Annotated in this window: 54 protein-coding genes (2 of these 54 cut by a window edge); 13 read left to right on the top strand and 41 right to left on the bottom strand. The window is 43.8% G+C overall.

What is annotated here, in order from left to right; translation table 11 throughout:
• Together AC1DPK_RS14960 and AC1DPK_RS14965 are read right to left on the bottom strand one after the other, a co-directional pair.
• Window positions 1–1,480, bottom strand: the 5' portion of a protein-coding gene (locus AC1DPK_RS14960) for an LTA synthase family protein (RefSeq protein ID WP_477510820.1). It extends 407 nt beyond the left edge of the window; only the first 1,480 of its 1,887 coding nucleotides appear in the window; its start codon is at window positions 1,478–1,480; its stop codon lies off the left edge, out of view.
• Between the two features lie 126 nt (window positions 1,481–1,606).
• Window positions 1,607–2,074: a RidA family protein gene (locus AC1DPK_RS14965; RefSeq protein WP_441878640.1), complete on the bottom strand. Its 468-nt coding sequence runs from the start codon at window positions 2,072–2,074 to the stop codon at window positions 1,607–1,609.
• Window positions 2,075–2,204: 130 nt separating this feature from the next.
• Between AC1DPK_RS14965 and pdxR the strand changes: the two genes are divergently transcribed.
• Together pdxR and AC1DPK_RS14975 are read left to right on the top strand one after the other, a co-directional pair.
• Window positions 2,205–3,632, top strand: a complete 1,428-nt coding sequence (pdxR, locus tag AC1DPK_RS14970; protein WP_441878642.1) for a MocR-like pyridoxine biosynthesis transcription factor PdxR — start codon at window positions 2,205–2,207, stop codon at window positions 3,630–3,632.
• 15 nt (window positions 3,633–3,647) lie between these two features.
• Window positions 3,648–4,493 carry a Cof-type HAD-IIB family hydrolase gene (locus AC1DPK_RS14975; protein ID WP_477510821.1) on the top strand — a complete coding sequence of 282 codons (846 nt, stop codon included), beginning with the start codon at window positions 3,648–3,650 and terminating at the stop codon, window positions 4,491–4,493.
• A gap of 138 nt (window positions 4,494–4,631) precedes the next feature.
• Here the strand turns inward: AC1DPK_RS14975 and mglC are convergent, their stop codons facing one another.
• The 7 genes from mglC to AC1DPK_RS15010 form a co-directional block, all read right to left on the bottom strand.
• Entirely contained in the window at window positions 4,632–5,648 is a 1,017-nt protein-coding gene (gene mglC, locus AC1DPK_RS14980; protein WP_430055270.1) for a galactose/methyl galactoside ABC transporter permease MglC, read from the bottom strand.
• A gap of 30 nt (window positions 5,649–5,678) precedes the next feature.
• Entirely contained in the window at window positions 5,679–7,196 is a 1,518-nt protein-coding gene (locus AC1DPK_RS14985) for a sugar ABC transporter ATP-binding protein (RefSeq protein WP_477510822.1), read from the bottom strand.
• 108 nt (window positions 7,197–7,304) lie between these two features.
• The gene (locus tag AC1DPK_RS14990) at window positions 7,305–8,315 is read right to left on the bottom strand and encodes a galactose ABC transporter substrate-binding protein (protein ID WP_441878648.1); all 1,011 of its coding nucleotides are present in this window, start codon (window positions 8,313–8,315) and stop codon (window positions 7,305–7,307) included.
• Between the two features lie 125 nt (window positions 8,316–8,440).
• Window positions 8,441–9,424, bottom strand: coding sequence for a substrate-binding domain-containing protein (locus AC1DPK_RS14995; protein WP_477510823.1), 984 nt, complete (start codon window positions 9,422–9,424; stop codon window positions 8,441–8,443).
• The gene (locus tag AC1DPK_RS15000; protein ID WP_477510824.1) at window positions 9,417–11,174 is read right to left on the bottom strand and encodes a cache domain-containing sensor histidine kinase; all 1,758 of its coding nucleotides are present in this window, start codon (window positions 11,172–11,174) and stop codon (window positions 9,417–9,419) included. Before AC1DPK_RS15000 ends, AC1DPK_RS14995 begins: the two co-directional genes overlap by 8 nt.
• The gene (locus AC1DPK_RS15005) at window positions 11,171–12,823 is read right to left on the bottom strand and encodes a response regulator (protein WP_477510825.1); all 1,653 of its coding nucleotides are present in this window, start codon (window positions 12,821–12,823) and stop codon (window positions 11,171–11,173) included. Before AC1DPK_RS15005 ends, AC1DPK_RS15000 begins: the two co-directional genes overlap by 4 nt.
• A 268-nt stretch (window positions 12,824–13,091) precedes the next feature.
• The gene (locus AC1DPK_RS15010; protein ID WP_477510826.1) at window positions 13,092–13,682 is read right to left on the bottom strand and encodes a hypothetical protein; all 591 of its coding nucleotides are present in this window, start codon (window positions 13,680–13,682) and stop codon (window positions 13,092–13,094) included.
• 185 nt (window positions 13,683–13,867) lie between these two features.
• Between AC1DPK_RS15010 and AC1DPK_RS15015 the strand changes: the two genes are divergently transcribed.
• Complete coding sequence (locus tag AC1DPK_RS15015; RefSeq protein ID WP_054026376.1) at window positions 13,868–14,257, top strand: SET domain-containing protein; 390 nt, start codon at window positions 13,868–13,870, stop codon at window positions 14,255–14,257.
• A gap of 103 nt (window positions 14,258–14,360) precedes the next feature.
• Here the strand turns inward: AC1DPK_RS15015 and AC1DPK_RS15020 are convergent, their stop codons facing one another.
• The 5 genes from AC1DPK_RS15020 to AC1DPK_RS15040 all read right to left on the bottom strand — a co-directional run bounded on the left by AC1DPK_RS15020 (window position 14,361) and on the right by AC1DPK_RS15040 (window position 18,287).
• Window positions 14,361–15,104: an SDR family oxidoreductase gene (locus tag AC1DPK_RS15020; RefSeq protein WP_477510827.1), complete on the bottom strand. Its 744-nt coding sequence runs from the start codon at window positions 15,102–15,104 to the stop codon at window positions 14,361–14,363.
• A gap of 159 nt (window positions 15,105–15,263) precedes the next feature.
• A complete protein-coding gene (locus AC1DPK_RS15025; protein WP_477510828.1) occupies window positions 15,264–15,872 on the bottom strand; it encodes a TetR/AcrR family transcriptional regulator in 609 nt (202 codons plus the stop codon).
• 306 nt (window positions 15,873–16,178) lie between these two features.
• A complete protein-coding gene (locus tag AC1DPK_RS15030) occupies window positions 16,179–16,631 on the bottom strand; it encodes a hypothetical protein (protein WP_477510829.1) in 453 nt (150 codons plus the stop codon).
• A gap of 191 nt (window positions 16,632–16,822) precedes the next feature.
• On the bottom strand, window positions 16,823–17,266 hold the full coding sequence (locus AC1DPK_RS15035; protein ID WP_076268773.1) for an OsmC family protein: 444 nt from the start codon (window positions 17,264–17,266) through the stop codon (window positions 16,823–16,825).
• A 136-nt stretch (window positions 17,267–17,402) separates the two neighbouring features.
• Window positions 17,403–18,287, bottom strand: coding sequence for a helix-turn-helix transcriptional regulator (locus AC1DPK_RS15040; protein WP_477510830.1), 885 nt, complete (start codon window positions 18,285–18,287; stop codon window positions 17,403–17,405).
• 357 nt (window positions 18,288–18,644) lie between these two features.
• Between AC1DPK_RS15040 and AC1DPK_RS15045 the strand changes: the two genes are divergently transcribed.
• From AC1DPK_RS15045 to AC1DPK_RS15060, 4 genes are all read left to right on the top strand, one after another.
• Entirely contained in the window at window positions 18,645–19,799 is a 1,155-nt protein-coding gene (locus AC1DPK_RS15045) for a GNAT family N-acetyltransferase (RefSeq protein WP_477510831.1), read from the top strand.
• An 86-nt stretch (window positions 19,800–19,885) separates the two neighbouring features.
• Window positions 19,886–20,110 (top strand): hypothetical protein, encoded by a 225-nt coding sequence (locus tag AC1DPK_RS15050; RefSeq protein ID WP_339209498.1) that lies wholly within the window; start codon window positions 19,886–19,888, stop codon window positions 20,108–20,110.
• 627 nt (window positions 20,111–20,737) lie between these two features.
• A complete protein-coding gene (locus tag AC1DPK_RS15055) occupies window positions 20,738–22,351 on the top strand; it encodes an AraC family transcriptional regulator (protein WP_477510832.1) in 1,614 nt (537 codons plus the stop codon).
• 86 nt (window positions 22,352–22,437) lie between these two features.
• The gene (locus tag AC1DPK_RS15060; protein WP_477510833.1) at window positions 22,438–23,445 is read left to right on the top strand and encodes an ABC transporter substrate-binding protein; all 1,008 of its coding nucleotides are present in this window, start codon (window positions 22,438–22,440) and stop codon (window positions 23,443–23,445) included.
• 90 nt (window positions 23,446–23,535) lie between these two features.
• Here the strand turns inward: AC1DPK_RS15060 and AC1DPK_RS15065 are convergent, their stop codons facing one another.
• Genes AC1DPK_RS15065 through AC1DPK_RS15085 form a run of 5 tightly spaced genes read right to left on the bottom strand, consistent with a single transcriptional unit; the run spans window position 23,536 to window position 29,243 of the window.
• On the bottom strand, window positions 23,536–25,392 hold the full coding sequence (locus AC1DPK_RS15065; protein ID WP_477510857.1) for an oligopeptide ABC transporter substrate-binding protein: 1,857 nt from the start codon (window positions 25,390–25,392) through the stop codon (window positions 23,536–23,538).
• Between the two features lie 15 nt (window positions 25,393–25,407).
• A complete protein-coding gene (locus tag AC1DPK_RS15070; protein ID WP_076268768.1) occupies window positions 25,408–26,313 on the bottom strand; it encodes an ABC transporter permease in 906 nt (301 codons plus the stop codon).
• Between the two features lie 26 nt (window positions 26,314–26,339).
• Window positions 26,340–27,302, bottom strand: coding sequence for an oligopeptide ABC transporter permease (opp4B, locus tag AC1DPK_RS15075; protein ID WP_475446149.1), 963 nt, complete (start codon window positions 27,300–27,302; stop codon window positions 26,340–26,342).
• Between the two features lie 5 nt (window positions 27,303–27,307).
• Window positions 27,308–28,243, bottom strand: a complete 936-nt coding sequence (locus AC1DPK_RS15080) for an ABC transporter ATP-binding protein (protein WP_339206714.1) — start codon at window positions 28,241–28,243, stop codon at window positions 27,308–27,310.
• The gene (locus AC1DPK_RS15085) at window positions 28,230–29,243 is read right to left on the bottom strand and encodes an ABC transporter ATP-binding protein (RefSeq protein ID WP_477510834.1); all 1,014 of its coding nucleotides are present in this window, start codon (window positions 29,241–29,243) and stop codon (window positions 28,230–28,232) included. Before AC1DPK_RS15085 ends, AC1DPK_RS15080 begins: the two co-directional genes overlap by 14 nt.
• Before the next feature lie 562 nt (window positions 29,244–29,805).
• Between AC1DPK_RS15085 and AC1DPK_RS15090 the strand changes: the two genes are divergently transcribed.
• Window positions 29,806–30,885, top strand: a complete 1,080-nt coding sequence (locus AC1DPK_RS15090; protein ID WP_339209496.1) for an AI-2E family transporter — start codon at window positions 29,806–29,808, stop codon at window positions 30,883–30,885.
• 171 nt (window positions 30,886–31,056) lie between these two features.
• Here the strand turns inward: AC1DPK_RS15090 and AC1DPK_RS15095 are convergent, their stop codons facing one another.
• The 11 genes from AC1DPK_RS15095 to AC1DPK_RS15145 all read right to left on the bottom strand — a co-directional run bounded on the left by AC1DPK_RS15095 (window position 31,057) and on the right by AC1DPK_RS15145 (window position 40,890).
• Complete coding sequence (locus AC1DPK_RS15095; RefSeq protein ID WP_441878678.1) at window positions 31,057–31,749, bottom strand: ABC transporter permease; 693 nt, start codon at window positions 31,747–31,749, stop codon at window positions 31,057–31,059.
• Window positions 31,746–32,672, bottom strand: coding sequence for an ATP-binding cassette domain-containing protein (locus AC1DPK_RS15100; RefSeq protein ID WP_441878680.1), 927 nt, complete (start codon window positions 32,670–32,672; stop codon window positions 31,746–31,748). Before AC1DPK_RS15100 ends, AC1DPK_RS15095 begins: the two co-directional genes overlap by 4 nt.
• 95 nt (window positions 32,673–32,767) lie before the next feature.
• Window positions 32,768–33,703 (bottom strand): sensor histidine kinase, encoded by a 936-nt coding sequence (locus AC1DPK_RS15105; RefSeq protein ID WP_477510835.1) that lies wholly within the window; start codon window positions 33,701–33,703, stop codon window positions 32,768–32,770.
• 1 nt (window position 33,704) lies between these two features.
• A complete protein-coding gene (locus AC1DPK_RS15110; RefSeq protein WP_441878684.1) occupies window positions 33,705–34,403 on the bottom strand; it encodes a response regulator transcription factor in 699 nt (232 codons plus the stop codon).
• A gap of 147 nt (window positions 34,404–34,550) precedes the next feature.
• Window positions 34,551–35,429 (bottom strand): hypothetical protein, encoded by an 879-nt coding sequence (locus tag AC1DPK_RS15115; RefSeq protein ID WP_477510836.1) that lies wholly within the window; start codon window positions 35,427–35,429, stop codon window positions 34,551–34,553.
• Between the two features lie 25 nt (window positions 35,430–35,454).
• Window positions 35,455–37,884 (bottom strand): heavy metal translocating P-type ATPase, encoded by a 2,430-nt coding sequence (locus AC1DPK_RS15120; protein ID WP_477510837.1) that lies wholly within the window; start codon window positions 37,882–37,884, stop codon window positions 35,455–35,457.
• 50 nt (window positions 37,885–37,934) lie between these two features.
• Window positions 37,935–38,138 (bottom strand): cation transporter, encoded by a 204-nt coding sequence (locus AC1DPK_RS15125; protein ID WP_441878690.1) that lies wholly within the window; start codon window positions 38,136–38,138, stop codon window positions 37,935–37,937.
• Between the two features lie 101 nt (window positions 38,139–38,239).
• Entirely contained in the window at window positions 38,240–38,383 is a 144-nt protein-coding gene (locus tag AC1DPK_RS15130; protein WP_477510838.1) for a hypothetical protein, read from the bottom strand.
• Window positions 38,384–38,565: 182 nt separating this feature from the next.
• Entirely contained in the window at window positions 38,566–38,895 is a 330-nt protein-coding gene (locus AC1DPK_RS15135) for a metal-sensitive transcriptional regulator (protein ID WP_076268759.1), read from the bottom strand.
• Between the two features lie 116 nt (window positions 38,896–39,011).
• A complete protein-coding gene (locus AC1DPK_RS15140) occupies window positions 39,012–40,442 on the bottom strand; it encodes an MFS transporter (RefSeq protein WP_441878694.1) in 1,431 nt (476 codons plus the stop codon).
• A 127-nt stretch (window positions 40,443–40,569) separates the two neighbouring features.
• Window positions 40,570–40,890: a thioredoxin family protein gene (locus AC1DPK_RS15145; protein ID WP_441878696.1), complete on the bottom strand. Its 321-nt coding sequence runs from the start codon at window positions 40,888–40,890 to the stop codon at window positions 40,570–40,572.
• A 350-nt stretch (window positions 40,891–41,240) separates the two neighbouring features.
• Here AC1DPK_RS15145 and AC1DPK_RS15150 point away from each other — a divergent pair, with 350 nt between their 5' ends.
• Window positions 41,241–41,912 carry a DUF2306 domain-containing protein gene (locus tag AC1DPK_RS15150; RefSeq protein WP_477510839.1) on the top strand — a complete coding sequence of 224 codons (672 nt, stop codon included), beginning with the start codon at window positions 41,241–41,243 and terminating at the stop codon, window positions 41,910–41,912.
• A gap of 62 nt (window positions 41,913–41,974) precedes the next feature.
• Here AC1DPK_RS15150 and AC1DPK_RS15155 read toward each other — a convergent pair whose 3' ends face one another.
• The gene (locus AC1DPK_RS15155; RefSeq protein ID WP_441878700.1) at window positions 41,975–42,406 is read right to left on the bottom strand and encodes a DUF6526 family protein; all 432 of its coding nucleotides are present in this window, start codon (window positions 42,404–42,406) and stop codon (window positions 41,975–41,977) included.
• A 349-nt stretch (window positions 42,407–42,755) separates the two neighbouring features.
• On the opposite strand from AC1DPK_RS15155, the gene AC1DPK_RS15160 reads away from it, so the two are divergent.
• Window positions 42,756–43,841 carry a DUF3626 domain-containing protein gene (locus AC1DPK_RS15160; protein ID WP_477510840.1) on the top strand — a complete coding sequence of 362 codons (1,086 nt, stop codon included), beginning with the start codon at window positions 42,756–42,758 and terminating at the stop codon, window positions 43,839–43,841.
• Window positions 43,842–43,905: 64 nt separating this feature from the next.
• On the opposite strand, the gene AC1DPK_RS15165 is transcribed toward AC1DPK_RS15160, so the two are convergent.
• The 6 genes from AC1DPK_RS15165 to AC1DPK_RS15190 all read right to left on the bottom strand — a co-directional run bounded on the left by AC1DPK_RS15165 (window position 43,906) and on the right by AC1DPK_RS15190 (window position 53,003).
• Window positions 43,906–45,504, bottom strand: coding sequence for a response regulator transcription factor (locus AC1DPK_RS15165; RefSeq protein ID WP_477510841.1), 1,599 nt, complete (start codon window positions 45,502–45,504; stop codon window positions 43,906–43,908).
• Window positions 45,479–47,425, bottom strand: coding sequence for a sensor histidine kinase (locus tag AC1DPK_RS15170; protein ID WP_477510842.1), 1,947 nt, complete (start codon window positions 47,423–47,425; stop codon window positions 45,479–45,481). The genes AC1DPK_RS15165 and AC1DPK_RS15170 overlap by 26 nt, the downstream gene beginning before the upstream one ends.
• A gap of 125 nt (window positions 47,426–47,550) precedes the next feature.
• On the bottom strand, window positions 47,551–49,215 hold the full coding sequence (locus AC1DPK_RS15175; RefSeq protein WP_477510843.1) for an extracellular solute-binding protein: 1,665 nt from the start codon (window positions 49,213–49,215) through the stop codon (window positions 47,551–47,553).
• A gap of 79 nt (window positions 49,216–49,294) precedes the next feature.
• The gene (locus tag AC1DPK_RS15180; protein WP_477510858.1) at window positions 49,295–50,119 is read right to left on the bottom strand and encodes a carbohydrate ABC transporter permease; all 825 of its coding nucleotides are present in this window, start codon (window positions 50,117–50,119) and stop codon (window positions 49,295–49,297) included.
• A gap of 81 nt (window positions 50,120–50,200) precedes the next feature.
• Window positions 50,201–51,136 carry an ABC transporter permease gene (locus tag AC1DPK_RS15185; RefSeq protein ID WP_339209495.1) on the bottom strand — a complete coding sequence of 312 codons (936 nt, stop codon included), beginning with the start codon at window positions 51,134–51,136 and terminating at the stop codon, window positions 50,201–50,203.
• A gap of 238 nt (window positions 51,137–51,374) precedes the next feature.
• The gene (locus tag AC1DPK_RS15190; RefSeq protein WP_477510844.1) at window positions 51,375–53,003 is read right to left on the bottom strand and encodes a glycoside hydrolase family 5 protein; all 1,629 of its coding nucleotides are present in this window, start codon (window positions 53,001–53,003) and stop codon (window positions 51,375–51,377) included.
• 236 nt (window positions 53,004–53,239) lie between these two features.
• Here AC1DPK_RS15190 and AC1DPK_RS15195 point away from each other — a divergent pair, with 236 nt between their 5' ends.
• Window positions 53,240–53,560: a hypothetical protein gene (locus AC1DPK_RS15195; RefSeq protein WP_477510845.1), complete on the top strand. Its 321-nt coding sequence runs from the start codon at window positions 53,240–53,242 to the stop codon at window positions 53,558–53,560.
• Window positions 53,561–53,829: 269 nt separating this feature from the next.
• A complete protein-coding gene (locus tag AC1DPK_RS15200; protein WP_477510846.1) occupies window positions 53,830–54,282 on the top strand; it encodes a hypothetical protein in 453 nt (150 codons plus the stop codon).
• On the opposite strand, the gene AC1DPK_RS15205 is transcribed toward AC1DPK_RS15200, so the two are convergent.
• On the bottom strand, window positions 54,269–54,622 hold the full coding sequence (locus AC1DPK_RS15205) for a DUF3221 domain-containing protein (protein ID WP_477510847.1): 354 nt from the start codon (window positions 54,620–54,622) through the stop codon (window positions 54,269–54,271). The two genes, AC1DPK_RS15200 and AC1DPK_RS15205, sit on opposite strands and share 14 nt — an antisense overlap.
• A gap of 26 nt (window positions 54,623–54,648) precedes the next feature.
• Window positions 54,649–55,275 carry a hypothetical protein gene (locus tag AC1DPK_RS15210; protein ID WP_477510848.1) on the bottom strand — a complete coding sequence of 209 codons (627 nt, stop codon included), beginning with the start codon at window positions 55,273–55,275 and terminating at the stop codon, window positions 54,649–54,651.
• A 207-nt stretch (window positions 55,276–55,482) separates the two neighbouring features.
• Here AC1DPK_RS15210 and AC1DPK_RS15215 point away from each other — a divergent pair, with 207 nt between their 5' ends.
• On the top strand, window positions 55,483–56,685 hold the full coding sequence (locus AC1DPK_RS15215; RefSeq protein WP_477510859.1) for a carboxylate--amine ligase: 1,203 nt from the start codon (window positions 55,483–55,485) through the stop codon (window positions 56,683–56,685).
• Between the two features lie 110 nt (window positions 56,686–56,795).
• On the opposite strand, the gene AC1DPK_RS15220 is transcribed toward AC1DPK_RS15215, so the two are convergent.
• Together AC1DPK_RS15220 and AC1DPK_RS15225 are read right to left on the bottom strand one after the other, a co-directional pair.
• The gene (locus tag AC1DPK_RS15220; RefSeq protein ID WP_477510849.1) at window positions 56,796–57,416 is read right to left on the bottom strand and encodes a DUF1361 domain-containing protein; all 621 of its coding nucleotides are present in this window, start codon (window positions 57,414–57,416) and stop codon (window positions 56,796–56,798) included.
• Window positions 57,417–57,505: 89 nt separating this feature from the next.
• A protein-coding gene (locus AC1DPK_RS15225; RefSeq protein WP_477510850.1) for a HEAT repeat domain-containing protein crosses the window boundary here: on the bottom strand, window positions 57,506–57,671 show its end. Its footprint extends 341 nt past the window's final position; the window shows 166 of its 507 coding nt (coding positions 342–507); its start codon lies beyond the right edge, outside the window; its stop codon occupies window positions 57,506–57,508.

Raw genomic sequence — 57,671 nt, forward strand, 5'->3', positions numbered from 1 at the left:
AGTGGATGCCCAGCTGCTCACTAACCCATGCAGGATCATTGTCTGTCGTTTGTAGACCAGCGTGATCGCCATAGGCAACCAACACCGTGTTTTCCCACATGCCGTTCGCTTTGAGCCCCTCAATAAAACGGCCTAGTTCATAATCGGTATAATTTAATGCGGTCAAATAATTGCCCAGCTGCGTTCCTTGCAAGGCGTCCGGCATCGTAATATGCTGAAGCTCCGTTGGAACCTTGAAAGGATGATGACTGGATGCAGTTACGAATTGAGCATAAAAAGACTTGCCTTGCTCCTTCATATCGTTAAGCTTTTCAAGACCGACCCTGTAAAGCTCCTCATCCGATGCGCCAAAAGAATTAAAATGATCATTTTTAAATGATGCTTTATCATAATATGCCGTAAAACCTAGCGCAGGATACATTCGGTTGCGATCCCAAAAAGTCACATCATTAATATGAAAGGTGCCCGATTCATACCCGCTTTCTCCAAGCAGTCTCGGAAGACTCGGCAGCTCTCGATCACCATAGCCTGTAGACATCGCCATATCCCCGGTTGGATAGATAGAAGTATTTGACATGAATTCAGCGTCCGCAGTATTCCCTTGTCCAATTTGTTGGAATACATAAGGAAAGTAGAAGCTTTCCTTCGCTAGCTGATTAAGAACAGGCGTAACCGCCTGACCACCGACAGACAAATTGATGGCAAAGTTTTGGAACGCCTCCATTTGAACGACGATCACATTTTTACCTTTGGCAGATCCGAAATAATTTGGCATGCCTGCAACGACCATCTCTCCAGCTTGTTCAAAATAGGAGGATTTGAGTGCTACCGCATCAGCCCCTGTTTCTTCTACATTGCCATTTTTCAGCGCGGCCTGCTCTTTGCTCGCCTTAACGGCTGCCGCTACCTGATAATTGATATAGCCTAAATTCTCAGCTTTCACGATTTCATTCGGAATCGTACTCGCGGACCAAATGAATCCACCCGAGATCGCAATACATAGAACAGCTGCAATGGCTGTGTATAGAGGTTTGGCAATTCGCTTGCGTCCATCGCTGCGTATTCCTCTGACACGTTTAACGATATATAGAGCTGCCAAGACGGCAACATCCAGAAAGTAAATATAATAAGCAGGCAAAATAATAGACCCTACGCTTGTCCTAATTTGCAGTACCTGGTCAAGTCCATGCAGTGCGGTATACGTAGGTACTGTTCCGTAATAACTGACATACACCGTTGAAGCAAATAGCAGCAAGGAAAACACGGCATTCACGAGTCCAAATACGGCTCCTCTCCACCTCGCAGAGGTGACTAGCTCCAGCAGCAGAAGCAGTGCAAGTACGGCTGCTGCATCAGGCAGCAAGCTCTCCACCTGTATGCCCGAAAAGACGAAATGGCGAAACAGGAGCATTTTCAACATCATAAAGATGAATATAACGATAAACAGTGATCTGTCATAACGTTTAGGGAAAAACTGCAAGACGCTCACTCCTTAGAAATTTGCACTTCATTAAATATAAAAAAACCGTCATCACCTGACGGCTTTCTTAAACTTTAATGTTAAGGCAATATAAAAACAAATGCAACGGCTAATAATTAGAAGACTTTATTCCGTGGCCACTTCAAAAATAGAATCAACAATGATCGGCAGCTGATATCTTAAGGAGCTCGCCCCCATGACCGAACGTGCATGAATTCCTCTCTCGCCAAATACCTCCACCATCAAATCCGAGAAGCCATCGAGTACCTTATGATGCTCTTCATAGCTCGGATCAGCATTCACAAAACCTTGTACCTTTACGACGCGAGTCACAAGATCCAACCGCTCTAGTGAATGCTTTAATACGGCGAGAACTTCAATTCCTGTCTGCCTAGCGAGTTGATAACCTTCTGCTGTCGTAAACTCGTTGCCAAGCTTCCCTTTTATCGTGGCCGCAGGTCCTTTGCCAGAAACAAACAGAAGTCCATTTGAAAATACGCAGTTAGCGTATTTAGCTGCGGGCTCGCTCGCCTTTGGTACAATAATCCCTAATGTTGCCAATCTACTTTCAACGGTTCCTTCTACTTGCGGCATAGCAACCCCTTCTCTCCATTTATATTTCTTGTTATTGATGGAAGCCTATGCCAAAGTTTATACTGAAATTGACCTCTACCACAGTGTCAGATTTATATGAATTTTAAGGGTCAGATTGTGTGGTGATAAGATGGATATCAACCTTTCAGAAGAAGAGCAAGGCCCTGTCTATTTGGTGTTGTACAGACATTTACGGAAACTCATCCAATCTGGTGCTCTAGCGGATGGAACAAAGCTTCCATCAATTCGATCGCTCCGCGAGCAATCGAAGCTTAGTAAAACGACAATTGAAACGGCTTATCACATACTGCTGGAAGAAGGTTATGTGGTTAGCAAGCCGCGCGCCGGTCTATTTGTTATACAGTCACAATTAACTCCTGCTGCTGCCATGGTTCATACAGAGATTTTAGAAGAAAAAGCTAGCATACATCGCCATTCCATTCCGATTCCTATCCAAAACGACGCAGTCGTCGATTTCAGCCTGCTCGCCGTGGACGGACAATCATTCCCCATTCGCGCATGGAAGTCCGTCCTTCATGATGCCCTATCTCTCCATGCGAATTATGTTCATCAGTATGGCGATCCGCGGGGCGAATACGATTTGCGTTTGCAATTGTCTTACTATTTAAAGCGTTCAAGAGGCGTCAATTGCACGCCTGAACAAATCATTATTGGATCAGGTTTTTCTTACAGCACACAAATTCTCGCTAAATTGCTACACGGTGCATCTACAATTGCAGTGGAAGAAGCCGGTATCGCTCAGGTAAGAGCTGCCTTCCAGCAGCACGGCTACAACGTCGCTCCTGTCCCCATCCATAACATGGAGAACTTCGTTTCTATATTAGAAGACAAACAAATTCGAATCTTATATGTCACTCCTTCACATCGTCCTACTGGGAGCTCATTGCCTTACTCCACTAGGCAGCTGCTGCTCCACTGGGCAAGCACAAACAGCGCCTATATCATTGAGGATGACTACGACGGAGAGTTTCGTTATTCAGGCAAAACCATCCCTTCTCTTCAAGGAATGGATCATCAGGGCAGCGTCATTTATATTGGGACGTTTTCCAAAGCCTTCACACCCGCGCTGCGTATGAACTATATGGTTGTCCCGACTCCGCTGCTCAGCAAGCTGCAAGCTATAGAGCACACACTTACGAGTCCATCACGCATTGATCAGTGGGCCATGCAGCTGTTCATGGAACGAGGGCATTGGTACAGGCATGTAAGGAAGGTTCGCAATCTTTATCGTAAAAAACGTGCTAAGATGCTTCAGCTCATTGACACTTATTTGCCCGAGCATGTGCAGGTTCATGGGGATTGTGCAGGGATGCATGTGGAAATCGCTGTTCAAACAATGTGCAGTGCCGAGGAGCTGATTAAGCTTGCTGCTTCGGAGGACGTTTACGTGTATGCTGCACAGGATACGCCTATCCTGCCCGGTCGTTTTGTAAGATTGTATTTGGGGTTCGGCGGATTAAACGAGAAAGAATTGGAACGAGGGTTGCGCCGGCTCGTGAAAGCATGGGCGGGAGCCCTACTTCCTAATCATGAATAACAGGGGGCTTTATTAATGGCAAACAATCATTTCCTTACAGATCTCGATGGAACGCTGCTTCAATCGGATGCTACCTTGTCCGAGTATACGATAAACGTCATAAACCATGCGATGAAGCAAGGTATCATCATTAGTTACGCAACGGCAAGAAGCTATATCAGCTCTAACAAAATCGTATCTGTTATCCCGTGGAAAAATCCGATCGTTTTATATAATGGCGCGGTTATCTTTGATCCCATTTCATCTAAGGTCATAGGCGGATACTGGCTGGATAACGAAACGACAAATCAAATTATTGATCTAGGAAGAAAACAAAGTCTAATTCCCTTCTTGTTCGCCCTTGATGCGGAGGATAAGGAACGTGTATTCCACGAGAAGCTGCTGCGAATTGGCGACATAACCTTCTACGAGAGCCGCCCTAATGATCCTCGTTTTGGAGAAATGCCGCTGCTCGAATGCTCGGATGCCTTTAGGACGCTGATTGTGACTTATATTGGCTTGCTGCATGAGCTTGAGCCGCTTAAGGATGAAGTACAGCGTACATTCGGCGATCGGGTTCATGTTCATCTCATGAAGGATCAATATATAAAAGATCATTATTTTCTAGAATTCAGCCACAGCAAAGCCAATAAAAAAGAAGGCTTGAAGCAATGGGCTGAGCTGATGCAATGTACGCCTGAGGACGTTACGGTGTTCGGTGACAATCTGAATGACTTAGGGATGTTCGAAGCTGCCGGCACCAAGGTCGCTGTTTCCAATGCGCATCCTACTCTCATTGAGCTGTCCACGCTAGTCGTAGAGAGCAACGATGAGGATGGAGTAGCGAAGTATATTGAGCGTGTGATTGAGGAGAAGTCTTAGCCTGCATATCTAAAAGCATCATTGCTGAATAGCTGCCACCAGTTGCGCGAAGTACAATGAAAACCTATCGTGTGAATGAAAGAAGAAGCTGCCACAAGGTCATCGACCTTCTGAGACAGCTTCTGCTTCGTTCTCGTTTTACTTCTTCGCTACATATTTGCGAATATCAAACGCTACAGCAACAACGATAATCAAACCTTTGATAATCAGCTGCCAGTTCGGGTTAATACCGATATAAGTCAAACCATAGTTGATGACAGTGAAAATAAGAACACCTGCGATGATCCCTTTCACTCTGCCTACGCCGCCAGTTGTTGAAACGCCGCCGACCACGCATGCAGCAATGGCATCAAGCTCATACATATTGCCGTAGTTGTTCGACGCGCCGCCCGTACGCGCTGCTTCGAGCACACCCGCTAAGCCGTACAAAGCACCCGCAATTGCATAAATCCACATCAAGTTTTTAGCCACGTTAATGCCGGATACATGAGCCGCTTGAATGTTGCCGCCAATGGCGTACATGTTTTTACCAAGACGCGTTTTATTGAAGACAACCCATACGATGAACGCTACAAAAATAGCGATTAATACGATATAAGGAATAGAGAATTGGCCGCTGCCAACAGCACCTGTACCAATTTCAGTGAAATCACTGCGCAAACCGCCGATTGGCTGCGAGTTGTTTGGCGGCATATCGAAGTAAAGAGAATTCGCACCGTACACCGCGACCATCGTACCAAGTGTAGCAATAAAAGGCGGTACGTTAAATTTCGCTACGATTAAGCCGTTCAATAGTCCGACCAGCAAACCAACCGTGATCGCGATTACAATCGGAATGATCACCCATAGCTCAGGCAGGTTAGGGAAAAACTTGCTCGCATATTCAGGCATTTGCAGCATCGATGCGGATACGACCGCACTGAGTCCAACTACACGCCCTGCTGACAAGTCAGTTCCCGCTGTGATAAGAACAAATGCAGCGCCAAGCGCAATAATGACTCGCGTCGATGACTGCACCATCATATCTCTAAGCGTTGTTATAGACAAAAAGTTTGCATCAATAATGGCGATTCCTAAAATTAATGCGACAAGCACAATCCAAATGGCATTTTGCGAAAATGCATTTTTTATTTTCAAACCTTTAGCTGCTTCCATTGCCGTAAACCTCCTTTAAATCCTTCATCATTAGCCCGTCTGTGCTGCAAGCCGCATAATACTTTGCTCGGTTGCCATGTTGCCTTCAAGAATACCTGTGGCACGACCCTCCGACATCACCATGATGCGATCGGACATGCCAATGAGCTCTGGCATCTCAGACGAAATCATAATGATGCTTTTCCCTTGCTTGGCAAGCTCAATAATAATGTTGTAAATTTCATATTTAGCTCCGATATCAATGCCCCTTGTTGGCTCGTCCAGCAGCAAAATATCAGGATTTGTAAGCAGCCAGCGAGCTAACAGCACCTTCTGCTGATTACCGCCGGATAGGTTGCGAATCAGTTGATCAACAGACGGCGTCTTCGTCTTGAATTTCTCAACACCTTTTGCTGCTTCCGATCTCATCTTCGATTCATTTAAGAAACCAAAGCGATTCTGATATAAATCGAGATTAGCGATCGCTGTGTTCTCGGTTACGGACAACACCGGAAAAATCCCCGTCACCCTGCGCTCCTCAGTTAATAGTGCAATTTTGTGGCGCTTTGCATCGATTGGCGACTTAATCGTAATCGACTTTCCATCCTTGTAGATGACACCTGATTTTACGGATCGAAGCCCGAACAACGCCTCAATCAGTTCAGTACGCTGAGCCCCAACCAGTCCGCCTATTCCGAGAATTTCACCTTTTCTCAGCTCGAACGATACATCCTTGAAGGAATGTGCATGCGGCGAGGTTAATCCCTCTACGCGCAGCATGACTTCTCCTGGGATGTTCGTACGCTCCGGGAATCGATCCGATAAATCTCGGCCAACCATGCGCGTAATAATCGTATCGATGGTCAGCTCAGGAGCTGGCCAAGTACCGATGTATTTACCGTCGCGCATGATCGTCACGTCATCGGAGATTCGTAATATTTCTTCCATTTTGTGCGAAATATAAATAATTGAAACGCCTCGTGCACGCAGCTTATTGATTATGTCGAACAGCTGCTCTACCTCATTGCCTGTAAGCGAGGAAGTAGGCTCATCCATTACAATAATTTTGGAATTGAAGGACACCGCTTTTGCAATTTCGAGCGATTGTATTTTGGAAACTGACAACTCGCCGACCAGCTGATGAGGGTCAATCGTCATATTTAAATCCTCGAACAGCTGAGCTGTGTCGCGGTACATCTTTTTATGATCAATGAACCGGAAAGGCGCTATGCCTCTTACCGGGAATCTGCCAAGCCAAATGTTCTCCATCACGCTGCGCTGCGGCACTGGATGCAGCTCCTGATGAATCATGGAGACGCCATAATTCAATGCGTCCTTGGAGTTTTTAATATCAACCTTTTGCTCATCAAGAATGATCTCGCCGTTATCCGGCTTATAAATGCCAAACAAACATTTCATCAATGTAGATTTACCTGCACCATTCTCGCCCATGAGCGCATGAACCGTGCCCGGCCGTACTTTTAACGTAACATCATCTAGCGCCTTAACACCTGGAAACGTCTTGGTAATCCCGTTCATTTCAAGCAAATAAGGATGCTGCTTTGCCATCGTATAGCCTCCCTTTGTCCAGCCCGCCAAGAAAGTAGGCGAAAAAAAACAGGGGCAACGCAAGTGACGTTATTCCCCCGCTCTTGATCATCCATCTTACCGCTTATCTTATTTGCTCTCTTGCGTTACCTTTTGGTATGGAATCCAAACGTATTTACCGTCTGTTATTTCAAAGCCTGTATTCTCTTTCGTTGGTGTTTCGCCTGCAGCAAGAACGCGCATAAGCTCAACCGTTGCTTTACCTTGGTTCGACGCATCGTTTAGAACGGTACCGAGCAAAGTGCCTTCTTTCAGCGCTTGCTTAGCTGGATCCGTTGCATCTACGCCAACAACAGGCATAAATTTATTGTCTTTAAAGTAGCCAGCAGCTTTCAATGCTTCAATTGCGCCAAGCGCCATGTCATCATTGTTTGCCAGAACAGCTTCAATTTTATCGCCTTTGGAAGCAAGGAAAGCTGCCATCTTTTCTTGGCCCTTAACACGATCCCACATCGCAGTATCTTCAGCAATATTCTCGACTTTGATGCCAGCATCTTGAATCGCCTGTACAGAGAACTTGGTCCGAAGCTCAGCATCTTGATGCCCCGGCTCGCCTTTCAGCATCGCATATTGCAGCACGCCGTCACCGTTTTTGTCCGCTTCCGGATGTGCTTTCCAATACTCAGCAATGATTTCGCCTTCCATAGTGCCTGACTCTTCAGCTTTTGCGCCTACAAAAAACGCCTTGTCCCATTTTGCCAAATCATCAGCAAGCGGCTCGCGGTTAATGAATACTACCGGAATATTAGCTTTTTGTGCTTTATCAATAACGATGCCAGCAGCTGTACGGTCAACCGGGTTAACTGCCATTGCTTTTACTTTTTTAGTTATAAACAAATCAACTTTATCATTTTGTGTGGGCTGCGAGTTTTGGCTATCTACGATATCTACTGCCAATTTACCTTCTGCCGCTGTATCAATCGCGCTGCGCACACCGCTCATAAATGTGTCGTCAAATTTATAAATGGCTACGCCTGCCTTAGGCAAGCTGCTTGCACTTCCGTCGCCATTTGCGCTTCCGCAACCTGCTGCTGTAACTGCTAATGCTCCAATAACGAGCGCTGCTGTCCACTTTTTCATTATTTATATCCCCCTGGTGGATGAATTAACTACTGCTTCATTATGTCGTAATTTTGGAGGGATTCACATGTAATATCCTCATCACTTTTATTAATATCCTCATCTATTTGCATATAAAATGAGCATTATTGCACAACAGGGAACAATAACTTCTGATTTTTAAGCCAAAACATATTCTCTTCCGTTATAAGCTCCATATTCATTTCAACCTTCTCGGGAACCGCTTGTCCATTTGCTGCTGCTAATGCATGCTTGACGCTAAGATAGCCCATGCTGAAGGGATTTTGTACGATTAATGTTTGCAGCTGATTTTCCTGAAGCAGCTCCAGCAGCTCCGGCGAGCTATCGAAGCCTACCAGCTTGATCTTATTGCCCGCTTGCCTACGTTTCAGTTCATACGCCGCTCCTATCGACGTTTCTGTGTTAAGTGTTAATATGCCGTCTACCTTTTGCTTATCTAAAATACTGCTGACGGTTTGCTCACATTCTCGGTACGCCTCCGAGCACAATTGACTGCCAACAAGGTGAAGTCCCTCATATTCGTTAACTGCATCACGGATTCCCCGCTCCCGCTGAATGCCATTAATACCACCCTTGCTATACGTTACAATCGCAACATCGCCGTTGCCTCCAAGCTGTCTGGCGATTTCCCGCAGCGCTTCTTTGCCAGCTAAGTAATTGTCCATTCCGACATAAGAAGCCGTCTCCCCCGAGGTTAGCAAGCTATCCATTGCGATAACTGGTATATTCCGCTTCGCAGCTTCCTCCAAAAAAGGCTGAAATGCCACATCATCATTTGCTCCGAGTACAATTGCATCTGGCCGAGTCTCCAGCGATTGCATAGCTGATTGCAGCTGCCCTTTGATATCCCCCTCATCTGCACCAGCAGAGACATGCAGAGTAATGCCAAATTCTTTGACGGCAGCTTGTGCGCCCATCGTCACATTTTTCCAGTAGTCGCCTTTGCTCGTCCGAAGAATAAGCTGAATCGTCTTCCCAGTCTGCTCCTGCTTCGGCACTTCTGGACCCGGGTAGAGAGCGGAATACAATAAAAGGACAGCTATGATGAAGAGCAGCAAGCTAATGACCTTGCCTTTGAGATTAACCATTATGCTTTTCCCCTCCTTCAGCTTGCTGCAGCGTAAGAGCAGGGAAACGAATCGTTACGGTTGTGCCTACTTCCTGCTCGCTCTCGAAATGCAAACCATAAGCTGGACCGAAGAACAGTCGAATTCTCTCCTGCACATTCATAACACCAACACCTGATCCCTTCGAGCTTATGACAGCACCTGTAAGAATTTTACCCAGTCTCTCCTCCGACATGCCAAGCCCATTATCAACGATTTTGATCACAATATCACTGCCTTCAAGCCTCATGGAAATAGCAATATGCCCCTTGTCAACGGAGGGCTCAATGCCATGCACGAGCGCGTTCTCAATTAGAGGCTGAACAATAAGCTTTAAGGTAGCAAGCGACAATGCCTCCTGCTGCAAATCAAAGGAATAGTCGAATTTATTTTTGAACCGCATGTGCTGGATAACCAAATAGTTTCGTGCATGCTCCATCTCATCCGCTAGCGTGATTAGGCTTTTCCCTTTGCCTATACTAATGCGAAACAGCTTAGACAGCGACGTAATCGTCGTAATCACTTCTTCATTTTTGTTCATGCCCACCATGCGTACGACCGTATTTAACGTATTGTATAAAAAATGTGGATTGATCTGCGCTTGCAGCGCTTCCAGCTCGTACTTTCGTTTGCTCTCCTGTTCCCTTACAATTCGTTCCATCAGCTGCTTGATCGTACCGATCATAATGTTGTACCGATCTGCAAGACGCTTGATCTCAAGCGGCCCTTCGCCGCTGGCGGCCAGGTTGAAGTCGCCCCGCTCTACGCTTTTCATCGAAAGCTCCAGTCGTTTGATCGGTCTTGAGATTCTCCGTGCGACTAAACTCGATAATAAAAATACGATTAGCGCTAGGCCGATAACAAGCTTGGACATCGATCGGTTTAATTGTCCGCTTGTCGTCATCACCTCATCCAAATAGGATACGCCTACTACCTTCCAGCCGACGTTGCCAATCGTTTGAACGCTTATCATTTTTGCCTCATCCGTAGAATCGTCAATAAAGCTGCCGTACGTATGCTTAAGCGCCAGCTCAACATTCTCTTCTTTCAGCTTCGCATAGATGAGCTCAAGCTGCGGATGATAAACAATGTTGCCCGCAGACTCGTCCAGCATGTACACATAACCCTTTTGCCCCAAGCTCACTCGTTCGGACAGCTCATCAATCGTATTGAAATTGACATCCATAAGCAAAACGCCATGAACCTGCTTGCCTTCATGCTGGACTGTGATGCTTTTGCTCATCGATACGACCCATCGGAACTGCTGCTTATACAAATTTTGAACATGCGGAAGCGATATGGATAAGTGACCTGCTGAATCGAGTGCGCTTCGAAACCAGCCTTCCTCCGTCACTTTCAGCGTTTCCTTCAGCTCAACATTCGGTAAATCGATAAGCAGCTGACCTTTATCATCGAATAAGGCGAGTGATACCGTGTCCGAACGCGTCGACATCATCGATTCCAGCTGGCGGCGCATCCCATCGGACTTCACATCGGCGCTTTGTCCGATTGAATGATGCATCATATTGAACAAGTCAGACGTGACCTCTATATAATTTTCAAGATTGTAGCTTACTTGATCGACAATTTGCTGTGAGTTGCGAAAGGCATTTTCCTGCGCGGTTGCAGAGAAACGACCATATAATACAACGCTGACAAGCAATATAATAAACACAGAAAATATCGTAATAGAAACGGTTAATATAAACTGTATGCTTTTGCGGTTTATCATTTTTCTTGTCCCAGTAAGCCGCTGCGATATTCTTTGGCAGACAATCCGGCATATTTCTTAAAGCTGAGGCTAAAATAATTTGGATCGGCAAATCCGATTTTCTCCGCTATCTCAAATGCTTTGAGCTCTGTCGTGCGAAGCAGCTCCTTCGCCTGTTCCATTCGAAGCTGCAGCAAATAAGCACCGAACGTCATTTTTAACTCTTTTTTAAACAAGCCGCTAAAATATCCTGCGCTGATATGCAGATGGGCACACACCTTCGCAATAGACAAATCACTATCGTGATAATGCTCTTTCGTATAGTGAATAGCATCCTCTACGATTTGTTTATAAGTATGCTGCCTGCGGCTGGCGATACGAACTCTCACCTTAGCACATAAATCTCCAAACCAAGCCTTCGTTTCCTGCATGCTGTTCAGCTTCTGGTATTGATTCAATATGCCCCATCCGCCTGCGAAAATGTCATCATTGTCACTCTCATAAGCTTTGGTCAGCTTGATAATCGCCGTTACCATCTCGAGCAAATAATGCTGGTACTCATGAACAGGAGCCTGGACGCGGGATATTTCATCAAACAGTCCATCAATTACTTCCTCCAGCTCTTTCTCGGTACCAAGCTTCACCGTTCGAACTAGATTTTGCTCCTTCCATTCGTCGAAGAGAAGCTTGTCATTCACACGACTTTCCATATCATCGATACAAATGATGAGGTTGTTGCCAAGAATCCGGCGATAATCTAGAGCAACCGTTGCAGCCTCATAGGCATACTTGAGATTTCCAACATCTTGTGTGAAGGTTCCAACGCCAATCATGACGGGAAAACGTAAAAACCTCTCGATACTTTGCAGTATTTCCTTTAACGCATCCTGTGTTTGCTCCATAACCACTTCCTTATTGGGTTCTGGGCTGACCGTGAACAGTACAACTTGATCTTGATGAATAAAAACTTTGCCAAGCTCATGTCTATTCCATATTTCAGCCGCGATATTGCACACGGAGAATAGCTTCAGATCCAAATCTGTTGACGAAGCAAGTGAATGTGAGGGTGGTTGAAGCTCAGCATCCTTCTGATGTTCAGAGTGATTAACTGCAATAATCGATACGATGTACCCTTCACCATCCAGCTCCATGCCGTATTTCGCTGCTTTTATAGAAATGTCCTTATAAGACTGTTTGCGAGTAATTAAAGAGGAAAGAAACTTCTCGCGCACGATAGGCAGACTGGTGCGGTAATGCTCCTCCAGAAGCTCAATATTGGTTCGCTTCTCACGTTCTTCATCCATGCGCTTCGCTACTTCCGCAATCGTGTCCGTTAGCTGCTTTGCCGAGAACGGTTTCAAAACATAAGCCTCTACCTGCAAATGTATGGCCTGCTTCGCGTATTCAAATTCATCATGACCCGATAAGATGACAATTCGTGTAATGGGATATACCTTTCTAGCCCATTCCGACAGCTCCAGACCGTTCATATATGGCATGCTAATATCTGTAATGAGCACATCAGGCTCCATTTTCTCAAAAATCTCCATCGCTTCCTTGCCGTTTCCTGCTGTTCTAACTTCTGAGAAACCGCAGCTCTTCCAATCAATCTCACTCATTAATCCTTCCGTAACTTCCGGCTCGTCATCAACGAGCAGCAGCTTGTACACATGTACCCCTCCAAAATTATTGCTTTTTGACGAAGCACCTGTTCAATCACCTCGTTTCGCCACTCCCCATTTAACCATAGATTTTATGAATGTAAATAAGAAATCAATGGATTAGGTTAGGGTATGTCTTACTCCTATCTTCTTATTCATGCAGGAAAATAACTTTCGAAGCCTATAAGAGCATGCAAAAAAACCGTAATTCTCTTAAAGAGCTTACGGCTTATTTTTTGCACATATACAACCTATAAATATAACATCCTTCAATCCTTTATTGACGACGTCGTGCTCGCACAACAACAATCCCAATGATCATAAAAAGGGCTAGCGCACCTATGATGATCTGCAGCTTTGTTGCTCCGCTTTCGTTAACATGCAAAACCTCGCCAGCGCTTAAGGGCAACGGTTTATAACCATTGCCTAGTACCTTCAACTCTTCTCCTGCAGCAGAAACCAGCTTCGTTAAATCACATATCCCTGTTTCAAGCTTTCCTGATCTGTCATTAGCAGACACGATATAGGTATCACCTGCATTAAATTTTTCATATCCGCAGCTTGCAGAGCTCATCGCTGTATATACAGCTGTCTGCTGCTTGAGTTTTCCTTTCCATACCGTTGCTACTTCAAAGTCTACTTGAACGAGATCAGCAGATGACATCGTTTTTTTCTTAGGAGGCTGTGTTACCTTGATTACTTTTCCAGTGAAAATGGCAGTCTTGCGTCCAAGCTCATCTTTTACCTGCGTCTCTGCAGACGGCGACATTGCACACGAGCATGCGAAAGCTGCTTTAGGGTTAACAATAAGTGCTGTACTTAACAGAATGACTCCACATAAAAGGTATATCAGAATTTTTTGGTTCATCATCATCACCTCATAACCTAGACGGGCTGAAAATGATAAATGTTCCCACAATAATGGATCGTTATGAAATAACGTTTACCGAAGCCGCTGGCTATTTACTCATTAAATTGATATATTACCTAAGGTGAGCGAGCTTAATGCAATGGCAACGAGCTCCTTAGACTAAAGAACCGTAGGTGACTAACATGATTGAGGTAAAGACTTCTAAGCTTAGCGATGGAGAATTTAATAGAGGAGTATTTGCGAAGGTTGATATTGCAAAAGGCGTACTGTTTCATGAAGCCCCGGTCATTCCTTTCCCGAATGAGGAGCATGAGCACATAGAGAAAACGATGCTTGCTGATTATGTGTTTGAGTATGGCGCTAATCACACTGCGATCCTGCTTGGATACGGCATGTTGTTCAACCATTCCTATACCCCAAATGCTTATCACGATCTTGATTTTGACAATCATGTCGTTAACTTCTTTACTTACTCAGACGTAAAAGCTGGCGAAGAGCTTCTTATCAACTACAACGTGGATAACGATGATCCGATGTGGTTTGATGAGAAAGTGAATGAGGACGAAAAATAGCAAGTGAGCTTTCCGCCCTTATTCTAAGCTTCACGGCGTAAATAAAGACGAGCCCGTTCCGCAGAAACTGCGATCGGACTCGTCTTTTTTGTTCACAACAAAATTATACAAAACCGCCATTCACTCGAATCGTCTGACCTGTCATCCACTGTGACTCGTCACTGGACAAAAACAGCACCACACTCGAAATATCCTCAGGTTCACCCAATCTTCCGAATGCATTCATATTGGCAATACCCGATATTTGTTCTTCTGATTTCCCTACCTTAAAGAGCTCCGTGTTAACAGGACCAGGTGCAATGGCATTAATGGTGATCCCCTTTGGACCAAGCTCCTTCGCTAGTTGGCGAGTGATCTGTTCAACTGCTCCTTTCGTCGCTGCATACACGCTATAAGTCGGGAACATCGCGCCAACAACCGAAGTCGAGAAATTGATAATTCTTCCGTTAGCGTTCATATGCAATGCTGCTTGCTGGCAAGCAAAAAATGTGCCCTTCACATTAATAGCGAACTGCTTATCGAAGTCTTCCTCCGTCATATTAGCAATCGGCTTCGTGATCATAATACCCGCGTTATTCACAAGAATATCTATTTGTCCAAAAGCTTCTAACGTTTTGCTGAACATAGCCTCTACTTCCGCAACGATACTAATATCAGCTTGAATCGCTATAGCTTCACCACCTAAACGCTTAATGCCATTTACTACTTCTTCTGCTTTGCCCCGGCTACTCGTGAAGTTCACAACAACCTTTGCACCGTTACCCGCTAATTGCTCAGCAATCTCCCGACCTATTCCCCTTGAAGCTCCCGTTACCAATGCTACTTTCCCAGCTAAACGCTTCTCCAAAACTATTCCCTCCTTGGCATCTACATCATTATGCTCTGATTATATTCTCGCCACAGACAAATATCAAGTGACATATTTTATTATTTGTCATTTTATTTAAAGAAGATTTATCTATAAATAAAAAAGCCCCTCTGATTAAAATCATCATGGGGCTTCACATTATACGATTCCACTAAGCAGTAAATTCCATACGAATTTGAACTGTTCATCGATGTCTTCTGCCAACCATTCATTGGCATGTGCAGGATGATGAAATTTCGACGTTGCAAAAAATACGGCCTTCGCTAAGTTCTCGGCTTGTCCAGACTTGAATTCGTTTGAACGTATTCCTTCATCTATGATTTGCGTGATCTGCCCTATCAAGCGGTTCACATGATCGGTGATCATATCAACCGCATTTACAGTGACAGCCGCGTACATCGCAAACATCTCTGAATCATTGGCTGCATAATTCCGTTTGCTGCGGATGAGCGTCTCCATCCATAAACGCAAGCGCTCTGAAGAGCTGCCGCCGGTTTGATTGGCTATCGCTTCTAAAGGCAATGCGATGCATCTCTCCAGCCAGCGCCCCGTTACCGCTTCTCGCAATGCAGCTTTACTTGCAAAGTGGCGATACAACGTACCATGGCTTACTTGCAGCACCTTAGCTACATCCACAACCGAGCTTTTATCGGGCCCATAACGTCTAAGCACCTGTTCAGCTGCATCTAAAATCGTTTCCTTGTTCAACGGAAGATCATTTGTCATATTGGGCAGTGAGCGATTCATCCACTTCAGACAGCTGGATGATCCATTAGCTCAGCACTGTCCCCCTCTCGGTGATTTTAGCCTACTATATCAAATCAAGAGTGTAATGACAATATCGTTATTTTGTTAATCGTTTTTATGCTGTTAAAATAAAAGCCAATTTAATTCGCAAGCAAACATGATATATAATATTTAAGATCTTAACGTATGCTTGCATCATAATGAATTTGTAATAATAAAGCCGAATGTCCTCCAGTAAGAGGCATTCGGCTTTATATGCGCTTATGACTTAAAGGTAAAGCCCGCCTTTTTATGAAAAAAAGAGAGCTATTGACCAATAAAGGTTGCAGAGCCGTTATCACCTGTAAAAGGAGGTGCGCCAGGCGTTGTTACATAACAAATAATCATTTTGTAGGACTTACCATTGGATATGTTCTGGTTAAAGGTAAGCACAAAGCTTTGGTTTTGACTGTCTGCCGCAGCTATCGATACTTTACTCGCTGTTAATGAATTGCTTGGATTCACTTGATCATTTTTGCCAAGGGTTGCGATGCCTGTTGGCGTAACATCCGTTGTACTCTGAATCCAATAATTTGTTGGCGTTATGCCTTTTGTTTTATCAACTGGCTGGTCGTAATTGATGAGCAGTTGATTAGGAGATGTTTGTTTCACCTCGCGCAGCATTGGTATGGTCTGCTCCCTAGCACTTGCTGCCTGAGGAGCAACAATCGCCAGAGCAAAAATACTGATCAACACGAGCCTTGTCATAAACTTACTCATTTTGTTCCTCCCTATTCAATAAGTGAAGTATTTGTTACCTTTAAGGATAATGCCCTTACGAGTTATCATTTATCCGTTAAATAGGAAATTAATGTATTCCCAAAAAAAAGACTAGGCCCCCCTCATAAAGGGGAAACCTAGCCTGCTTTTTCTTTATGTATGAACATTTAATGATAGCGAACAGATTAAAATTAATGATCAATAACGATGCTTTCTAGTTTCACGTTAACCGGATGTGCGATGGTGTCGCCAACTGGACATTTGCTCTCTAGAAACTTCACGAATTCCTCAACCTTTTCTTTTGGTGAATCGGTTTTGATATGGAAGGTATAGCGAATATCCGAGTAACCAGGACGCACATCCGATTTATTGAAAAATCCATCAAGATCGATGTCGCCTTCTACCTCTACTCTGAAGTCATCCAGTTTAACATCAAACTTTGGAGCGTAAACTCTAGCAACAATCGATTGGCAAGCTCCTAATGAAGCGAGCAGCGCTTCAACAGGATTCATCCCCGTATCTGTCCCGCCCAAGCTTTTGGGCTCATCGATCGTGAGCTCGAAATGTCTAGACTTCGTTAAAACCTTTACGCCCTCTTGTAATTGAGCAGTTGCTTTAAACGTTTGAACAGCCATTTTGTAGTCTCCTCTAGTTCATTGGTTTTTTTGTAGACCATTTACAAAAAACCAAGTTATTTACTAGGTATTATATGTTCATTCTAAATTTATGTCAATCCTTGGAATCGCAGCCATACAGCTTATCTACTCTTTATTATTCCTCGAATGAAAGATTAGACGGCCCATCCAGCAGCTCGCTTTCCATCTCAAGATTAGTTGTTGGCACGCTAAGATCAACCTCTTCGAACTTGAAGCTATCCACCCATACATGCCCTTTACCCATAAGCAGTACACCAATGGATATGGTCGCGCTGTTATCAGGAACATCCAATACGATAGCGTAATGATTCCAGCCCGTATCGCCAATAATTTTTCTATTATTCATATTATCAAACTGCAAAATATCCTGAGCGTTGTTGTCCACCCTCATCCACAAGCCGCAATATTCCTGTACCCCGCTTGTCCTTACAAAACCTGTGAATCTCATTCTGCGACCGACAAACTTCTCAGCTTTAAATTGCTGCATCATCGTACCAAATTGACCCGGATCCTCTGCACTAAGCGCCTTCAAATACCCCGATGCATTTCCTTGATGAACAATGCTGCGGTCAACTCCCATTTCATAGTTTTGAGGCTGGCTTCCCGTCAGGAACCAGTCTTTCACAGGTGAAGCTTGATCCATATAATCTCCTCCTAAAGTAGAATACGTATGTGGTGCAAACATTTTACGGTAACGGCCTGGCGGCATGCTGTACATCTTCTTGAATGCTCTTGTAAATGCTTCCTGGCTTTCAAAATAGCAGTTCAACGAAATCGTAATGATCGTTTCATCCGTGTTTAGTAGCAGTCTAGATGCATAACAAAGTCGGCGGCTTCTCAAATAATCCGCTATGTTTATGCCTACTTCCTTTCGGAATAAACGGTGAAAATGGTATGGAGAAAAACCAGCGTGTTCAGCTATTTGTTCAAGTGTCAGTTCATCCTGAAGGTTATCCTCCATGTACTGGATACTTTTTTGAATGATGTTGTGAGTAATCAAAGGTGCGCCTCCTTTGACTCTAGAATAGCAGAAGGAAGAGGGCTGTTTTTGATATTTTTTGCTAAGTTGTCATTGCTGCAAGCTTAATTCTCTATTTTAGTAAAAATCATTTTTGGTTAAATTACACTTGTGTGAAATCAGTAAAGTTTAAGTATAAATAAACAGCACCTTGCCGTGCCTATTTCCACTAAGCATAATGAATTTAGACATGGTATCAACAGCACCTAGAGTATGACCTCTACTACGTTAAAAGGAGTGATGATGTTTGAATAAGAACAATCAAATCAAAAAGCATGTGAGAGGTTTACATTTATAATTAAATAAACCTCTCACATACTTCTGGGAGGAAATAAGTTAATGTATATTTCGAAAGCGATAGGAACGGAACTTGCCAGCGAAAACTTCTCTAAAGCAGCAGCACTTTTTGGAGCTTTGAAGCACCATTTATCGATTCAAGGTGTCATTGAAGGTGTTTTGCACGGCAGAGTTTTCTTGTCCATTGACAGCGCGTCAGCAGTATTAACAAGTCCTCAAGGTATATTTTTAGGCGGGAGCCCGGAAAATCATTTATTTTTTGAAGAAGTTAACAAGCTGTTTAAAGAAGAGCTTTTGCCGAAGCTTGCAGCGATCGGACGGCTGGATTATGTGCTCTTCTATCCCTCGGATGAGAAATGGGAAAACATGCTCAGTCTCGTGATGAAGGATCTGCTGCCTCTGCGAAGCGGCCGTATGACGTTTACTCACGATCTGGACGGAATAGAGACTAAGCTTGCTGATCATATTTTTCCGGTAGATAGCAGCTTTCTTAAAAGAGAAGATTTAATAGGGCTCGATGGCGTCATCAGTGAAATTCAAGGTGGCTGGGCCTCCATTGAAGCTTATGAGGATAGAGGTTTTGGATGCGCTGCAATTCAAGACACGGATGAAGGACCCGCCATCATCAGCTGGTGCCTGGCCGATTGGGTAGTCGGGGATGAATGTGAGCTTGGCATTCAAACAGATGAACAATATCGAGGCAACGGATGGGCTCGAAAAACAGCGTTAGGTGCACTGTCACTTGCGAAGCAACGAGGCATGACAAGAGTAGGCTGGCAATGCTGGTCAAGCAATATAGGCTCGCAACAAACCGCTATAGCTGCTGGGTTTAAGCTGCTTATTGATTTCCCCGTTTTGTTCGGATGGAATCTGCCTTTAAACAATCTCCTCGTTAACGGGAACCATTATCTGCGTGGAGATACGAGATATGGCGTGGAACGAGACTATGCACGTGCAGCATGGAGCTACGCACAAGCTCTTGATCAAGGCTGGGATTGGAACGGAGATGCCGCGCTGTATTGGAATGCCGCTTGCTTGTTTTATTTGACCGGAGAGCAGGATCGTGCCCTACATTATTACAAAAGCGCGGTGGAAAAAGGTTGGCAGGGCATTCATAAGCCCCATTATCATGATTATGTCTATAGAGAAGCGGACAGTGAGCAGATGGCTCTTATTTTCGCTGAAGCATGTAAGTAATAGAGGTTGACCTCTGTTGACCTCTGTTACCCTCCGCCAATGTCTAACATACAATGCATGGTGGAGGTGATTCTTTTATGCTTCAAATGTCATGGTATTCGAAGGCTTTAGGATTAGTCGGCCAGCCAGTCGGCGTCTCTTTAATGAACGGACAAGGTGTAACAGGCGTTTTATGCAGCATTACCGGCGGTAATTTAGTGCTGCAGGAATACTTGTATCAGAGTCAATTTGCGACGAAGCAATATCCCCTTAATACGATTCAAGATGTTAATTCTTTTCCAGGCTGCAGCACGCCCGGTCCTTTATTCTAATACCAATTCACAGATCACCAAGAGCACGGGGCGTTTTAAAAGTCATATTGCGATTTTTTGAGCACTACTTATAACTTATTTTCTTCGAGAAAAAGGACCTCAAGCTCCACTATACAGTGGAATTAGGGGTCCTTTCATTTGAAAACGAGGATGTTCCCCTGTCATGCGAAGACTTTTGCGGCAGCGCCTGCAGCAGCTTCATCTAAGCACAGAAATGCACTTATTTATCCAAATCTTTTTCAATTCTGCTCAATTAGAGGTATTTGTACACCTATTTGTATCATTTCAATCTTGTTTATTAAAAACAGGTGCACTTTTGCACTTGTTTACTCTCCACTATCGGTTCACGCACATTACAATCATACAACATGCATCGCAGATGCTGGATATGGTGGAAAAGAGAATTACGCTAAAAATAGCAGTACAGGAATAGCTCTCCTGTACTGCTATTTTTCATATATTTACCAATACTTCCGTTCAACGCGAGCTATTCCTCCGCGAACTTGATCCTTATGGGACAGCCCCTTTTCTGTATGATGAGCGCTATCCATTGTAATTGAGAACAATTATCATTTATAATGATAGAAGTCGATGGATTTATCATCATCCAGAAAGAGTGAACTGCCTATGTCCCCTGCTTGTGAAGAAATGTCCCTTTCCTCCCATTTATTTTATATGCCTGTCCAAGTAACTAGAATAGATAATGAAACGGTGGCAGACCGCTTCTTTGAAGAAGCGACACCATTTTCCCGTATTCTCATCGTATCGAGCGGTACAGCTGAGCTTTCTATTAACGATCAGCTGTATGAGATAGCGCGTGGAAGCGTCGTGTTATGTGATGCCTATCAGCGATTAAAATGGAAGGCATCTCCCTCGCTGCGCGGTATCCAGATTGCTTACCGCTGCTTGACTGCAGAGGGCTCCGAGCATCGCGGGCTCAATCACGCTGAACCGCTGCATCGCTGTCCTGTCGGAATCCTTAGACTAGCCGGCGAGCTGGAAACGGTGTGGAGAGAGCCCCAATTAAGTGAACCGCTTCAATCTCAACAGTTGTTTATTGAGCTGCTTGTAGAGTTGTTCAAAGAACGTAATGCTTTGCAGCAGCCATCCAACTACTGGCTGGAACATGCCATTCAATATATGGAGACGCATTATAATAAGGATCTGACGCGGGAGCAAATGGCTGAACAAGCTCATGTAAGCCAAGAGCATTTCTCACGTACATTCCGCAAAAATACGGGACGCACCTTCAATGCCTATCTGACCTTGCTGAGAATTCGCAGCGCGCAGCGGCGTATCCTTGTCGGAGCTCCTGATCTGAATACTCTCGCACTAGAAGTCGGCTATAAGGAAGGCTTTTATTTAAGCCGTAAATTCAAAGAAGCTGTCGGGCTTTCCCCCACCGCTTATCAACGCAAGCACAAACGGATTGCCGCATTGAATCTAAATCATACTGCTAGCCTAATGGCGCTCGGCGTTATCCCAGAGCTTGGCGTCTATACAACCTGGTTGGAGCATTCCAATAACAAGTTGATTGTAAACACCAGTCAGAAGTTAAATACATACGGCCAAACTCCCTCCACCTATTATGAAGCGATCGCTGCTGCAAGGCCTGATGTCATTATTAGCTACAATACGGCGGAAGAGAATAAGGACCTGCTTCCGCTCGCGCCAGTGGTGGAACTCCCTTTTATGACGATGAACTGGCGCGAACAGTTCCTTATGATTGCTGACATTGTAGATAAACGTCAGACAGCTGAAGCGTGGCTCGCCTATTATGATCAGTTGATCATTAGAAGCAATCATAGGCTGGATCGCCAGCTTGGCTATCGCGGTACCGCCGTTGTATGGGAGATTGATTCGAACAAAGCTTATTGCTGCAGCAGCAGTCATGGCAGAGGCAGTCAAATTCTTTATGATGATCTCGGATTTCAGCCTCCCTCCGAATTGCTGGAACAAGGCTTTTTCGCTCGTGGATATGTGGAAGCAGATATCGAAACCATTGCATCTTATCCGGCCGACCATATTTTCATTACTTCATTGCCTTCTTGCCAGCGTGATCTGATTCAAATGGATCGTTTATTTCACTCCCCTCGCTGGCTTGCGCTGAAAGCTGTCCAGAATAAGCAGGTATACCTGCTTAATGAGCCAGATATGTTTTGCGGATACGACCCGATCTCTACGCAAGCGCAGCTTCGAGAGCTGCTTCGTGCGATGACCTCACGTCACAAATCTGCATGACTACACATCATTTTAGTCCATAGTCATTTTCAAGATTACACGGTAAAGTGTTACTGAGAATGATTATCGTTTTAAATAAGGGGGATATGACATTGTTTTCTTTTCAACAGAAGTTTTACAGCAGCCGTCGTTTCATTTTTGCCGTTTCATTACTATTGTTAGCGGTTCTCGTTTCCGCTTGTGGAACAGAAAAAGCTCCAACCAACACTGGAGCACCATCAAGCGGCACCGAAGAGACCACACCCGAAACGGCCGTGCCGGAAGCTGCGAAATTCAAGACGGTCTCCACGGTTAAAGGCGACATCGAAATTCCGGTTCATCCGAAGCGGATTGTAGCCGAAGAATACTTGGGCAGCCTGATTGCTCTTGATGTTATTCCGGCAGGATCTCCGGGTGTTACGATAGAAAACTACTATTTCAAAGAAGCGCTGGCAGGCGTTGCAGATACAGGAATTTATGGAGAGCCATCCGCTGAAAACATAATCAGCCTCTCCCCCGATCTCATCATTACAGCCAACGGAGACAGCTACGAGCAGCTCCGTAAAATTGCACCAACGATTGTTATCCCATACGGAGAATTAAAAAATGTTCACGCTGAGTTGACCTATTTCGGAGATTTATTCGGAAAAGAAGATGTAGCTAAGTCATGGCTGGCCGAATATGACCGACGCATTGCAGAAGCCAAAGCTAAGGTAGATAAAGCTATTCCTGAGGGTGCAACCTTCTCCATCATGGAGTACAGCGATAAAACGACTTGGGTTTATGGAGACAACTTCGGTCGCGGCGGCCAACCCATCTATCAATCATTAGGCCGTAAACCTCCTGTCGATGTTGCCGATGAAATCATGAAGAAGCAGTGGGCTGAAATTTCATCGGAAATGCTGTCCAAGTATGCAGGCGATTATATTATTTTGACATCCAATGACCGTACAATAGAATATTTTCAAAACGACCCGATCTGGGGCAATCTTCCGGCTGTAAAAAATGGCCACATCTACATATGGCCTGAAGAGAGATCATGGTATTATGACCCCATCGCTGTTCTAGCTCAATCTGAAGAGCTGACAGAGTGGCTCGTTAATCAAGGGAAATAATAAAAAGCCTTCAAAACCACTAGCAGCGTGGCTTTGAAGGCTCTTTTAACTATAATAAGTTCTACTTATTCTAAAATAATAACCACCGCTTTACTTCGCTACAACCGGTTTATCTTGAGATACTGCAAGTTGATGCAGATAAATGCCCGTTCCATCTCCAATGGCGTAATTGAGTATCCGTTTGTTAACTGGAACGATAACGGCGCGATATAACGTAGGGAATACAGGAATATCCTTCACCATCAGTTCCTGCCACTGCTTATAGATATCTTGACGTACCTTTACGTCAAAGGCCGCTTCTGAAATACCGTCTTTAAGCAGTTTATCCTGCTCGTCACTAGCATAACGCGGGAAGTTGTAAATCGCATCGCGCCCGTATAAGCCAGCCGGATCGACGTCTATTCCTACGCCCCAAGCTCCTTGATACACATCTACTGTTGGATCATCTTTTCCTGTGCTGCCTACACGATCATAGAACGTGTTAAACTCCACCATTTCCAGCTTTACGTTCAAGCCAATCGCTTGCCATGACTGTACATAATATTGAGCAAGCGGCTGTGCAATATCTCCGCCTGTCATGGAAATAAAGTTAATAGCTAATTCGCTGCCATCTGGATTTGTACGGAATTTGCCATTCATTTTGTAGCCGGCATCATCCAAAATCTTGTTAGCCAAATCTTTATCAAAGGCAAGGCCTTTATTAGTAGCATCATGGTACTCTGGGTGAGAAGGCGGAATAAGTGTCGTCGCATTCCAGCGCAGGCCGTGATAGAATTGCTTGCCGACCTGATCGTTATCGACCGCATGCCACATCGCTTTCCGCAGGTTTACATCGCCCATTTTCGATTTTGGATCAGGAACGACTTTGCCAGCCTCAGCATCCCACTTGCCTAGTTTAAAGCCAATATACGTATATGCACGGTCAATTGCACCTAAGTATTCAAGATTTGATAGACTCGCATTATCTGGATATTGATCCGCCGGGAAGGAATCAACGAGATCGACGCCGCCAGTTTTCAATTGTTGTACGACGGTTGTTTGATTAATTACTTTCAATACAACCTCATCTAGTGCAGGCTCACCGCGCCAGTAATCTGTATTTTTCTCAAAAACAACAGATTCCCCAGGAACGATGCTTTTTACTTTAAATGGCCCGAAGCCGATTGGTTTCTCACGAACCTCTGGAGAAGCCGAAATTTTAGCTACATCCATATTGCCGAATATGTGCTTCGCTAATGGATAATTCCATACACCACCGGTCAAAAGGGAAGGAGATGATTGAATATACGTAATTTTAAGCTTTTTCTCGCCTAAAACTTCAATTCCTGAGATCGTTTTTGCTTTTCCTTCATGGAATTCCGTCATCCCTACGATATTAGTGAAATTCGAATCATACCGTGGACCGTCATATTTGGGGTTGCCGATGACTTCATGAGCGAATAACCAATCCTCTGCAGTTACTGGCTTGCCGTCATGCCAGTTTACATTATCGCGAATCGTAAGCGTAAATGTTTTGCCATCCTCAGACACTTCATACGTTGCTGCCCCATCATTCGTATATACATAGCTTTTATCCCAAGTAAGCAGCCCTTCATCAAACCAGTTTAGTACTTGTGAATCCGGATCACCGGAATAAAAGTTCCAGTTCAGCGTCCCTTCAAATGGTGTATCTGATACAAGGCCAAATGTAATGGAACCACCCTTTATGGCTTCGCCCTCATTTTTCTTCACATTGCTGAAATCCTCAATGGAATAAAGACCATCGTCTGGAGCAGGCTTCTCGGTTTCCGCAGGAGCGGCACTCTCCGTGGGCTTCGCCGCACCATCAGTCGGGCTCGGCGTGTCTACACTCCCGTTATTAGATGAACAAGCTGCAAGAAAGACTAGCAATGCCACCATAAGCGGTAAAAATAAAGACCTTGAAAACATCGTGTTCTTCTTCACCATCATTCTCCTCCTTTATTATCCTTTTCTTTGTCTTGCATCTGTCGCACGCTTTAGCGCTTGACCGACATTGTTTATACTCAACATCAGTACCAAAATCAGTATCGATGCAGGTAACCATATCCACCATCTAAGCTCGAGCGTTTGCGGGTCTCTAGCATAGCTGACTAACGTGCCTAAGCTGGGCATGCTCTCTGGAAACCCGAAGCCAAGAAACGATAGTCCAGACTCTAAACCGATATTTGCCGCCAAGTTCAAAGTCATCGTTACAATTATGATGGAGCTTAAATTCGGCAATACCTGGACCATCATGATTTTAAAATTGGAGGAGCCTAATGTTTTGGATGCCTGAACATAATCAAGCTCCTTCTCCTGCAGCGCTTTTGAACGAATTAATCTTGCAATCCCCATCCACAAAAAAGCGGTCATAATAAGCGAGAAAGACCAAATATTATATTTGGGTACGGCTGTAACAAACGCAATCACGATCATCAAGGTCGGCAGGATCATAAAAAAGTCAACAAATCTCATAAAGATGTTATCAACCGTACCGCCGAAATAACCAGAAATGAGTCCAACACATACGCCAATTACTCCTGTAAATGCAGTAACAATAATAGCAATCGTTAATGAATTTCGAGTCCCAATAATTAATTGCCCAAAAACATCGCGGCCTCCATAATCCGTACCTAACAAATGCTCGGATGACGGCGGCTTTTTCAGTGCGAATAAATCAACCGATACAATTTGCTCCTGATTCAGAACAAGAGAGATCCCATACACAGAAAGAATAACTACGCTCAAAAAAATTAATGATACGAATGCGACTTTGTCTCGTACGATTTCCCGCCAAATAATATTCAAGCTTGACGGGCTTTTATCCGGCACCTGGAGCGCGGTTATGGGAATGTTCGTCTTTCTCATTTCTTTCACCTCAACATCTCGAGTTCTTATTTAATTCGAATACGAGGATCAACGATACTCAAAACAATGTCAGAGATTAATGCCCCGACAATAGAGGCCACTCCATACAATAAAACAAGCGCAGTAACGACGCTGAAATCCCGCAGAGCGATAGAGCTTAAGAATAGTTGACCCATTCCTGGATAACTGAAGATACCCTCTATGAACACCGTGCCTCCGATGAGTCCAGTAATTTCATAACCAAAAAAAGCTGCGATCGGCAATAACGAATTTCTTAAAATATGGCGATTATAAACGCGGGATTCTGAGGCGCCTTTCGCTCTTGCTGTGATAATGAAATCCTTTTGCTTCGTATCAATGATTTCGCTTCGAAGATATTGAACCGTCGACACGGTTGCGATAAGAGCCATCGAAATGGCTGGGAGCAGCAAATGATAAAATTTGCTCATAACATATTGAAGAGTACTTGGTTCCAGTCCTGGAGCGACGCTTCCTCCCGTTGGAAACCAACCAAAATGAAAGCCGAACACCCATAACATCAATAAAGCGAAAATAAATAGTGGGGCTGCAAATCCAATATAGGTATAGCCTGTAATCAATCGATCTCCCCATGTGTCGTTATAGCGGCCGCTTGTAATCCCAAGCGGTATTGCTATCAAGTAAGTAAGGATTAGAGTGACGATGGATAACCAAACGGTATTCATCATGCGCTGGCCAATCAAATCAGACACTGGCATTTTGAAACGAAACGACTGTCCGAAGTCACCTTGCACAGCTTTCGTAATCCAGTCCCAATACTGCACATACCACGGATTGTTAAGGCCCAGCCTCTCACGCTGTGCATCCATTGCAGCTGGATCTATACTCGGATCGATCATTCCAGTCAATGCGTCCCCCGGCATAGCCTTCGCTATTAGAAAGACGAGGATGCTTAACAATATAATTTGAGGGATCATAATGACTATTCTTCGTGAAACTGTGCGCCACATCGTCCTCACCCTCTCCCAGGCAAAGCCACGAAATGTGTTTCTGAAACGGGTTTTAACGGATAGGCCAAACCATCCTCGTCAAAATAGTTTTCATAGGCTTGTTCATATTCCGCCTTTACCGCTTTGCGAAACGAGTGTTTTTCCTCTCGTTTCGTTGGATCAATGTCAGGAATAGCCGAGATAAGACGCTTCGTGTAAATATGCTGAGGCTGATTGAATATATCAGCTGTCGTTCCTCGTTCAACGTAACGGCCTTTGTACATAATGCCAATATGATCGCACATATGCCTTATAATGCCGAGATCATGACTAATGAGCAGATAAGTAAGATTTAGCTCTTTCTGAATATCCTGCATGAAGTTTAGTACCTGCGCTTGAACGGATACGTCCAGCGCTGACACGGGTTCATCGGCTATAATCAGCTTTGGTTTTAAAGCGATGGCTCTCGCAATCCCGATTCGCTGCCGCTGGCCTCCTGAAAATTCATGAGGATATTTATAAATCGATTCTGGGCTCAAGCCCACTTGCTCCAGTAATTGTTGTACACTGCGCTTCTCTTCGCCAGCAGACTGCTTCTCAAAATTTCGCAGCGGCTCAGCGATAATATCAAGCACGCGTTTCTTAGGATTCAAGGAGGAATAGGGATCTTGGAAGATCATTTGAATATCTCTGCGGAAGCCTGCATGGCTTCGAAGTCCGCCAGCAGCAAGCTGCTGACCTTGGAAGAGAACACTTCCTGATGTAATTGCATTTAAGCCTATGATGGCCCTGCCTGTCGTGGTCTTGCCAGAGCCAGACTCGCCTACTAGTCCATAGGTCTGACCCTGCTCCAAGGAGAATTGTATACCGTCTACCGCTTTGATCGGTGGACCCTTTTTACTGAAAAGACTCCCGCGATTCGGAAAATGTACCTTTAGATCGCTGATCTCAAGAAATGACATGTTGATGATCCTCCTTCTCGTCAGGGAAGTGAAAATGCTTGTAGCAGCTGCATCTGACGAAATGGCCCGGAGAAATCTCATGCATTTCCGGGTTCGCTTCATGTGCAGCCTCAGCAATCCAAGGCGTCCTCGATCGAAAACGGCAGCCCTGCCTCGGGAGGTTCTGAAGAGATGGCACAATTCCCTGAATAACATGGAGCTTAGACTTTGCTTCATTCACAGTTGGTATCGATTGCAATAATGATCTGGTATAGGGATGCTGTGCTTTAGCAATGATTGTGTAGATATCGGCAATTTCAACAATTTGTCCGGCATACATAACAGCGACTCGGTCAGCCATCTCGGCCACAACGCCCAAGTCATGCGTGATTAATACAATGCCAGCCTTGCTTTCATCCTTCAATCGCCGCAGCAATTCAAGAATTTGCAATTGTATCGTTACATCCAGTGCTGTAGTCGGTTCATCTGCAATTAATAGCTTAGGATCATTGGCAATCGCGATGGCAATAATGACACRCTGCCTCATCCCGCCGGACAATTCATGGGGGTAACGCCCGTATGTATGCTCTGGGCGAGGAATACCCACTTTAGTTAAAAGCTCGATCGCCCTGTCCGCTCTTTCCTTACTAGAGAGTTTGGGCTGGTGCAGGAGAATAACTTCTTCAATCTGAGTACCGATAATCATAAGGGGATTTAATGCGGATAATGGGTCTTGGAAGATCATGCCTATTTCTTTCCCTCTCAGCTTATTTAGCGTGGAGGGTGACATCTGGACAATGTCCTGTCCTTGGTAATAAATATTTCCTTCTATCTTTGCTCTCGTATGGAGGCCCATGATGGAATAGGCCAGCGCACTCTTGCCGGAGCCCGATTCCCCCACTATGGCAAGAACCTCATTTTCTTTTACCGTTAGCGTCACATCATCCACTGCTGCGTAATAACGATCCGCAATTCGAAAAGAAGTCGTCAAATTTTCAATTTTCAGCAGCTCTTTTTTCAATAGAATCCTCCTAACGTAGTGATTCTAAACTTGCAATATTCATAATTTTCCGAATTTTCAAACCATAGATTTATCATATCTAATATAAGCATAAAACAATTTAACTGCAACTATAATTTATAGCATATTCAATATATATATTCTTGTTTTTGGATTTCATTACTCTAATGGATCATATACTAATGTCTATAGTAAACGCTGTCAAGCTTTAATGTGATGTATTACATTTCGGTGATAGTTATTTGTTAGGTTTATACTGTTATATAATTACATTTAATAAAATATGTATTTTCTTTTTGTAAATATAATCTCCGTTTTACTCATTACTACAATCATTACTTTAAAAATATTTATGAAATTTTCAGCAAACGAAACTCTGATAAACTATTTTTCAATATTAGTTTACGAGTTAGATTCCTCACTGTTTTTATGCAATAATATGTACATAATCTTTTAAAATGAAACAGAAACAGAAAAGATTTCCCTTAGTCTAAACGAATTTATTAATGGCGATAATAATATTCGATACTAAAAACAATTCATAGCAGATGGAGTGAGCGCCCTGATTTCTTTAAACCGATTTATTAAAATTTGTTTCGCTGTAATTTTAGTTCTTGCCATTATTTATTTAGCATCACTTGTCGATTTTATTTTCAAGCCCTTCGTTTCTTTGTTCAGTATTGTTATGATTCCGTTGATGCTCGCCTCTTTTTTCTATTATCTACTACGCCCGCTTGTAAACTGGATGGAGCGACCTAAATTAAAGAGACCTTGGGTCATTCTCATTATTTATTTAGCAGCTGCTGTGCTGTTTAGTTTATTTATCGTTGGCGTATTTCCTTCGCTTCGCACTCAGTTTTTCAATTTAGTAAATAATGCGCCTAATCTTTTCAATACGTTAGGCAAGCAGCTGCAAGATCTGGAACAGAACGGGTTTTTAGCAGACATTTTACCTGAAGATGTAAGTCCTTTTTCAAAAATAACCGAATACCTGAATAAAGGATTTTCATTGTTGACTAACTATTTAACGGGGATGTTTTCTTTTATCTCTAATTTCGCACTCATTTTGTTCACCTTCCCTATTCTTCTTTTTTACATGTTGAAGGAAGGGGATAAATTCGGCCAGAAAATCGTCAGCTTCATGCCTAAGAGGTACCATGCTGAAGGTGAAAAAACGATGCAGGAGATTGATACGGCTCTAAGCGGATTCATTGTGGGGAGAGTTGTTGTAAATCTGGCGCTCGGTGTTCTGATGTATATCGGCTTCCTTATCATCGGTTTGCCTTATGCTCTTTTATTGACTGTCGTTGCTGTTATTATGAATTTTATTCCTTTTATAGGTGCCATACTGTCTGCTGTACCGATCGTCATTATTGGTTTAATTGAATCGCCAACTGTTGCGATTTGGTCATTAGTGGTCATTCTACTCTCACAACAAATACAGGATAATATTATTTCACCTTATATTTTCGGAAAACAGCTCGATATTCACCCTATCACAACTATTCTATTGGTGCTGGTGGGCAGTGACGCTTTTGGAATCATAGGCGTAATCATTATTATACCGGTATATATGATGCTGAAAATCGTTGTTACCAAGGTATATCAGCTGTTCTTCAAACAGAAATGGGAAGACGCGTAAGTATTAAGCTTTACAAGCAAAAGGGGATCACATCGATGTGGTCCCCTTTTGCTTACCCGTAGCCATTGTGATTTCTGTTTTTGCCMAAATCGTATTGCCGTCATCCACCACCAATCTCGATTCTAGTTTATTCACCCTCAAATATTCTATGATAATTAATAGATTTTGGTGTTACAAAACATCCCTATTCTCGATATGCCGAACCGTTGACCAGGCGATCGCTACGCCAAATACTGCTAAAGCAAGCGGAATGTAAATGATGGTTGCCAGTGAGAAGACAGGATTGCTCGAACTCGTCAGCATGACGATTAGGAGTGAAGAGAGAATAGTTGCAGGCACCGAATGCTTGCGCATGCCGAAATAAAGCGGCACTAAACTTGCTCCTGCTGCTGCAAAAGCAAAACTTACGATGCTTGCTAGCTGCGCAGCATAATCCATCGGTACAGGCGCTTCCTCTATAATATGAAAAAAATGATTTATGCCAATAAGCATGGACAATGTGAAAATATGCGAGATGACGATTGCAACAAAAGTAAGGATAGCTACAATCGCCAGCTTGGAAGCAAACAGCTTTTTGCGACTAACCGGGTACATAAACATAACTAGAATTGTTTTTTTCTTATACTCATCAATGATTAACTTGCTAATTAGAACGGCAGCCATGACGATAAACGTCGATCTAACCATAGCGCCAGCTATAATATACAGCTCTCCAATATTTGCGATCTCATTTTTTACTTCTACACCCTCAAAGTAACCGATCATGAACATTAGCGTAACAATCAAGACATTCGCTATGATCGCTGCCTTCACATACCAGCCTAATCCCATTTTCGCTATTTCCAGCTTCATAAGTTTAATCACGAATGCTTCACCTCGTCCCCTTGAATCAAATCGAGGAAATACTGCTCCAAAGAAGTGTACTTCTTGTTCAGCGACTCGATATTCACATCATTTAGTGCAAGCGACTTTGAAATCGTCGTCTGCATCGCTCCCGATTCAAAGATGCGAATCATATTGTCATTGATAATTTTAAAATTAGTGAGCTGGAGCTCGTTGGCTAGCACAGCGCACGCCTTTGTCCGATCCGGCGTTATGAGCTCGATATATTCTGAGTTCTGGCCCCTTACATCTGCCATCGACACCTGTTTAATGAGCCTGCCGCCGCTGATCACGCCAATCGTATTGGCCATTTGCTCTATTTCACTGAGCAAATGGCTCGATATGAGAATAGTAACTCCATAATCTGTACTTAGCATTTGAAGCAGATTACGAATTTCTTTAATGCCGGCAGGATCAAGCCCATTAATCGGCTCGTCCAATATGAGCAATTCAGGTCTGTTCATAATCGCTCTAGCGATCGCCAGTCTTTGCTTCATCCCGAGCGAGAAGTTTTTGACCGCTTTATCATCCACGTTTCGCAGGGCAACCATGCCGAGCACCTCTCCGATAACCTTGTCATCATGGCAGCCCATGTACTCGTTATGCAGCTGCAGGTTTTGTTTGGCAGTCAGCTTGTCATAAAAAACCGGCATTTCAATGATGCTTCCCATTCTTTTAAATACATCATACGTGTTAGGCCTAAGCGGCTCATTAAACAATTCGATTTGCCCCGCAGTCGGCTTAATCAAATTCGTGAGCATTTTCATAACGGTCGTTTTCCCTGCGCCATTTGGGCCAAGGAAGCCGTATATTTCGCCCTTCCGCACGCTCATGCTTACATTGCTTACGACTTCTTTGCCCTCAAATGCTTTCGTCAGGCCGCTCGTTCTCAAAATATAATCCACTCGTTCTCTCCTTCTTTCCATGTTGTAACTAGTTCTCAGTTTATCGAACACCCTTATCTTATTTGTTGCTTATTTCTAACAAAAATCTTAAGTTGCTAATAGGTCATGCGTTTGAGCTTAACCGTGAACGTCGTTTTCTCAAACGGGATGCTATGCAATGTAATCTCGCCATTCATTTCCTCCACGAGTCTTTTCGTAATCGTTAAGCCCAATCCACTTCCCTGGAAAGCCTTGTTTCTAGACTCCTCCAGCGTAAACATCCTTTCAAAAACAAGCTCTTGATTTCGAGCGCTAATCCCTTTGCCGCAATCCGAAACGTCAATCCTAACATACGAATCGTCAACGCTCATAGCAAGCCCAATTCTCTTCCCATCGCTGCCGTAACGAATGGCATTGGACAATAAATTGCTGAGCACCCGCTCCAGCGCTTCCTCGTTTCCTAAAGCATAGATCGCTTCTTCTGGAATTTGAATATCTGCTTCATAGCCGCTTGCCTGCACCAAATCGTAAAAGGACAAAATGCTTTTTTTGCATAGCTCGTTCATATGTATTCGCGATAGCGTGATGTCGTTGTCACCCGCTTCTAATCTAGCTAGATCGAAAAAACCGTTCATCAGCTTAATGATCTCCAGCGTTTTTCCATGAATCAGCCGCAGAAGACGTTCTCTTTCTTCAGATGCCATCTCGCGGGTGCCTTGTATCATCTCGGCATAGCCGAGCACGACGGTTAGCGGTGTTTTTAGATCATGCGAGAAGTTAGCAAGCATTTTCCTCATGGAATGATTCGTTTTAGTAAACTGCGCCAGCTTATTTTGATTATCTGTGAAGAGGCGGTTTAACTCGACCAGCAGAAGTTTCAATTCGCGATCATCTGTCATGAGAAGCAGCGTTTCCGAAGATTGCTGCTCTAGCTGTCTGCTGATTTGGTTTGCAATATACCGTAAGTCGGAGCTTCTAGCGCGCTTCATTTGATACTGAATGACATTTAAAATGGCGAGTATGACAATGATACCTACTAAACTATAAACCATATTAAAATTCTCCCAGCTTATATCCGATGCCCCATAACGTCTTTATATATTGCGGCGATGATGGATCGTCTTCGATCTTCTCTCTCAAACGGCTGATATGAACGTTTATAACGTTCTCGTCTCCAAAGTAATCATCATTCCATACCGATCTGTAAATTTGCTCCTTCGTAAACACTTTGGTTGGGTTCATCGTTAGAAGCTTTATGATCTGCCATTCCTTTGAAGTAAGCTTAATCGACTTGCCCCGTTTACTTACATCAATATTATCCGTATCGATTGTAAGTTCATGAACACGAAGTACGTTCGAGGCTTCCTGATTCCGAACACCTGAGTATAGCGTTGCTCTGCGAATCGCAGCTTTTACTCTTGCGAGCAGTTCGATCATAGAGAACGGTTTGGCCAGATAGTCATCCGCTCCGAATCCTAATCCTAAAGCTTTGTCCACATCGCCATCCTTAGCAGATAAAATGAGGACTGGAAGCAGACTATGCTCCCTAATCTTCTTCAAAAAATCAATGCCATTCAGCTTAGGCAGCATGACATCCAGCAATATTAAATCATACGTTTCCTGAGAAAATAACCGCAGTGCTTCTTCACCATCTGCCGCATGTACGATATGGAAGCCTTCCAACGTCAAATAAGCCTCTACCATTTCGCTAATCGATCGATCGTCTTCTACGAGCAATATGCGTTGTTTCAAGCCGTCCCACCTATCCTATCTATGTAAAGTCATTTTATATTTTCAATCTATTTCCTTACTATACCATAGCCTATTTGTGTCAGATGACAGGAACATTGTCCAATAACTAAAAAAAAGCCCGCGATTTTACGCGGACTTAAGATTCGTTTATTTCACTTCAACTACAAAAGGGCTGATAAACGTTTTACCGTTTCGTTGAAATTGCCCCCAAATCTTATATACACCAGCACTCGGGAAAATCGTCATGAATTTCGCCTCCGGGCCTTTCGCTTTTTCCTCCATCGGGTGTACATGCAAATACTGCTCTGTATCTTCGCTTAGAATCACAACGTGCCCAACTGCGCCTAGGTAAGGCTCTAAATCCGTTATCGGATCTTTGGACTTCGCATCCGAAAGTTTGAAGTTCAACTCCATTTCTTTGCCGGCTTCCGGATGATTGTTTTCGAGTGTGATTTCTACCCCGTCCACAATCACGAAATGTTCATCCGATGGTTTAATCGGAACTTGTTCAGCGGCTAGCCCTTCTACCTTGATCCATTCGGACTTCGTTGTGGCTGATCCGCCGGTAGGAATATAGTCGGCGAATAACTTGTAATCTCCACCGGAAGGGAACGATGTCGTGATTTCGAATTGCCCATTCCCTTTGTACTCCGGATGGATGTGGTCAAAGTAAGATAAATCTTTGCTGACTGCGATGAGATGAAGCTTCTTCTCGTGATTAATATCAAATGCCTCGATGGCCTTTCCGTCCGTATCTTGAATTTGTACGGTTATTACGGTGTTCTCTCCAGATTTCGGCGTTTCTTCAGACCATTTCCATTCAGCATTCGTCTCAAGCTTCTTCGTCTCACCAGAATGTTCTTCTCCGTGAGCTCCGTGCTCTCCGGCACTGGATGCAGCGGGTGATGCCACTTGAGAATTCCCGCCATGAGCACCATGATTATCTGTTTCTTGTTTATTTTGTTTTCCGCAAGCAGCAACAAGAACGAGTACAGCTAGCAATCCGATCAAATAAATTCGTTTCATTTTAGCCTCCATGATCTGAATAACTTTAAACTTTTGCCCTTTGTAGACGCAGCGCATTCAGTACAACGGAGACGGAGCTTAAAGCCATAGCTGCTCCGGCGAGCCATGGTGCAAGGAATCCAAGCGCTGCAATCGGGATGCCGATGACATTATAAGCAAGCGCCCAGAACAAGTTTTGCTTAATGTTTACCATCGTTTTCTTACTCATCGAGATCGCGTCCGGAATACTGTTCAAGTCACCGCGCATTAAAGTAACATCCGCAGCCTCCATGGCCACATCGGTTCCCGTTCCGATAGCCATCCCGATATCCGCAATTGCCAATGCCGGCGCATCGTTAATTCCATCTCCAACCATTGCGACCTTCTTACCGCTTTCTTGCAATCGCTTGACCTCGTTGGCTTTGCCATCGGGCAGCACTTCCGCCAGCACATGGTCGATTCCAACTTGGCTCGCAATGGCTTTCGCCGTACGTTCATTGTCGCCTGTCATCATCACGACTTCCAAACCGAGCTGCTTTAATCTGGCAACTGCCTGCTTCGAAGTTTCTTTAATCGTGTCCGCTACGGCTACCATACCAGCGTACTTCCCGTTAACCGCAACCAGCATCGCTGTTTTTCCAACCGACTCCAGTCGGCTCATTTCCTCAAAAGCGGACTCCGCGTTCACGTTAGCTTTCGCCAATAACTTTCGGGTTCCTATTAGCAATTCGTTCCCTTGAACTGTAGCTTCAATGCCAAACCCAGGTATCGCTTGAAAGGATTCGGTCGATGGGAGAGAAATACCTTGCTCTTGAATGCCAGCCACGATCGCTTCCGCAAGCGGATGCTCCGAATTCTTCTCCGCTGCAGCAATCCAGGACAAGAGCTGTTCCCGATTATAGCCTTGCTCAATCCGTACATCCGTCAATTCCGGCTTGCCTTTCGTTACCGTTCCCGTTTTATCCAATATAATGGTGTTAATGCGATGCGTGGATTCTAAATGCTCGCCGCCTTTGAACAAAATACCGAGTTCAGCGGATCGACCCGAACCAGCCATGATCGATGTTGGCGTAGCAAGACCTAGCGCACACGGGCATGCTATAACCAGAACGGCAATTGCCTTCTCCAACGCCTCTGCGAAATTGCCTGCATCAACAGCGAAGTACCAGATCAAGAAAGTGACGATCGCGATCCCTACAACGATCGGGACGAATATTCCAGAGATCACGTCAGCCACCCTTTGAATCGGCGCTTTCGAGCCTTGCGCTTCCTCTACGACTTTGATGATTTGGGAAAGCGCCGTTTCTTTTCCGACTTTAGTCGCTCTAACTTTAAGCACGCCATTTTTGTTCAGCGTTGCTCCAATGACTTGATCTCCTGTCTGCTTATCTACCGGGATACTTTCACCGGTTAACATCGATTCATCAACTGCCGATAACCCTTCAAGCACTACACCATCGACTGGCACTTTCTCGCCGGGTTTAACTAGGAATACATCTCCAGTTACTACCTCTTCTATTGGAATACTAACTTCCTGACCATCCCGTATGACGATAGCCGACTTGGCTTGTAAACCCATCAATGCTTTAATCGCTTCGGAAGATCGGCCTTTCGCCAGCGTTTCAAATAATTTACCCAGCAAGATTAACGTAATCAGCACGGCACTCGTCTCATAATACATCTCAACCTGATGATGTGCGGATGCATTTATTGATTCGATGGTTAAGTAAACACTATAGAAGTAGGCGGCAGATGTGCCGAGCGCTACCAATACATCCATATTCGCACTGCCATTGCGCAGCGCCTTATAGGCTCCGACATAGAAACGGCTGCCAATAATGAATTGTACCGGGGTAGCCAATATCAATTGGAACCATGGATTCATGAAAATCTCAGGCACCCATATCCATGACGTAAAGGAGAAATGCCCAACCATTGCCCAGAGAAGCGGCAAAGAGAGAATAGCTGATACAATCAACCGGATCTGCAGGCTGCGGACTTCTTTTTTCTTATGATCGCTTTCATTCGTCTGCTCGCTCTTTGGTTTAGCTTTATAGCCGATCTGTTCAACTTTCTTGATCATATCTGCAGCACTTGTCATGGATGGAATAAATTCCACATGCGCCGTCTCCAAAGCTAAGTTTACCGTCGCTTTTACGCCGCTCATTTTGTTAAGGCCCTTCTCGATGCGCGTGGCGCATGCTGCGCAGGTCATGCCTACAATATCGAAGTCAATGGACTCCTTCACCGTACCGTATCCCAGGGCTTGAATTTTCTGCTCCAATTGGGACATGTTCACTTGAGTAGGGTCAAAGTTGACGGATGCTTGCTCCATGGCGAAGTTCACGTTTGCTTGTGCAACGCCTTCCAGCTTATTCAGGCCTTTCTCTATACGGCTCGCACATGCTGCGCAAGTCATGCCAGTGATCTGTAGTGTGGCTTGTTGATTAGATACTGCTTGATTAGAACTGCTCATGATCATCACCTATTCTTCTGTCGTATTACCATCTTAACTATGTGACTTTTTTATTTCACGACATCGTAACCCTGTTTCTCAATCGTTTCGACAATKGCATCCAATGAGACTTCACTGTCGTCATACACCAATTCAACCAGGCCTGCGGCTCGATCAACAGTCGCTTTGGCACCGAGAGTTTCGACTGCACCTTCAATCCTACGAACACAACTGCCACAAGTCATTCCTTCTACATTTAACATAACGTTTTTCATTATTAATTCCTCCGTCTCACTTGTTTTGTTAATATACAATACTCCCCTATAGTATATTAACGACAAAATAATAAATTATTGATGACTTCCTTGAAGTTGATTCAACCGACAAGCTTAGTCACACTTTCCTTTCGCAAACGGGTCACTTGCTCCAAGGGTGCAGCCTGCATATCCGATTTTATTAGAATCGACAGTTCCAAGCCGGTGAACGCTTCATCCAGCCAAAGTTCGAATGGCAAACCCACTTCTTCCGCACCTTATGAGAGTGGAGATGCTAAGGCTAATATACGAAGAGTCAAGCTCCAACACAACCTTTGTAATTAATGGTAACGATAAGTATAGAATACCCCCGTACCCTATATTTGTCAAGCGAAGTTGATGAATAAAATTTAAAAGCAAATGTACACAAGCACATTTGCTCCGATTATCATTTCATTAGTTTATTTATTGTCGTCAACAACTCATCAATGACTCCATGTTCACCCGATTGAATTTTTTCAACGACACAGCTTTTCATATGGTTCTCGAGAAGTAATTTTCCGACGCCGTTTAGAGCCGATTGAACCGACGCGATCTGATTGAGCACGTCATCGCAGTACGTATCTTTTTCGATTAACCCTTTGATCCCTCGAATTTGCCCTTCAATTCGGTTCAGGCGACTGGTCAGGTTTATCTTGGTCTTCTCGGAGTGATGGCTATGTTGATGGTGGTGATGATTTTCATGTCCAGCGGATGCAACCGTTAATTCATTTTCCATGGCTTATCCCCTCCCCTTAAGCCCTATTATACCCCCTAACCCTATCCGATGCAAAGTTCTGATAAAGCAGCAAATCAGCCGTGAATAACACGACTGATTATTATGCTATCTCATTTTCAATTCTCTGGCGTTTTCCCTTTACGAATAAAAATCAACGCGATAAGCGCACCCACGATAGCTATGATAGCTGCTCCAACGAATGCGGAGTGAAAACCCGTATTTAATGCTGCAATTTGATCGATCCCTTTATCCAGCTCCCCTTTTGTCCAGGAAGAAGATACAGCAACCATGACAGCTAATCCAATGGCTGAACCAATCTGATAGCTCATATTGGATAAGCCCGACGCCAAACCGGATTCTTCCGGTCTTGCCCCTGACAAGGAGGAAATCGTTGCCGGGATATAAGCCATTGACATGCCAAGTGCCCCGAGTAGAGAAGCCCATAGTACGTTGGTAACGAAGTTTCCATCCTCTGGCGTATTCCCAGCGAACAGCAACAGTGATCCTGCTAATATAAGCATGCCAATGACGAGATTTCCTTTGATGCCGAACTTGCCGACAAGCCTTCCCATGACTGCGACCATCAAGATCATGATGAGGATCGTCATCGGCACCAGAGCAACCCCGCCCATGAATGCCGAATAGTTCAAAACCTGTTGAAGATACAGATTTAAGAAAAACCAAAGCGGAATCCAAGCACCTGAAAGAGTTGCCAAAATGATATTGCTCGCAAGTAGATTTGGAGCTCTAAATATCCGTAGAGGTACGAGCGGGTCTTTTTTCTTCGCTTGCACGATCAGAAACAGAATGAACAGTACAGCAGCAATGGCCAATAGACCAAATGTTTGCGCCCCCCATCCGTTATGCTCCGAAGTGACGATCGCATATACCGCCAGCACCAACGCAGCTGTGACCGTCAGTGATCCTAAGATATCGATGCTGCCCTTGCTTTTTGTTCCTTTTGGAAGGACATACAGACTGTACAAAATAGCGAACAAGCCAACGGGGATGTTGATCAGGAATGTCCAATTCCAACTGAGCCATTCCGTGATGACTCCTCCAAGGAAAACCCCGGCGGTTCCGCCTGCTGCTGCGGATGCTCCCCAGAAGCCGAAAGCTTTGTTTAACTCCTTAGGGTTAGCGACAAAAAGTTGCATGATGATGGTCAATGCAGCTGGAGCGATTAGCGCAGATCCAAATCCCTGAATGGCGCGGCCAATATTCATCGACTCCTGGGACCAAGCTAATCCGGCTAACAGCGAAGCAAGTGACAAGATTATAAACCCAAGCATAAACATCTTGCGTTGACCGAATAGATCGGAAAGTCGGCCTCCTAGCAGCAATAATCCCCCAAAGAAAATGACATACGCATTAAATACCCATTGCAGGTTGTTTTGCGAGTAACCAAGTGCTTCTTTAACAGCTGGAAGAGCAACCCCGATGATAGATGTATCCATGATAACGATGAACTGAGCCAAGCATAGCAAGAACAATGCCTTCCATCTTAGCGGATTCACATTAGCCATAGCATTTGAATTTCCTGACATATCGTATTCCTCCTTGATTTGATTTACATTCGTATAGTATACCCCCCTACCCTATATTGTCAACAACTATTTCCATAAAAAAACTGCTGACTTTAGATCAGCAGTAACTTGATTTGATTTAAATCCACTATGGGATGAGTTGATTGATAGCGCCCGTTAACGTTTCTTTCGGTACAAATCCTGTTACTTTCCCGACTAGCTCACCCTTTTTGTAAATAAACAAAGCTGGTAAACTCATGACTCCCATTTGCTCTGTCACTTTCGTTTCCGTCGCTGCATCCACCATGGCCACCGTTACTTTTCCTGCATAAGCTAGGTCGATTTCCTCTAGAATCGGCTTCATTTGTTTACAGAGCGTACACCATTCCGCCCAAAATTCCACCAAGACGGCATCCTGTTCAGAAACCAACTTATCGTAGGTGTTGTCCGTTAAATTTAAGATAGTCATTGCTATATTCCTCCTCTTGTCTAATTCACCCTTATAGGTACATAACCACCACACGCAACACACAGTTTTTGTTGATGGAGAATCTTAATATACTTTAACTTCATAAAATCAGACAAACACTATAATAACTCAAATACCGCCAAATTAAAATTTAAGATAAAAATCTAAAAATCTATTTATAAGTTAACATGATCTCCGTCGGAATTGAGGCAATTGGGTCTTTATCTGCGGATCGACCTATTAGACTTAAGACGTAGTCGTAGCTCCGTCGCCAGCCGCTTGAGGCGGAATAAGCTTAAATGATACATTTTCATTAACAGTAAATAACGATGAAATTCGGAGGTAAACTGATGCGTGTACGAGGAAGTGCCGGTCGTTCGTGGTCACTTGGAATATTGGCTTTTTTGGCGTTAGCGGTTGGGGCCTACGCCTTGCTTTTGTACGGATCACTTGACGGCATTAAGGAGCAGGGCTTTGTCACAGAAAAAGGAAGCATGCCTGACCTATGGTACAGCGTTTTATGGGGCCATGCCGTTTCTGCTGGAATAGCGATTGCAATCGGCTGGTTTCAATTCATCAAGCGGTTTCGGCATCGCTCGCCAAAARCACACCGCACGATCGGCTATATTTATGCTGCAATGATTGGAATTGGCGGCATCACTGGCCTGTATCTCGCTTTTTACGCAAACGGCGGGCTGATCGCAAAGGTTGGCTTCGGCACCTTATCTATTTTATGGCTGTATTCCCTTTATCGCGCGTTAAAAAGCATTATCGTCCACCGGAATAAGGCTGAGCATGGACGCTGGATGGCAAGAAACTATGCTCTTACCTGCGCTGCAATTACACTCCGCTTGTATACTGCACTCGCAGCCGGTATATGGAAAATAACGGATACGAATGAATCGTTCTTCGTTATTGCTTGGATTTGCTGGGTACCAAATCTACTGTTTATTGAAATGCTAATGAGTAGAAAAAAGCGTATTGGCATGACGCATGAGAACGGTATATATCCAAAGATATAAACAGAAAAAGAGCAAGGACGGCTGCAACCCATCCTTGCTCTTTCCTTTTTATCATCCTGCTTTTAAACGCGGTTATAATCCGCTCTCCACTTCGTAATCGATTTCTTGATCGTCCCGGAATTCATTCCCGCTTCAACAGCCTTCACGCATAATGCAGGAAAAGCATCATCCTCCGCAAAACGCAGAGCAATGATTTGCTGCACGCTAAGTCTTGTATCCAATGGTTTGCCTGTAAGCCTGAAATGCCGAAAATTCTCCTCGTGAACAATGCTGCGATCCTGCAGCTTCGTTGCGAACTGACGGACAACCGCCCCTAATAGAACTACACATACAGAAAGACCAAAAATTAATAGCGAAGAGAAGCTGAATTGCTCTTTAAATATATGAACAATCGACGCGATAAATAAGATAAGCGCAATGGGCGCCAGTATAAAATGATACAAAGGTGCATATTGCCCATGGTTCTCATAGCTTTGCGTTTTCACATTGCTCACAACGATTCCCCCAATGTAATGTCTAGTTCATTCTTTTTTGAAAAACTGAATCACGCCAAAAGCAACAATTGCTGCTTTTACAGCGACTTCATGATCAGATTCCGTCATTTGCTTCAAACCTGCCTCGGAGTGACTCACACCATTACTACCCCACCTCTGCCATGTAGTCTTCCTATTAGAATCATTAAACATGGTGACGTTGAATACTTACAACATATGTAAATCATTATACATGATAACTTTCTATTGTCAGAAAAAAATAAAGTATTTTTAATAACGCTATCTGCATTTCCCTTACTGTCCATCCTGTATTATGATTCTATAAAAAAGGGAAGGGACTCTTCTGCCTATGGAATTATCGAGGTCTCAGCAACTAGCTCAAGAGTATATAACAAATTACGCAAGAAGCCGCAAAAATGAGTCGGAGCAAACAATGAGGGAGATCCTTCAAATGTCCAGCATCGAGCTGAAGACATTTGAAGATGCTGTCTCTAAACTAAAATCTCATGCAAGTATTGCGCTGCACTTTCATCCCGATCGATTAGATCCGAACATGAAAAGCGTTGCTGAAGCACTACTTGAGCAGGGGATCTATAAAAGCCAGTTCGAGACTTTCCTATCGAATGGAAGTGTATCAGCATTTCCAGGTGGTGAACGAGACGTTTGGGAAAATAAAATGTTTGGCGGAGCGTACCAAATCAATGGCTCAACCAATAGCGAACGGCCGAAGTATGGGGCACTCAATGTCATGTTACATCCCGATGGACCTGCTCCACGGTTTGGATCATGTTATTTTCTTTTATCCGCTGAGGTCTCTCATCGTTGCACTTATACTTATTTGGATTCTCACCAAGACCCTAAGGAAAAGGGGACGTATAAGGAATTTGACCTTATTTTGGCTGCTCTCATGAGGGATGCGTTCTATAATAATTTTGCCATTGGTGAAAGCAATCTGACGGTTCGAAAGTTAATCGACCATATGCTCGTCAATCTTGAGAAACCATTCCAAAATCCATCAAACAAAGAGCCAAATCGAAATCTTGACCACTATATCGAAGCTCAGGTTCATGGTGACATTTCTCTTAAAGAAGACGTAAAGACGCTTGTTGCCGATCCATCATTTAAGGGCACCCATACAGGACAAGTCTTAGAACAGCTATGTTTAAAGTATGCAATTGATCTTTACTGGCATAGGGGCTTTACCCTTTTAGTTGATGAGGTTCCTATCAATTTCAGAGGTCCTTCGATGCCTTCACTAGCCAAAAGAATTGCGCAAAGTAATTTTATTGATGTTAATATGATTGGCGCAGCAGCTATGGACTTGAAACGAAATCCAAGTCATTGGAGCGATAGAGGAACCTACAAAGAAGTTCTGCAAGAATTAAAATTACTCTGGCATGTTTTAGTGAGATATGGAAAGCCAATGGAAAAGTGAAAGTTAGCGTAATCGGAGGTTAACAAAGGAAAATTAAAAAAGAGGAGCCTGCAGCTCCTCCCCTCTAAACCTTATGTTCTACCGATTCTTTGCTCTGATCAGCATCTGATCTCACCTTGATTCGATATTCCTGCGGCGATATTCCCTCAAGCTCCTTAAACACACGAGAAAACTGCTTGCTGTTCTCAAAGCCAACGGCGCTGCCGATTTCCTGCATCTTCTGATTGCCTTCGAGCAGCAGTTCTTTGCTTTTGCGAATACGAATTTTTTTTAGAAACAATACAAAATTCTCGCCCGTATGAACCTTGAACGCTTCACTGAAATAGGAGTAATTAAGGCCAACATAATTGCTCACGACAGCCATATTAAGCGGACGATAATAGTTATCCTCCATATAATTAACCGCTGCTTTAATCTCTGAATGCTCGCTATACGCTGAGCGTATGCCTCTGACATAGTCGTTCACGCTTGAGAGCAGCAGCTCCAAGCTCCGATAATAGTCGTGAAAGCTGCGGAAATTATCCATACTGCCCACTTTACGATACAGCTTCAATACCTCGATCGACTCTTCACCGTAAATACGAAATACTTCGTCCAGAACCTGCTCATTGATCATTTTGCCTACCAGCTTTAAGTAGCCAATATCTACATTTGGTATATCCTCGGTATGGAAAATTTGCTTCAGCAGCTCCTGAACCTCCCGTTCCCGATCGGTTCCGAGCATGTTGCCAAGCTTGCGAATTTCTTCTTCTGGCACCGGATAATACTGCCGCTTAGCTCGAATGTCTTCATGATGCAGCAGACGGCAATTCGAATAAATGAATGAATATTGCAGCGCCTCAGAAGCTTGCTTATAACAATGAAACAGATCTTCGATTTCATTCCCCTCGGCGCTTATCCCCATCCGCAGTCCGTCCAGCTCCTTCCCGCCAGCCTGCCTAAACAATTCTTCGAATTGCAATGCTGGGCTGCCGATCAGTACGAGCTTGCCTTCACTATCTAGAAACGAGACCTCCAGTACGCCTTTAATCGGCTGCATCATTTTCTCCACTAGCAGCTTGAACTCTTCTTTGTTCATGGAGTCGCCGCTCTCCGATTTATAATTCAGGACGGCAACAGTAAATGGTCTAGTAAACTGCTCAAATCCGATTTTAGCTTCCAGATCATTTGCAAAATCGTAAGCAGGGTCATCCTGCCTGAACCATTCCTTCAGCCTGTTTATCTGCAGCTGTTCACGGTACGTATCGCTTACCGCTACCCGCTCAGCTAATTCAGCTTGTGCTTGCAGCGTGTGCTCGCTCTTTGTGAGTGATTCAAACAGCTCGTCCCGCCGAATCGGCTTAAGCAAATAATCTTTAACCTGGTATTCTATCGCAGCCTTTGCATAGGAGAAATCGTCATAGCCGCTTAAAATAATGAAGATCGGTTTCTGCTCCGGCTCCGACACCTGAGTTAGCTGTTTAATGAGTTCAATTCCATCCATCACCGGCATGCGAATATCTGTAATTACGATATCTGCTCGTTCATTGCGATATTGTGTTAACGCATCTTCTCCATGAATCGCCATTCGAATGTGATACAATTCGGGAAATTCTCTCTCTATCATCGTCTTGAGCCCTAATCGGATATTTTTCTCGTCATCTACGATCAGCATTGTTCTCATATCCGGAACTTCCTCCCATCAACAGTACCTTAGGAAGGGTAATGACTACTTCTGTGAATTGCCCTTCTCTGCTATATACCTGTAATCCATATGACTTGCCATAATAAAGCCGAATACGCTGATGAACATTGCGCAGGCCGATTCCAAACGCTTGTTTTCCGTTTCCAGTTTCTTTCTCTGAAGAAATCCCGTTACTATTATCGGTGTGAATCATTTCATTTAACCGCTCCAAGCGGGCCGCTTTAATACCCATACCGTTATCTCTCAGCCTGATGATAATGCCTGCTTCCTCATCCTCAATAACATCAATTAATATTTTGCTCGTGCTCTCTTCCACACCTGTCCATGCATGTTTTACTGCATTTTCTACGATTGGCTGCAGGGACATCTTCAGCACTTCAATCTCCAGCAGCTTGGGTGGAATATTTAGTTCCAGCTGAATCGGTTCGTCGAACCGAATATTCATGACGGCAATATAATTCTGAATATGGCGAAGCTCATCCTGTAAGCTTACATACTCGCCAGACCACTTGAAATTATAACGCATCATCCCGCCAAGCGAGGTAAGCGAATCGGATATCGTCCGCTGGTTTTCCATCTCTGCGAGCATCTTAATATTCTCGAGCGTATTGTACAAAAAATGCGAGTCGATCTGACTGTGCAGGGTGCGCAGCTCCGCCTCTTTCGTTAGCGCCTGCTTCTTAACTCCCTGGGCAATTAGCTCATTAATTGTATGAATTAATTTGTTAAAATGATGCGCTAGCTCGCCTATTTCTCCGCCTCCGCCCAAAGGAAGCCCCGTTGGCATTTCTCCTCTTCTTACTTTCTTCATTGCCTCTGTGAGACGACTCAGATTTTTGAGAATAAAGGAGTTCATTAAATACGTTATGAAGGACAATAGACCGATCAAAATAATATTAGCAGCGATGATTTGTCTCTCGGCTCTGGATACGCGTTCATCAACATTTTTTAACGACACCACATTAAGAATATGCGCACTGACTTGTTCCACAGGCGTGGAGACCAGCAAATAAGGATGCTTATTTACAGAAAATCGCTTTTCCTTAACCCCTTGCTCATTCATTTCACGGAACTCTTGCAAAATGGCTTGATGAAGCTCTGGATCACTGCCGACAAACGGTTGATTGTCATCCATAAAAATAGTTCCGTTGCCATCAGCAAGCATCATCTGTGACCCGTCATCCTTAATATTGGCAAACGCTTTAGGCGAGAACTGCTTCAGCAGCATTTCGACTTGGATAATCCCAATACGCTTGCTTCCGGAATTCACGACGCGCAGGAGTGAAACCTTCGGCATTTGCTCGTTAACATCCGTCACGTAACGATGCAAAATGTCGAGATCCTGCTCTTTGAATATCCACATCTCCTTGCCATCCAATTGATCCAGCTTGGCGTACCACGGCTCTTTTTGAATCCGGCGTTCATGGAAAATAATCGGCCAAACTTCGGACATATGATCATTGTTTGCAAACAATCGAAGATGGACAATATTTGGATTATTGATTTGAATGTTGATCATGTCGGTAAGGGCGCCGCGATATAAGTCGAGGAGCTCTTCAACAGGAAGCTCTTCATCCTTTGAAATATAATCCAAAATTTCAGATTTCGATAGCGTGAGCTGGGCAGCCCGTTCCATAGCTTCAATCTGATTTAGAACATTCACTTTCTCCATTTCAAGCAAGTATTGGCTTTGCTTAAAGGTATCGTTAATATAACTATCCCTAATCTGATTAAAGAGATAGTTCGATACGCCGATGCTAGGGATTAATAATATGACGATATAAGCCGCCACAAGGCGGCTTTGCATCGATCGATGTCCCAGCCAATTCGTAGCAGACTGAAGATGTAACCGAAATTTTCTGCCCATAATGCTCTCACTTCCGCTCTGTATTTCATTCACTCGATTATCTTCCCCGTCAAGCAAAAACAGCTATTCTTATATTGCACAAAAAGCACCCCAGACCGTTTCCGGTTCTGGAGTACCTTTCGCTGGGGTCTTCCCCCTAAGTGGTAGAAATGATTATATTATTTTGCTGCGTCCAACTTCGCAACATTTTCTTCGTATTTCTTTTGTTTGTAGGCTTGTACTTTGCTGAATCCAAGAGTCTCACGTTTCTTTAGGAAATCTCCCCAAATTTTATCGAACTCTGCATCCGATTTAGCAAGCACTAGTTTTGGCAATACTTTACCAAACTCTTGATCTATTTTTGTGTTCATAATACCTTCGGCTGAAGTGCCAGTTGGGTTCAACTGGTCGAATTCCGACAAGCTCTTCGCCTTGCCGCGAGTCCAATCTTCCAATTGCTTGAATGGCTCAACAGCTGGCGGAGACCAGATTGGCGTTAGGTTCGTATCCATCATCATCCAGAACGTGTGGGATGCGCCAAGCTGCTTGTCGAAAGCGCCACGATCTGTATTCAATAGATTCAATGCGTCTGGCAAGAACTGGTCTTTGCCATCAATGTTATCCCAAGTTACGCCTTGTTTACCGAAGAACGTATCATGCTGTCCTTCTTCCGAGATCAAATAGTCTAGGAAACGAATCGCGCGCGCTTTGTCTTTCACATCTTTGGAGATCAGAGTTACTGTCCAACCTGAGATCGATGGACCAGCAAGCGTCGGCTGATCAAGGTTAGTATTAGCAGGACCGTCTACAGCAATGTAGATGGAGTTCGGATCATTTGCAAATAGTGCATTTTGTTGGTTTGCAAGGTCAGATCTAGCGTAAAGCATTGCGAAATAACGGCCTTGTGCAATTTTTTCTTCCATTTGCGGGCGCTTGTCAATGAAGATATCTTTCGACAGCAAGCCGTCTTCGTTCGCTTGACGCATTGTTTTCAGCCATTTTACGTATTCAGGATCTGTATTGCGATCATACAGCTGACCATCTTTATCGTAAGGAATAGCAAGGAAGTTCTGAATATAATGTTGAAGCGACGCGTTGCCTGTGTCGCTGAAATCATACATGCCTAGTGGAATAAGCGGTTGGCCATTCACATCAGGATACATTTTTTTCGCAGCCTCAAGTGCATTCAAGAAGCCTTCCGGCGTACGCATATCCGGTTTGCCTAGTGCTTCGTACATATCTTTGCGCACAAGGAAGGTTTGCGTGGATGTAATGTTGTCTCCGAATTTCTCATAGTCTTTAGGTGATGAGGAAGAGTTCGGATAACCGTATACATTGCCGTTTTCTTGTTTGTACCAAGAAAGCTTAGCAGGGTCTGTTACTTTGTAGAAGTAAGGGTCATATTGATCAGCAAGCTCGTTCAGCGGTAGGACTAGATCGCCTTCGATCATTTTCTTAACCGCATCTTCGTACCAGCCTAGTGTAATAAAGTCRGGCAAAGAGCCCGAAGCGATCATTGTATTCATCTTCTCAGCTTCGTTGCCGGCTGGAACGATGAAGTTAATGTTAACGCCAGTTTTTTCAGTAATATATTTCGAAGTCGCATCTACGCCCCATTTGTTAGGGAACCAAGAGAAGTTGATGTACCAGTCGAACGTAATTGGGCTTTTGTCCACTTCCCAGCCCTTATCGTCCTGAGTAAGCTTCACTTGCTCAGCAGAAGCGCCATTGCCCTCTTCCTTGCCATTGTTTTTGTTGCCGCCTGAAGAGCAAGCGGTCGTAAAGACTAGAACCGTTGCGACCATCAGCATCAATACATTTTTGAGCTTAAGCTTCTTGTTCATGTTTGTCTTCCCCTTCTCTGTATGAATGATTATATATGCAATCCTCTGCTCAATAAAGGGCGGAAGGTACTGCCATAAGTTAACCTTTAATCGAACCGATCATCATTCCTTTTACGAAATACTTCTGCAGGAACGGATAAGCGATAACGATTGGAAGGGTCGTGACAACCATCGTAGCCAGCTTGATGGATTGTGTAGTAACGGATTTCCCTATACCTCCAGGGATAGCGGCCAACATTTGGCTAGAGCTGGACTGAGCAACAATACGGTACAAATAAGTTTGTACCGGCTGCATGTCCATGTTGTTCATGTAGATTACGCCGGCAAAATAATCATTCCATTGGTATACCCCGTGGAACAAAGCGATTGTAGCGATAACCGGCATCGATACTGGCAAAATCACTCGCACAAATATCGACCAGTCATTTGCTCCGTCAATTTTGGCTGCTTCCTCAAGGCCATCCGGAATATCCCGGAAGAAGGTCATGAAGATAATAAGATCGAAGAAGCTGAACATGGCAGGAATGATATAGACCATGAAGTTATCCAGCAAATGCAGGTCTCTCATAAGCAGGTAGGTCGGGATTAGACCGCCGCCGAAGAACAAAGTAACCGTTCCGAAGAGAATATATATTTTGCCGCCGATGAGGCCTTTGCGTGAGAATGCATAAGCAACCATCGCCGTAAAAAACACGTGAAGCACCGTGCCAAGCAGTGTTTTGGCTACGGTAATTCCCATCGCAGTCATGATGCCGCTGCTTTGGAAAACCGCGTCGAAGCTCTCGATGCTGAAAACCCGCGGCCACCAGTAGATCCCGCCGCGCATGCCGTCCTGCCCTTCATTGAAGGCATTGACCAGCACATACCAAATCGGATATAGGGTCGCGAAGCAAATGAGCAGCATACCGAAATTGTTGAAGATATCGAAAAATGCTTCTCCTTTTGTTTTACGTTTAATATTAAACACGGTTAGTCGCCTCCGTTTCTAGAACAGTGAAGTATCGTTCATTTTTTTCGTTACTCGGTTTGCAATAAGCAATAGAATTAATGCGATTAAAGACTTAAACAATCCGACAGCAGTCGAGTAAGAATAACGTCCTTGCTGCATGCCCGTCTGATAAACATAAATATCGATAACGTTGCTCGCGCTCTCGTTCAATGAGTTGCGCAGCACTAGAATCTGGTCAAAGTTCGAGTTAAGCACGCCGCTCACTGCTAGAATGAACAGGATGGAGATCGTCGCCTTAATGCTAGGCAAAGTGACGTACCACATTTTTTGAAAACGTCCTGCGCCATCAATTGTTGCTGCTTCATACAACTCTGGAGATACGCTGGCAATAGCCGCAAGATAGATAATGGCGGACCAGCCAAGCTCTTTCCATATATCTGATGTAATGATGATGCTCCAGAAGTAGCTAGGCTCTGCCAAATAGGAAATCGGCTCATCGATGAAATTAAGAGCAAGAAGAACGTTGTTAATAATCCCAACATCCGAAAGCCAAGTGGCAAGAATACCGCCGAGAATAACCCATGACAAAAAGTGAGGCAAATACGAAATGGTCTGAATCGCTTTTTTGAAGCCGACCGAACGAACCTCGTTTAAAAATAATGCAAAAATAATAGGTAGTGGAAATCCGATTGCAAGTTTGATAAGACTGATGCCGAGTGTATTTTTCATGACATCAACGAAGCTCTCATCCTGGAAAAACTCCTTAAAGTGCATAAAGCCAACCCAAGGCGCCTCGCTTATGGATTTAACAATGTTGAATTCTTTAAAGGCGATAATAACGCCATACATAGGAACGTAGTTGAATATAATCATCCATAGCACGCCTAGTAACGCCATAATTTGAATGTGCCGTTGGCTGTACAACTTTTTGAACCATTTGCTTCTTGCTGCCTTTGCGTCCGCAGCAGGCAAGGAAGCAGGCGCTGAACCTAGCTGTGTTTTCAAAATAATTACCCCCATGCTGTTGAAAATCTGATGTAAGCCCTTGCATCTCTTATACTTTAATTGTAGATTGTTGGCTCCTGTCTCGTAAGGCTTTAGATTTCGTATTCAGGTGACCATTTTTCGGTTTTGGGTGCATCTACCGTTTTTTGCGCACAAAAAAATGTGATGCTGGCAGAACCTGCCTCGCATCACATTTTTTTTCATTCTATTTAGCAAACGAAAATTCAATCCAATCCAAATCTACACTGCCGCTTAAAATACGGATGATGACACGAACTGCTCCAGCTGGTAGATGGATGTCCTTTAGAAGCAGGCTCTCCGTCCAATCCTCACCGTTTACCTCACAGCTCACCGGCTCTTGGCCTTCTAGTTCAATGGATAATGTCGCTTGACCCGCAGCTGCTAGCAGCCCTGCATGCAGATCAAATGACTTTGCTTCGACGCACAAAGCATCATACGCAAGCCAATCCCCTTGATGCAGCTCAACACAAAGCGTATTATCCTCTGCCCAAACCTTGCCGCCCTCTGAATGATAGCTTGGCATCTCGGTCTTGCCCGTAATCATCCTCATTGGCACGCCGTCACTTGCACGCAGTCCTGTCTTGTTCGTTTTCTTGTTCACGATGCCAAAGCCGGCACCCTCACCTTGTCCATAAAATTCAGCAGGAATCTGGAGCGGAAGGTGACGCAGCAGCGCACGGGATATGCCCGGGAACGCATCACAATTGTCCACTTTCAGATTATCGAGATATTCATTTAAGATCGCTTCCGCCGTTGCTTCATCCGGTTTAGCGCCGCCCTCCAAATAAGCCGTCAGCAGATTCCAACCTTCCGGCATACGAATAGAGTACGGAGAATTTGATGTGTTCATCTTTTTCCACGTCCAGAAATTCCACGAAATCTGATGGTCCTCGAACATTTGGAATGCTCCGCTGTACCACTGTGCGTTATTTTCACCGCCTTCGCCCATGAAGATCGGCACATTCCACTCCTCACGCTTATCTATATACTTCTGAATACTTTCCGTATCGGGGTTGTTCCAATACTTATGGAATTGCAGCATTAAATTATCATCAAATTTCTCTGTGAATACACTCCAATCCGTTGACCAATGCACCCCTTCAATAATGATCATATGACGCTTGTCCACTTCACGGATCGCTGCTGTAATTTCCTTGTGCAGCGGCTCTACAAGGTCGTTATATTGGTTAAACCAATCTGGAAGAGGTTCATTAAAGAGGTCATATCCGGCAATAATCCAATCGTCTTTATAGCGCTCTGCGAACATTCGCCAAATCGCGATCGTCAGCTCTTGGTTGCGGCGATCCGTAAACAGCTCCGGCAAATCATTTTCCGAATCGTCAATGTTGGCTCCCGTCTGCCCGCCTGGCGCCCCGTGCAAATCCAAAATGACATACAGCTTATACTTTCTGCACCATTCAATCACTTCATGAATTCGTGCAAGCCTCTTTTCATTAAAAATGATCTCTTCGCCTTGCTCTAGAATTCCGCGGGCATTGATTGGAAACCTCACGGAATTAAAGCCCTGCTTCGCCACTTCGCGGACATCAATCTCATCCACATAACGCTCCACATAACTATCCCAGAACTGTGCTGCTTTCTCTTCGCCGATTAATTCCTTGACCATCGCCTCGATTTTGCGCGGACGGTCTCCGCCTTGCGGAAACTTCCACATATAGCCTTCCGGCAGCAGCCAGCTTCCGAACCCAACGCCTCTCAGAACAATTTCTTTGCCGTCTCCATTAAGCAACTTTTTACCTTCCGCCCTAACGAAACCGCTTACATCATTGTTGTTGCTATGCACGCTCATCATCGGATTGCCTCCTTATATGTATGGTTTGGAACTATCATCGTTACTCTCTCAAAATATAGCACAAGACCGCAGTTTACGGTGAGCATTCCGAAATACGGAGAGCATATCCGAAAGGCGCAGCCTTCTAGCAGCCGGTTTGCGTTTTAGTTTGTGTATAGCGATGCATTTGCATTTGTATGCGAATAGGTAGAGTACATGATGAACTGTCCACCAGAAGTATCATGAGTACCAGGGAGGTGACAGAGCAGACAGAGGTGTCAGAGGCGACAGCGGTACCAGCAGTACCAGAAGTACCAGAAGTACCTGAAGTGCCAGCGGTACCAGCGAAACCAGCAGTATCAGCAGTACTAGAGGTACTAGAGGTACTAGAGGTACTAGAGGTACTAGAGGTACCAAAAATACCAGCAGTTCCAAAGGTACCAGAGGTGCCAGAGATACCAGAGATACCAGCGGTACCAGAAGTACTAGAAGTACCACCACTTCCAGCGCCACCAGAGGTATCATCATTATCTGTAACGAATCTGATACACGTTATCCGCCTACATTTCCGCTTTTAAAAAATGTAACGAACACTAGCAACCTTATTTCCTTTAAAACATCCCTTTTCGTGTACAAAAGCACCTAATAGCGTTGCTGTGATTCGTTAGCGTTTTTAAACATCACTCTTCCGCAAAATAAGCTCTTTACGATTCGTTAGACTTTAACTCTTTCCAAATGGCTAATCCATCCAAATAATGCAACCTTATCAATTATTAAGGTGTCTATATGATTACAAGTAAATGTCGTAAGGCAGCATTATTATTATGTTGGGGGTGTACTATCGGTAATGTCGAAAATAAAACCAGTATTTTTCATTTTATTATGCATCATCATCTTAGGCGGATGCTCCAAAGATACAAATAGCAAGGAAAATAAGTTTATTTTAGAGGATGTAACTAAAGCGATTGAAGCTCAGAAGTTAGAGCTAATATCCTATGGGATAACAGGTTACCCTCCGAAATTAAACGATGTTATTCCCGAGGTCTATTCCGTAGGAATGCCACTAAATAAGAAAGAAAATGAACCTGAGTTTATGCATTTTTATATCTTTCAATCTGAAAAAGATCGTATTAATGGGGCTGAAGAACTCCATAAACAAACAGAGAATGCCGATTCCAAATCGTTTCCGAGATTATATCAGGAAGGAAACGTTCTGATCGTTTATTGGAGTGACATCAAGGAGAATACACGACTAGACAAACCTATTGAAGCGGCGTTAGAGCAGCTCAAGAATGCCTAATAATCTCATCCGCTACCGCTTGTGGTGGGGATGACAACATCGTGTAACCCTTTGTTTTGATCGTTACTCTTTCGCCGATCCTCAGGTCATTGTAAAGCTCTCTATCATCAACGCGAATAATCATCACATCGTTATGATTTTCGTTATTCAAAAAATCAGAAAGCGATTTGGATTTAGCCTCTTTTTTTGAAATGTTATAGACAACAAATAGGGTTGGAGCGTCATTGCTGTTAAGTTGTTTCTCTAGAATATAATCGCCTTTTTCAAATGGTTTATTAATGCCAATGATTAACCCGCAGACTGCGATTGCGACTACCAAATACGCTATCCATTTTCTCATCTTTTTCCTCCCTATTTGATTGGTGGTTATTTTATTTTCAAGCTAAGCCACTCACAATATTTCAAGAAAAGCTTGTCCAATAGCTCAGCATTAACCATCGATAATTGTTTGACCAATGCGTATCTAAAGAAATCCAATAGATCAGCTTCAATACTCTCCAGTTGTTCAATCAATTCAATATCGTTATATTCAATAAAAAACATTTTCTGCTTCTCTTGTTCTGTTGGTGGTTTTACATTCATCACTCCATAGTAATCATCCGACCAAATCCTTACTGATTGATCCAAGTATTCGATAGATGGAAAGGGATCATGTCCTAGCCAGGCACTTTTCTTATTTATGACCGCGTCAAGGACCTCCTTCCATTGCTCCAATCCACAGCAACAACTGGGAAGTATCACATGGCTATGACTCTCAAAAGCAATCCCGCCGCTCAGTACAATTTCATCTGTATTAATGAGTTCTTTTACCACTTTATTAGGTTCTTTATTTATATCAATATCATTCATGCCACATAGCACTGTCAGAAAAATAACAACATCCTCTGCGCTTGAATTTTTTGATAAATATGCAGTTTCTCGGCTCTCTCCTTTAGGAAGCCATAAAGGCTTATCGAAAAAGGGATTAGTAATTACGGCTTGAACACGTGTCATGGCCATTCTCCTCTTACAAGATACTTAAGCTTGCAATAATTCCCTGCATAACTATTCTAATACAGTAGAGCAGACAATGGCTATATCCATCAAAATGTGTTTGATAATGAAATACCCTCATGATATATTTAGCAATATTTAGGAGAGATTGAAAACAACGCGAATGACATAACTATTTCATATGACTAAGGAAGCGAGTGTTGTTTGGTGGAAAATAAAGCTGTCATACTTGGCTCAAACTTTTACACAGGTTTAAGCATCATAAGAGGCCTCGGTTCCAAGGGGATCTATACTGTAGCAATGGATTATTCCAAGCAAAATACATATGGCGCCAAATCCAAATACTTAAGCGAGCAAATTATTGTTCCTCATTATAAACAGCAGAAAGAGGAGCTTCTGCACTATTTAATCGACTACGCCAAAAAGCAGGACAAGAAGCCTGTCCTTTTTCCGAGCGTCGACCCTTATGTGGAGTTCGTTGATTCTTATTTGGACGAACTCAAAAAGTACTACCATATAAATATGAACGTTCAAGGCTTTTGGAGCAATATTATGGATAAGGAGTATCTCCATACCCTTACAACAAAACACGGTGTATTAGTGCCAGAATCGATCAGCCCAGCTGAGGAACGATTTGAAGAAAGAGTCGTTGCTGAGATCGGCTTTCCATGTATCGTGAAACCCACGGACTCTCCAGCTTTCGTGGACTTTTTCCGAGCCAAAATATTCACATGCCATAACTTGGAGGAAATGAGAGCTGCAATCGAGAAATCGAGGCAAGCTAAACTTCAGGTTATCGTGCAAAGAATTATTCCCGGCTTCGATGACCATGTCTATACGCTTGATGCCTACTTGGATCAGAGTTCAAAGGTAACTCACTGGATGACCTGTCAAAAACTACGGCAATTCCCGATTAACTTTGGCGCCTCTTCCTTTACAAAGCAAAAGTACATAGAGGAGCTTTACCACATCGGTGCCCCTTTTCTAGAAGCGATTGGCTATAAGGGCTTCGCCGAAATTGAATTCAAAAAAGATGCGGTAACCGGCAAGTATTATTTGCTGGAGATTAATGCAAGAACGACTACACTGGACCCCCTCCTTCAAAAATGTGGCGTTAACTTCCCACTGCTCGCTTACAACGAGCTTGTAGGCAAGCCGATTGGAAGCTATGCGATTACAAGCGATACAGGGATCGCCTTCTGCTTTTTGTTTGAAGATCTTATTTCATCGCGTGATTATGTCCGAACCAAACAGTTAAGCGTCCTGCCAATCGTTAAATCCCATTTTGTCAAAAGAGCGCCTGCCATCTGGAGCTTAAGCGACCCAGCGCCTGCCGTATCATTCTGCTATATGGTATTTAAAAAAATAGTGAGGAAAGTTTCACAACGGAGGGTAATACGGCAGCCGTAACTATAAGACGAAAAGATAGCACAATAGGAAAACCTCCCGTTAAAGCAGCTGAATCAGCTCAATTAAAAGGAGGTTTTTATTAAATTTCTATAAGTAAGGTGTTCCCTCCATCAAGCTTCATTCCCTTTTGAATCTACAAAAAACCAATAAACGATAAATTGTAAAACGCTCATCCATAGGATGAACAGCAATGAATTTCCGTTTAATGAATCTAGCACTTGTTTCAATAAAGACAAAGGCTCCGTAAACAAATGAATAGAATGAAAGCGTAAAAATCTTCCTATATAAATCCCTAGACCGCCGAGAAGCATAAATCCAAATAAAATCAGTTTATTCCACTTCGTATTTATAAGAAGCAGTTGAATCTCTTTGATCATTAAAATGTAAAAAAATAGAGCTATGAAAACCCCGCTGATTAACACAAAGAAGTTCCACCACTCATTAACGTGAAGTCCCTCCATATAATCAAACGAAAAGAAATTGAGATGAATCAGATCGGTTACAACGTAGAACACATTTGGCGAGAGCAGGATGAAAACGATAAAGAAAACAAAACTAACCAGCATATTTCTTTTCTTATGCGACTTAAATAAAGGCAGCAAAAAAGACAGCTCAAGTGCTGCAAAAGCAAGAAATAAATTAAAAATCATAAATGAATAATAGTTATCCAACGTAAACAGAAGCGCTATATACGTAAAAAAAGATATTCTCGCCTTAAAACGATTATTCATCCAAACACTCCTATTGTTATCCATTTTATGCATTTTCGGGTGAAAGGTATCAAAAGCCTTGCGAGATTGCCTCGCAAGGCTTTTTCGTTCTACTTTTGAAGCCGATTGGCTAATATTTTCCCTAATGCCTCTTCCGCTGCAAAAACTTCAATCGGGCTATCAGGATTTTCTCGGGTATGCTTTAACCGTTCAATTGATTCATCATTAATGTGAGCGGGATCAATGAAAGACAATGCCCATGCTGCCCAAAAACAA

It is taken from the genome of Paenibacillus sp. 01T424, from assembly GCF_056398745.1.

Excerpts from the sequence above, each read along its gene's own strand:
- AC1DPK_RS15190 (WP_477510844.1), bottom strand. The coding sequence starts at position 53,003 with ATGATGAGCGTGCATAGCAACAACAATGATGTAAGCGGTTTCGTTAGG.
- AC1DPK_RS15065 (WP_477510857.1), bottom strand. The coding sequence starts at position 25,392 with ATGGTGAAGAAGAACACGATGTTTTCAAGGTCTTTATTTTTACCGCTT.
- AC1DPK_RS15160 (WP_477510840.1), top strand. The coding sequence starts at position 42,756 with ATGGAATTATCGAGGTCTCAGCAACTAGCTCAAGAGTATATAACAAAT.
- AC1DPK_RS14965 (WP_441878640.1), bottom strand. The coding sequence starts at position 2,074 with ATGCCGCAAGTAGAAGGAACCGTTGAAAGTAGATTGGCAACATTAGGG.
- AC1DPK_RS15120 (WP_477510837.1), bottom strand. The coding sequence starts at position 37,884 with ATGAGCAGTTCTAATCAAGCAGTATCTAATCAACAAGCCACACTACAG.
- AC1DPK_RS15180 (WP_477510858.1), bottom strand. The coding sequence starts at position 50,119 with ATGCTGCTCATTTGCTTCGCGACCCTATATCCGATTTGGTATGTGCTG.
- AC1DPK_RS15145 (WP_441878696.1), bottom strand. The coding sequence starts at position 40,890 with ATGACTATCTTAAATTTAACGGACAACACCTACGATAAGTTGGTTTCT.
- AC1DPK_RS15070 (WP_076268768.1), bottom strand. The coding sequence starts at position 26,313 with ATGAGAAAGACGAACATTCCCATAACCGCGCTCCAGGTGCCGGATAAA.
- opp4B (WP_475446149.1), bottom strand. The coding sequence starts at position 27,302 with ATGTGGCGCACAGTTTCACGAAGAATAGTCATTATGATCCCTCAAATT.
- AC1DPK_RS15165 (WP_477510841.1), bottom strand. The coding sequence starts at position 45,504 with ATGAGAACAATGCTGATCGTAGATGACGAGAAAAATATCCGATTAGGG.
- AC1DPK_RS14995 (WP_477510823.1), bottom strand. The coding sequence starts at position 9,424 with ATGGTTAATCTCAAAGGCAAGGTCATTAGCTTGCTGCTCTTCATCATA.
- pdxR (WP_441878642.1), top strand. The coding sequence starts at position 2,205 with ATGGATATCAACCTTTCAGAAGAAGAGCAAGGCCCTGTCTATTTGGTG.
- AC1DPK_RS15080 (WP_339206714.1), bottom strand. The coding sequence starts at position 28,243 with ATGTCATTTCTTGAGATCAGCGATCTAAAGGTACATTTTCCGAATCGC.
- AC1DPK_RS15060 (WP_477510833.1), top strand. The coding sequence starts at position 22,438 with ATGACATTGTTTTCTTTTCAACAGAAGTTTTACAGCAGCCGTCGTTTC.
- AC1DPK_RS14990 (WP_441878648.1), bottom strand. The coding sequence starts at position 8,315 with ATGAAAAAGTGGACAGCAGCGCTCGTTATTGGAGCATTAGCAGTTACA.
- AC1DPK_RS15220 (WP_477510849.1), bottom strand. The coding sequence starts at position 57,416 with ATGAATAATCGTTTTAAGGCGAGAATATCTTTTTTTACGTATATAGCG.
- mglC (WP_430055270.1), bottom strand. The coding sequence starts at position 5,648 with ATGGAAGCAGCTAAAGGTTTGAAAATAAAAAATGCATTTTCGCAAAAT.
- AC1DPK_RS15140 (WP_441878694.1), bottom strand. The coding sequence starts at position 40,442 with ATGTCAGGAAATTCAAATGCTATGGCTAATGTGAATCCGCTAAGATGG.
- AC1DPK_RS15035 (WP_076268773.1), bottom strand. The coding sequence starts at position 17,266 with ATGGCTGTTCAAACGTTTAAAGCAACTGCTCAATTACAAGAGGGCGTA.
- AC1DPK_RS14975 (WP_477510821.1), top strand. The coding sequence starts at position 3,648 with ATGGCAAACAATCATTTCCTTACAGATCTCGATGGAACGCTGCTTCAA.
- AC1DPK_RS15135 (WP_076268759.1), bottom strand. The coding sequence starts at position 38,895 with ATGGAAAATGAATTAACGGTTGCATCCGCTGGACATGAAAATCATCAC.
- AC1DPK_RS15205 (WP_477510847.1), bottom strand. The coding sequence starts at position 54,622 with ATGAGAAAATGGATAGCGTATTTGGTAGTCGCAATCGCAGTCTGCGGG.
- AC1DPK_RS15210 (WP_477510848.1), bottom strand. The coding sequence starts at position 55,275 with ATGACACGTGTTCAAGCCGTAATTACTAATCCCTTTTTCGATAAGCCT.
- AC1DPK_RS15000 (WP_477510824.1), bottom strand. The coding sequence starts at position 11,174 with ATGATAAACCGCAAAAGCATACAGTTTATATTAACCGTTTCTATTACG.
- AC1DPK_RS15050 (WP_339209498.1), top strand. The coding sequence starts at position 19,886 with ATGTCATGGTATTCGAAGGCTTTAGGATTAGTCGGCCAGCCAGTCGGC.
- AC1DPK_RS15030 (WP_477510829.1), bottom strand. The coding sequence starts at position 16,631 with ATGAGTAAGTTTATGACAAGGCTCGTGTTGATCAGTATTTTTGCTCTG.
- AC1DPK_RS15105 (WP_477510835.1), bottom strand. The coding sequence starts at position 33,703 with ATGGTTTATAGTTTAGTAGGTATCATTGTCATACTCGCCATTTTAAAT.
- AC1DPK_RS15015 (WP_054026376.1), top strand. The coding sequence starts at position 13,868 with ATGATTGAGGTAAAGACTTCTAAGCTTAGCGATGGAGAATTTAATAGA.
- AC1DPK_RS15200 (WP_477510846.1), top strand. The coding sequence starts at position 53,830 with ATGTCGAAAATAAAACCAGTATTTTTCATTTTATTATGCATCATCATC.
- AC1DPK_RS15055 (WP_477510832.1), top strand. The coding sequence starts at position 20,738 with ATGTCCCCTGCTTGTGAAGAAATGTCCCTTTCCTCCCATTTATTTTAT.
- AC1DPK_RS15045 (WP_477510831.1), top strand. The coding sequence starts at position 18,645 with ATGTATATTTCGAAAGCGATAGGAACGGAACTTGCCAGCGAAAACTTC.
- AC1DPK_RS15025 (WP_477510828.1), bottom strand. The coding sequence starts at position 15,872 with ATGAATCGCTCACTGCCCAATATGACAAATGATCTTCCGTTGAACAAG.
- AC1DPK_RS14985 (WP_477510822.1), bottom strand. The coding sequence starts at position 7,196 with ATGGCAAAGCAGCATCCTTATTTGCTTGAAATGAACGGGATTACCAAG.
- AC1DPK_RS15010 (WP_477510826.1), bottom strand. The coding sequence starts at position 13,682 with ATGAACCAAAAAATTCTGATATACCTTTTATGTGGAGTCATTCTGTTA.
- AC1DPK_RS15115 (WP_477510836.1), bottom strand. The coding sequence starts at position 35,429 with ATGAAACGAATTTATTTGATCGGATTGCTAGCTGTACTCGTTCTTGTT.